Here is a 55,603-nt window from a genome sequence, read left to right as displayed (position 1 = left end):
CCCGGCTTCGGTCGCCGATCTCGCGCAGGGCCTGCTGGGTGCCGTGGTCAACATATCGACCTCGCAGAGGGTGAAGGGCACGGAGGGGCCTGGCGCGGTGCCGATGCCGCAGCTTCCAGAGGGCTCGCCCTTTCAGGATTTCTTCGACGATTTCTTCAAGAACCGTCCCGGCGAACAGGGCGATCGCTCGCAAAAGGTGCAGTCGCTGGGCTCCGGCTTCGTGGTCGACGCCGAGCAGGGCATCGTGGTGACGAATAACCACGTGATCGCCGATGCCGACGACATCGAGGTGAATTTCTCAGACGGCGTGACGCTAAAGGCGACGCTGGTCGGCACCGACACCAAGACCGACGTGGCGGTGCTGAAGGTCGATCCGAAAGGGCACAAACTGACGGCGGTGAAATTCGGCGATTCCAGCAAGATGCGTGTTGGTGACTGGGTGATGGCGATCGGCAATCCGTTCGGCCTTGGCGGCACCGTAACGGTGGGCATCGTCTCGGCCCGCAACCGCGACATCAATTCCGGTCCCTACGACGATTTCATCCAGACCGATGCCGCGATCAACCGCGGCAATTCCGGCGGACCGCTGTTCAACAGCAGCGGCGAGGTAATCGGCATCAATACGGCGATCATCTCGCCGTCCGGCGGCTCGATCGGCATCGGCTTTTCCATTCCCTCGCAGCTCGCGTTGGGCGTCGTCGACCAACTCCGTCAATTTGGCGAGACGCGGCGCGGCTGGCTCGGCGTGCGCATCCAGCCGGTGACGGACGACATTGCCGAAAGCCTGGGCATGGCGACGGCCAAGGGCGCGCTGGTCGCTGGCGTCATCAAGGGCGGACCCGTCGACAACGGCACCATCCTGGCGGGCGACGTCATCATCAAGTTCGACGGCAGGGACGTCAATGAAATGCGCGACCTGCCGCGTGTCGTCGCGGAAAGCTCGGTCGGCAAGGCTGTCGACGTGGTCATCGTGCGCAAGGGTGTCGAGCAGACCGTGAAGGTGACGCTCGGCCGGCTCGAAGATGGCGAAAAGCTTGCCAGCAGCGAGGACGGCAGCACCGATCAGGACAATGGCGACAAGGCGCCTGCCGTTTCGACGGCTTCCGTGCTCGGCATGACCGTTGGCGAGCTCAACGACGAGACGCGGACGAAATTCGGCATCGCCGCCGAAGTCTCCGGCGTCGTCATCACCGAGGTCACCAAGGATTCGGCCGCCGCCGAACGCGGCATCCAGGCCGGCGAGGTGATCACCGAGATCGCGCAGGAATCGGTCGCCACGCCCAAGGATGTCATGGACCGGATTGCCGCATTGAAGGAGCAGGGACGCAAGAACGCCCTGCTGATGCTGGCGTCGAAGACCGGCGAGTTGCGGTTTGTGACGATCCGGATGGATTGAGTCTGGTAGCTTCACAGGCACGTTGAAACATCCCATGGGATGTACTATTTTGACCTGTGAAGCGGATCGCATTGGACACAAACGTTCTGACCGCAGGTCTGCGCAGCAGGAATGGTGCGTCATTTGCCGTTTTGCGGTTGGTCGCAAATCGACAGCTTTGCCCATTGGTGACAACAGCACTGTTTCTTGAATATGAAACCGTGCTGACCCGCCCTGAGCAACGGGCAATTCACGGATTGTCGCTTGCAGATCTGGATCGTTTGCTGGCCGGCTTCGCTGTCTTGGCAGAGCCGGTCGAACTGCACTTTCTCTGGCGCCCGCAATTGAATGATCCGAAGGATGAGATGGTGCTTGAGGCAGCGATCAATGGTCGGGCAGACGCATTGGTCACTCACAATCGCCGCGATTTTGTGAATGCGGCAGGCCGTTTTGAAGTTCCAGTCGTCAGCCCCGCCGAATTGTTAGAAGGATTTCGAACATGAGCAAGGCGACTTATCCGTTGAAACTTCCCTTGTCGATCAAGGAGGCGGCTGCACGTCTGGCAAAGGCTGATGGTGTGTCGCTGAACCAGTGGATCGCTTCGGCTGTGGCGCAAAAGGTGGGAGCCATGGAGACAGCGGCCGATTTCCTGCGTCGACGGGCTGGTGATGCATCGGGCGATGATTTCTCGAAAGTGCTCGATCGCGTCGGCGTCAAACCGCCGCAACCCGGCGACGAGCTTCCGTTTGACAAGCACTGATTAGGGTCGGTTTTTTCGCCAATCCTTGGCTGTCAGCCTGTAGAACACATGCTGCTTGAGCGCGGCGTGGCTGTCCGGAATGCCGGGGTGGTCGAAATCGCTGGCCGGGTCGGCGATCATGCCCAGGCGCTTCATGACCGCGGTGGAACGGTGATTATCCCTAACGGCGAAGGACACGATTTCGTCGAGGCCAAGCGTTTCGAAGCCATAGGCGAGCCACGCTTCGGCCGCCTCGGTGACATAGCCATGGCCCCAGAATTCGGGCGCCAGCCGCCAGCCGATCTCGACGGTGCCGGCGGGCAGGAAGGGCAAATGATCGGTATCGAGGAGGCCGACGAAGCCGATGCATTGGCGCGTTTCAATTATCTCGGCGGCAGCGAAACCGTAGCCATCCTCGGCGATCCAGGCGCGGAACTCGTCCATTTTGGCGTCCGCGGCAGCGCGGTCGCGGCGAAATGGAAAGAATTCCATGACGCGTTCGTCGGAATTGATCCGGTGGAAGAGCTCGCGGTCGCGATCCTCCCAGTTGCGCAGGATTAGCCGCTCGGTGCGGATCGGCGTCACTCTACAAACTCCTCCCGCCGGTAGCCCTGCAGATAGAGAAGCGCGGTCAGGTCGCCGTGGTCGATGCGGAATTTTGCCTCCGCCGCCACGACAGGCTTGGCATGAAGTGCCACACCCGCGCCGGCAAGGCGGATCATGTCGAGGTCGTTGGCGCCGTCGCCGACAGCAATGGCGTCTGCGGTCGTCAGCCCCAGGCGGGCCGAAATCTCGAGTAGCGCATCGGCTTTGGCGGCGCGCCCCAGGATCGGCTCGGCCACCAGCCCGGTGAAGTGGCCGCCCTGCTCGATCAGCCGATTGGCGCGGTTCTCCTGAAAGCCGAGCATGGCGGCGATGCGTGCGGTGAAGACGTTGAAGCCACCCGACACGAGCGCAGTCCATGCGCCATTGGCGCGCATGGTCTGGACAAGCGCGCGGCCGCCGGAAGCCAGCGTCAAGCGGTTGGTGATGACGTGGTCGACCACGGCAGTGTCGAGGCCTTTCAGCAGCGCCACCCGCTCGCGCAAGGCCGGCTCGAAAGCGATCTCGCCATTCATCGATCGCGCCGTGATGGCGGCGACGTAATCCTTGACGCCGATCTCGTCGGCAAGCTCGTCGATGCACTCCTGATCGATCATCGTGGAATCCATATCGGCGATAAGGATTTTCTTTCGCCTTGCCTCGACCTGCTGAACGATCACGTCGACCGGTTCGGGTGCGAGCACGGCGCGCAGGCTGGCGGTCGTTTCAGCGGCTCCGGCCGCCTCGGGCAAAGCGAATTCGCAGGCGATGCTTTCGGCCAGCCAGCGAACAGTGCTTGCGCCGACCGACCGTGACGCCATATTCGCAAGCGCCGGCGACAATGCGCGGCCGGCGGGATGGGATACGAGCGTGGCGATCAGCGGCATCGAAAATTCCGGCGGGCAGGCGGGCGAGGGCCGCGTTGAGAACGCGATCCTGATAGCCGGGCCGACCGCCAGCGGCAAGTCCGCTCTCGCGCTCGATCTCGCCGAGCGCAAGGGCGGCGTCATCGTCAACACCGATTCCATGCAAGGCTATTCTGTGCTCGACGTGCTGACGGCGCGGCCGACCGCTGCCGAACTCGCTCGCGTCCCGCATTATCTCTACGGGCATGTTCATCCCTCCATCGCCTATTCCACCGGCGCCTGGCTGCGCGACGTGATGAAGCTCATCGACGAGGGCACGCTCTCAGAGCGGCCGGTGATTTTCGTCGGCGGCACCGGGCTTTATTTCCGGGCGCTTGCGCAAGGCATTTCGGAAATGCCCGACATTCCGCAGCCGATCCGTGACCGCTGGCGCTACGAACTCCGGGAGCAGGGCGCGGCCAAGCTTCACCGCATCTTGCTGCGCGAGGATTCCGCAGCAGGCATGATGCTGAAGCCGACCGATGGCCAGCGCATCGTGCGGGCGTTGGAGGTGCTCGACGCGTCAGGCCGTTCCATCCTGGAATGGCAGGCGGCGCGCGGCCGGCCGTTGATCGACAGGGACAGCGCACGCTTCTTCGTGATCGAACCGGACCGGGCGGCGCTGGTGGAGCGGATCGAGGCGCGGTTCGACCGCATGCTGGAGAAGGGCGCCCTCGATGAGGTCAAACAGCTCACCAGCCTTGGTCTCGATCCCGATTTGCCGGCGATGAAGGCGATCGGCGTTCGCGAACTCCAGGCCGCAATGGCCGGGGAGTTGAGTTTTCCCGAAGCGATCGGGCGCGCAAAGATCGCGACGCGACAATATGCCAAGCGCCAGGCGACCTGGTTCAGGCATCAGTTGGGTCCGGAATGGCTGAGACTGCGCCCCGGTGATCGTGTGGGATCCACGATCTCGGATCCCCTTTCCAGTGCAACCTGAAAAGTTGATCTTGGGGGGAGACTTCCCGTCGAAGTTGTCCTAGTTAACCGTCCGTAAGGCCCTCCATGCCATAAGGTCTGTGGGAATTTTCCAACGGGGAGCAGATGCGTTTTCACAAGGCGGAATCAGCCTTTTTCGTCTTCATCTTCGTGATCCTGGCCGCCGGCCTGGTGACGCTTCACGCCTATGGGCTTCTGCAGGCCTTCGCGGCCGAGAGTGTTACGCCTTCCGGGGTTGAGAAGATCATCTATCTCAACAAGCTGTTGTTTGCGACCGGCGTTCTTTTGGCGACTGCACTGTTCTTCGGCATTTTCTTCATCTACCCACTGATCCGCAAGCAGGCGACGGAAGAAGGCAAGCTGCGCGCCATGACGGTTTCACTCAGCGCCCGTTCGGAAACGCTGGAGCATGCGGCGCTGACCGACAGCCTGACCGGCATGCAGAACCGGCGCTATTTCGACGATGCACTGAAGGAATATCTCGAGGAATTCCGCCGCATCGAGAAGCCGGTCGGGCTGATGATCCTTGATCTCGACCATTTCAAGCAGGTCAACGACACCCACGGCCATGATGTCGGCGACGAAGTGTTGCGGGCGGTCGCCAATTGTCTCAAGGACATGACGCGCTATCACGACGTGGTTGCGCGCCTGGGTGGCGAGGAATTCGCAGTAGTCACCCCCAACATGGACGCCGAACTGCTGTCCAAATTCGCCGAGCGCATCCGCAAGGCGATCGCCAACATGTCGATACTGTCAGGCAATGTTCGCCTGAAGATCACCACCAGCGTCGGCCTCGCCGTCTGGGATCGCAAGGAAACCGCCGAAGAATTCTATCGCCGCGCGGATCGCCAGCTTTATGAGGCCAAGAGGCAAGGCCGCAACCGCGTCTGCGCCTGAAATCCCTGAGAAGAATTCATGAGGCCGGCCGACTGACGCAGCTTTCTGCGCTACTACAGCGCCGCGCGTCCTTTGGACGCGCAAAGGATGCTGTAGCACTTTTAGTTTGCGCATGATCCTTTCCGAAAATCGATTCCGATTTTCGGGGTCATGCGCGTGCTCACGGACTCGAATGTCCGCTCCGCTCCGGTTCTCGTCATTCGATTCGGACTGATGAATTCCCTTCCGGGATTTATCCAAGCTCCGAGACTGACAAAGTCTTCAGGATTTATTCGCTGCTGGGCTCAATCGTTCTGCGGGCGCAGGCCGAAGGTTGCGGGTTTCAGGCCATAGCGCATGTCGAAATCGTCGTCCGGCTGGACGCGTGCGACAGTCGGGGCGGGTGGCTTGCGATAGTTGGGATCGCCGGCCTGCCGGTTTGAATCGACGACTTCGGCGAAGGCCATCGCCTGCTGCGGTTTTGGCACGTTGCGTAGCCTTTCGACGATCGCCACCAGATCGACATCGTTGCCGATCTCGGACGGCAAGGCTTCCTCGCGCTTGGCCGTGCCGGGGATCAGATCCGCGGACAGTTTTTCGAATTTCAGCCGCATGGTCGTCGCCACGCCTTCCCCGAAGGCGATGGCTTCGCGCTGGCCCATCGAAGACAGGAACGCCAGCGTCGAGGCCGAGGAATCGGCGATCGCCGAGCGGACGATCGCCTGGTCCTGCTCGTTGGCGAGCCGCATGGCGAAGAAGGTCGAGCACTGCGACAGGATGGTGGGATCGAGCTCGCCCGGGCGCTGGGTAACGACACCAAGATAGCAGCCATATTTGCGGCCTTCCTTGGCGATGCGCGACAGCGCGTGCCGGGTCGGTGCAAAACCGAGGCGCGGATCGGCCGGCATATAGCGGTGGGCTTCCTCGCACAGCAAAAGCAATCGCAGCCGGCCTTCGCTCCACAACGCTAGGTCGAAGGCCAGGCGCGCCAGCACCGAGCAGACCGAATTGACCACTTCCGACGGCATGCCGGCCATCTCGAAGCAGGTCACCGGGCGACCGTGATGCGGCACGCGAAAAATATTGCCGATCGTCTCGTGGATAGTGTCCTCGATCAGCCGCGAGTTGAACATGAAGCGGTAGCGCGGATCCGAGGCCGCCGATTCGATGCGCGTCTTCAGCGATTTGAGAGTGGGGCGGTCGTTCTTGCTTTCCAGCAGTCCCATGCGCTCGTCGATCTGCTTGATGAGATCGACAACGCGATAGGGCACCGGCGTGTCCGCGGTCAGCGCATCGCTGCCGCGCCTGAGATAGCCGCCCGAATTCGGATTGCGGTACAGGTTCTTGGCGGCGGGTATGAGATCGCGCAAGGCATCGATCTCTTCCGGCACGGTCTCGCGGCCGCGAAACAGCACTTCGGCAAATTCCTCGAGCTTGAACATCCAGAAGGGCAGGTCCAGCGTCGTCGAATCGACCCTGACGCAGTGTTCGGGCAAGGATGCGGCGAACTCGTTGTGCGGATCGAGGATAAGGACGCGCAGGTCGGGCCGGGCGGCGATCGACTTGCGCAAAAGCAGCGAGACGGCGGTGGATTTGCCGACGCCGGTGGTGCCGACAATGGCGAAGTGGCGCGCCAGCGTGTCGTCGATGGCGATGTTGGCGTCGATCGCCTCGTCCTGTGACAGCGTGCCGATGGTTATCGAATGACGTCCGGCGAGATCATAGACCGCCTGCAGGTCGCGGCTGCGAATGCGGTGGGCGATGGCGCCGATATGCGGGTAGGTGGTGATGCCGCGGTCGAAAATCGGCTTGGCGCCGGGCTCGGCGCCGTCGCGCACCTCGCCGATAAGCTCGATGCTAACCTCGATCGGGTTCTGGCCTTCATTGCTCCAGGCGCGATCCGACTTGCCGATCTCGTAGACCAGGCCGACCGTTCGCGTGGTGCCAAGATTGATGGAGATCATCTTGCCGACGCTCCAATGGCCGGTGACCGTGCCTTCGACATCGGCGGCATAGGCGCTGATGGTGGCGCGCGCTCCGTCGCACTGGACGACATTGCCCAGAATGCGCTTGTCGTTCTGCTCCGCCTTGCGGCGCTCCTGCAATGTCGGCTCTCCAACGGAGGCTTCGCGGTCGACGAACATGGACAGGCTGCTTCCTATTTCCCCAGGCGATCGACCTTACCTCGGCGGGGTTAAGGTGGGGTGAGGTCGGATGGTGTAGGGGGCATTAAGCCATTCGCGAAAATTGAACCGATCGGCCCCTTGCTCGAATCCGTAATTTCGATATACCGGATTAATGACTGTTATAGCGAACGATATCTCCTCGACCATCGGCAGAAGAATACGCGCCGAAAGGGCTTTGAAGAACTGGTCACTGGCGGAGCTCGCGGACCGCTCCGGCGTGTCTAAGGCCATGCTCAGCACGATAGAGCGCGGCAAGACGAGCCCGACCGCAGCACTTCTGGTGCGCATCGCAGCGGCCTTCGGCATGACGCTTTCCACCCTCATCGCGCGGGCGGAGTTGCAGGGCGGCGGGCTGCTTCGCCAAAGCGATCAGCCGGTCTGGCGCGATCCCGCCACCGGCTATATCAGGCGGCATCTTTCGCCGGTCTCGGACATGCCGCTCGAACTGATCCGGGTGCAATTGCCGGCGGGAGCCAAGGTGAGTTTTCCGGCCGCGTCCTACGCCTTCATCAGACAGCAGATCTGGCTGATTTCCGGACGGCTGGAATTCACCGAGGGCGATGTCGTGCATAGTCTCGAACCCGGTGACTGCCTGGCGCTTGGCGCGCCGTCGAATTGCACCTTCCATGCTCCTGGACCGGACGCCGCCGACTATTTGGTTGCGCTGGCAAGAGGCTGAACGCATGGCACGCCGTCCCAAACGCTCCGACAATGGGGGACCGCCACTCGACGACTACAAGGGCCCCCCATGGGGCAAGGGCGACCCTTATATCTTCCTTGCCTGGCAGGCTGCGCATGCCAAGGCGTGGAAGGCGCCGAGCCGCGACGTGATGCTGATGCGGATGGAAAAGGCCGAGCGGCTGGGCCTGACCTATGAGGAATATACGCTCGAAATCCTGGAACGCGGGCTGCATCTGCAGCCAAAGGACACCGATCGCATCGCCGCGATCAAGGCAGCACGAAAGCGACGCCGAGTCAGTCGTCTGGATTGACGGCTGGAACACGCAGATCGCTCCACGCAGTCAAAGGACATCGCACGCATGAGCTCCATCGAAATCAAGGCTCTGACTCAGGCTGCGGGAGCCCAGGCAATGTTGGTCGATATGCTGATCGAGACGGTTGCGGCCGGCGGATCAGTCAGTTTCATGCATCCGCTGGCGCCGGAAGCGGCAGGCGCCTTCTGGACCAGATCGCTTATGGCCGCGGCAAGAGGCGAACGAGCGGTGCTCGCCGCCTGGGATGGCGAGGCTCTGGTCGGCACCGTCACCTTGCTGCTCGACTGTCCTCCCAACCAGCCGCACCGGGCCGAGATCGCCAAGCTGATGACCCGTGTCGATCATCGCGGCAAGGGCGTGGCTACCGGCCTGATGCGGGCGGCCGAAAGCCTCGCTGTCGAGAAAGGCCGCACGTTGCTGGTCCTGGATACAGCGGCAGAGGAGGGCGCCTCCGGCCTCTATGAGAGGCTGGGATTCACGCTAGCCGGCGAAATACCGGACTACGCGTTGAAGCCGCATGGCGGGCTGACCGGTACGCTTATCTACTGGAAGCGCATCGCCCAGTCCCGGTGACTGCTCTGAATTTCTATCCCTTGTGATGGACCTGCTGCAGCCCGTAGACCGGCGTTGCGATGCCTTCGTGCCGCGCCTTCAACTGCAGCGACAGGAATTGCGAATAGTGGCGCGACTGGTGCAGATTGCCGCCATGGAACCACAGTGCTTCCTGTTGCGTCGGCTTCCACATATTGCGCAATTCGCCCTCCCAGGGGCCGGGATCCTTGGTAGTGTTGGAGCCGAGGCCCCAGCATTTTCCGACCTTATCGGCAACGTCCCTGGATATCAGGTCGGCCGCCCAGCCGTTCATCGAGCCATAGCCGGTGGCGTAGACGATGAGGTCGGCCGGCAGGTCCGATCCGTCGCTAAGCAGGACCGAATGCTCCCGGACCTCCTTGACCTCGACGCCGCTTTTCAGCTTGATCGAGCCATCGATGATGAGGTCGGAAGCACCGACATCGATGTAGTAGCCTGAGCCGCGCCTGAGATATTTCATGAACAGGCCGGAATCGTCATCGCCCCAGTCGAGCATGAATCCTGCCCTTTCCAGCCCCTCGTAGAATTTGGCGTCGCGCTTCTTCATCTCGGCGTAGGCCGGGATCTGGAATTCATGCAGGATCTTGTAGGGCAGGGACGCAAAGACGAGGTCGGCCTTGGCCGTGGTCATCCCGCCTTGCACGGCTTTTTCCGAGTAGAGCGAACCCAGTCCGATTTCCATCAGCGTGTCGGATCTGGAGATATGGGTGGTCGAGCGCTGCACCATGGTGACATCGGCGCCGGCCTCCCAAAGGGCTGCGGCGATGTCATGGGCTGAGTTGTTCGAGCCGATGACGACGGCGCGCTTGCCGGCATAGGCATCGGGGCCGGGGTGCTTGGAGGAATGATGCTGATCACCCTTGAAGTTGTCCATGCCCTTGAATTTCGGCAAATTGGCCTTGCCTGACTGTCCCGTCGCCAGCACCAGATGCTTCGGCTTCAACGTGATATCTTTGCCGTCGCGGTGGACGATGACGGTCCATTCCTTCTTCTTGTCGTCATAGGTGGCGCTCTTGGCCTCGGTCGAGGACCAGTAATTCAGCTCCATGACCTTGGCGTACATTTCCAGCCAGTCGCCGATCTTGTCCTTGGGCGAGAAGACCGGCCAGTTCTTCGGAAAATCGATATAGGGCAGATGATCGTACCAGACCGGGTCGTGCAGGCAGAGCGACTTGTAACGCTTGCGCCATGAATCGCCGGCGCGCTCGTTCTTCTCGACGATGATGGTCGGCACGCCGAGCTGCCGCAACCGGGCACCGAGCGCGATGCCGCCCTGGCCGCCGCCGACGATGAGCGTGTGGGGCTGACTGATAAAGCCGAGTTCAGTCGCCTCCTTCTCGCGCTCCTCCTTCCAGGTTGGACGATTTTTGCCGTGACCGTGCTTGGCGCCCAACGGCCGGGCGAAGCCGGCGGGTTCCTCATGGCCCTTCAGCTCGACCATGGTGGTGAGCAGCGTCCAGATCTTACCGTTCTTCAGTCTGATATGGCCGAAGCCGCGCGCAACCTCCGTTTCGAAGCTGATCCAGCCCTCCAGCAGCTCGCCGCTTTCGCTGGCGTCCTCGCCCTTGGCGATCGCCCAGTTCGAAGGTTTTGTCTTCGCCAACTGGCTCATCAGCATGTCGCGCACCTGGTCGCGACCTTCCATGGTCTTGATGTTCCAGGTGAAGGTCACTAGGTCGCGCCAGTAGCAGTCTTCCTGAAAGCACCCGACCGCCTTGTCGATGTCGCCGGCGGCGAGCGCTGCGCCGAATTGGTCGAGCAGGTCGGTCAGTTTCTGGGCTGGGGCCTTGTCGAGCATCAAATTTCCTCCCGTGAAGTCCTGGTCGTCATCGTGGCTTTGCCGGACCCTCCCAGCCCGGTTGGCCTGAGTATCGCGGCAAACTATGCGCCGCGTCACGTCGTCAAATAGTTTGGCGTGGTTTCAATGGCTTATCGGGACGATCGCGGACACTGATCCTGCCGGCGGTCGTACCGGAACGGTGGTTCAACGCGATGGGCGCCAACGGGCCTGTCTGACACGGCCAACCGCCCCGAACCGTTTTGGCGTCCTGCACATTGGCCGTTGACAGCGGCGCAAAACCAATTCTATTGTCCGCCACCATGAAAACGGCACTCATTCTCGTAGTAGGAAAGCGCGTGGGCAAGGCGGTGTAACCGCCGGGCGAAAACCTCCCATGCGCACACACAGGCTCCCTCGGGGGCCTTTTTTATTGCCCGAAACACGACTAAACGACCAGCAATCGCCTGATGGCGGACAGTACGGGACCAGACCGATGAGCAGTGGACAGAACGAGCGGCGCGAAATGACCGGCGCCGAAATGGTGGTGCAGGCGCTGAAGGACAATGGCGTCAAGCATGTTTTCGGCTATCCGGGCGGCGCGGTTCTCCCGATCTATGATGAGATCTTCCAGCAGGATGAGGTCGAGCACATCCTTGTCCGTCACGAGCAGGGCGCGGGCCATGCGGCGGAGGGCTATGCGCGCTCGACCGGCAAGGCCGGCGTCATGCTGGTGACTTCGGGGCCGGGCGCCACCAATGCGGTGACGCCGCTGCAGGATGCGCTGATGGATTCGATCCCGCTGGTCTGCCTGACCGGCCAGGTGCCGACATCGCTGATCGGCTCGGATGCCTTCCAGGAGTGCGACACGATCGGCATCACGCGGCCCTGCACCAAGCACAATTGGCTGGTGAAGGACGTCAACGAGCTCGCGGCAATCATCCACGAGGCGTTTCATGTCGCGACGACAGGACGTCCCGGTCCGGTCGTCGTCGACATCCCGAAGGACGTGCAGTTCGCCAAGGGCATCTATGTGCCGCCGCAGACGGCGCCGCGCACGAGCTATCAGCCTAAGGTCCAGGGCGACCTGGAAAAGATCAAGGCGGCGGTCGAACTGATGGCCAACGCCAAAAGGCCGATCCTCTATACGGGCGGCGGTGTCATCAATTCCGGCTCGGAAGCCAGCCATTTGCTGCGCGAACTGGTCGACCTCACCGGCTTCCCGATCACCTCGACACTGATGGGCCTCGGCGCCTATCCGGCTTCGGGCAAGAACTGGATGGGCATGCTCGGCATGCACGGCACCTATGAAGCCAACATGGCGATGCATGATTGCGACGTCATGGTCTGCATCGGCGCGCGCTTCGACGACCGTATCACCGGCCGGCTCACCGCGTTCTCGCCGAACTCGAAGAAGATCCATATCGATATCGATCCGTCCTCGATCAACAAGAACGTCCACACCGATGTGCCGATCATAGGCGACGTCGGCCGGGTGCTGGAGGATCTGGTGCGGCTGTGGCGGGCGACTGCCAAGGCCGACAAGAAGGCGCTCCACCCGTGGTGGGAGCAGGTCGCGAAATGGCGCGCGCGGGATTCGCTTGCCTACAAGATGAACCACGACGTTATCATGCCGCAATATGCCGTCCAGCGGCTCTACGCGCTGACCAAGGACATGGACACTTACATCACCACCGAGGTCGGCCAGCACCAGATGTGGGCGGCGCAGCACTATCATTTCGAGAAGCCGAACCGCTGGATGACCTCCGGTGGGCTCGGCACGATGGGCTACGGCCTGCCGGCGGCGCTCGGCGTGCAGATCGCACACCCGGATGCGCTGGTCATTGATATTGCCGGCGATGCCTCGGTGCAGATGACGATGCAGGAGATGAGCGCGGCGGTGCAGCACGACGCACCGATCAAGATCTTCATCCTCAACAACCAGTATATGGGCATGGTGCGGCAGTGGCAGCAGCTTCTGCACGGCAACCGGCTGTCGCATTCCTACACCGAGGCGATGCCGGATTTCGTCAAGCTCGCCGAAGCCTATGGCGGCCATGGCATTCGCTGCGAGAAACCGGACGAGCTGGACGACGCGATCAAGGAGATGATCGCGGTGAAGAAACCGGTGATCTTCGACTGTCGGGTCGCCACACTTGCCAACTGCTTCCCGATGATCCCGTCGGGCAAGGCGCATAACGAGATGCTTCTGCCGGACGAGGCGACCGACGAGGCGGTGGCCAACGCCATCGACGCCAAGGGCAGGGAACTGGTGTAGCCCCCAGGCCGAGGCAGGGCTTGTTGGAAGAAGCCGTGCGGAAACAGAGAATTAGCTCAAAAGTTTGAAATCGAGATTCATGTCATGAACGCACAGCTTCAACCGACCGGCTCCGCCTATTTCATCGCCAAGGAAACGGAAAAGCCGGAGACTCACACGCTTTCCGTGCTGGTCGACAATGAGCCGGGCGTGCTGGCCCGGGTCATCGGCCTGTTCTCCGGACGCGGCTACAATATCGAAAGCCTGACGGTCTCCGAAACCGAGCATGAGAAGCATTTGTCGCGCATCACCATCGTGACGCGCGGCACGCCGCATGTGCTGGAGCAGATCAAGCACCAGCTCGAGCGCATCGTGCCGGTGCACCGTGTCGTCGATCTCACCGTGCGCTCGCATGAGCTCGGCCAGGATCGGCCTCTGGAGCGCGAGCTCGCGCTGGTGAAAGTGGCCGGCACCGGCGAAGCCCGCGTCGAGGCGCTGAGGCTGGCCGATGCCTTCCGCGCCAGCGTCATCGACGCCAACACCGAGCATTTCATCTTCGAGATCACCGGCAAGGGTTCCAAGATCGACCAGTTCATCGCCATCATGAAGCCGCTCGGCCTGGTCGAAATCTGCCGCACCGGCGTGGCGGCGTTGAACCGCGGTCCACAGGGGATGTGATCATGCGGCGCTTTGGGTCCAGTGCTCTGGCGCCACCTGTATTTATTCTGTCGCCTTGATCCTGATCTTCTGGCCCGGCCGCCGTGAGGTGGCCTTTGTGCGTCTGAGGTAAAAGGACAATATTGCTGATCTGCTTGGGAGGAAGCCCATGACCCTCGACGCATTCTTCGCCCTGCTGGTCTACGCCTTCGTGACCTCGATCACGCCGGGTCCGAACAACTTCATGCTTCTGGCTTCCGGTGTGAATTTCGGTTTCGCCAGAACCATTCCGCATATGCTGGGCATCAGCATCGGCTTCCTCGTGCTGTTGCTGGCCGTCGGCTTCGGTCTGGGCGCCGTGCTGACTGCGTTTCCGGTGCTGCATACCGGGTTGAAGATCGCGGGCGGCGTCTACCTGCTCTATCTCGCGTGGAAGATCGCCATGTCGCGTTCGCTCAGCGGCAAGGGCGAGGCTAAGGCGCGACCGATGCGCTTCATCGATGCGGCAGCATTCCAGTGGGTCAATCCCAAGGCTTGGGTGATGGCGATCACCGCCATGGCCGTCTATGCCATTCCGGAGCATCCATTTCTTTCGGTGGCGTTGATCTCGATAGCCTTCACCGTCGTCAACCTGCCGAGCGTTTCGGCGTGGGCAGGTTTCGGCATGGCGCTGCGCGGTTTTCTGTCTGATCCGGTGCGGCTGAAATGGTTCAACATCGCCATGGGCGTGCTGCTGGCGGCGACGCTGTGGCCGATGCTTCGGTAACTGCCGCTTTATTGTGCGCTGCACATTAAATCTTCGTAATGCCGGGTTTGGCACTTTTTCGCCTTCGGCGCCTTCTATCTATCTGGTGAAACCGCGGCATCAGGCTGCGAGTTATGCCAGATATGACCACCGAACCACGGCGTGTCGGATAGAAGGCTTTTTGGCGATGCGTGGAAAGATCGTGCTTGCGGTGCTTGCGGTCGCCTGCCTTGTCGCGGCCGGGCTCTATCTTTCGCCCACGGCAACGGACAAGGTCCGGCAGATGCTGTCAGCGGAGCAGGCGGCGCCTAACAAACCGGCGGCCGCCGCAAATGCCGCACGTTCTACCTTGGTGGTTGCCGCCACCGCTTCGAAGGCCGACTTCCCGATCCGGCGCTACGCCATCGGCTTCGTATCCTCCCCCGCCGTGGTCAGCGTGAACGCGCGGATCTCGAGCCAGATCACATCGATCGCCGTCAAGGACGGGCAAATGGTGAGGGCTGGCGACCTTCTGTTCTCGCTGGACGATCGTGCGCTGAAGGCGCAATTGGCCCGTGACCAGGCGACACTCGCCAAGGACCAGGCGTTGCTTGCAAGTGCCACGGCGGATCTTCAGCGCGCCAAGAATCTTGTCGCCAGGCAGGCCGGCACGCAGCAGACCTACGATCAGGCGATCGCCGCGCAGAAGTCCGCCGCGGCCACGGTCGATGCCGACAAAGCGACGATCGATGCGGACGAGGTCCAGCTTGGCTTTGCCACGATCACGGCGCCGATTTCCGGCAGGCTGGGCGCGGTCAGCGTCACGATTGGCGATCTCGTCACCACCAGCAACGGCAACAGCACGTCGACCCCGCTGGTGACCATCACCCAGGTGGACCCGCTGCAGGTGAACTTCAATCTTCCGGAAAGCGATCTTGCCTTGCTGCACAAGGCGCTGGCGGCGCCGCAGGAAGGCGCAGTCACTCTGACCAGGGACGGTGACCCGACACTGATCGGCAAGGGAACCCTCGATTTCGTCGATTCCAGCGTCGACACCGCCTCCGGCACGATCGCAACCAGGGCCAGCGTGCCCAATGCCGATCTTTCGCTGTGGCCGGGCCAATATGTGAATGTCGTGCTTGATGCCGGCATCATGCCGGAAATGACCTCCGTTCCCACGGTTGCGGTCCAGCCCAGCCAGAAGGGGCCGTTCGTCTATGTGATCAAGCCTGACAAGACGGTGGAGATGCGGCCCGTGCAGGTCGCACTGACCGAAGGCGACAACAGCGCTATCGGCGAAGGGCTAAAGAGCGGCGAACGTGTCGTCGTCGAGGGCCAGACAAGGCTGAAGAACGGCTCGCCGGTCCGCGAAGCCGAAGCTTCGACCAGGCCTAGTGATCAAGCGTCTCCCAAGGTTGCCGAGACTGGCGAGGCGCGTCCATGATCTCCGAATTCTGCATCCGCAGGCCCGTCGCCACCCTACTCATGTCCTTCGCGCTCGTGCTGGGCGGGCTGTTCGCTTACAAGTTCCTGCCGGTGGCCGCTCTGCCGAGCGCCGAGTTTCCGGTGGTCAACGTCTCGGCCTCGCTGCCCGGCGCCTCGCCGGAAACCATGGCGACCTCGGTGGCAACGCCATTGATCAAGCAGTTCGCCACCATCGCCGGCATCGATTCGATCTCCACCACCAACTCGCTCGGCTCGACCTCGATCGCCATTCAGTTCGTGCTCAACCGCGATATCGACGCCGCGGCGGCCGACGTGCAGGCGGCGATCGCGCGAACGCAGCGGCAATTGCCGCCCGAGATGACCAGCCCGCCGAGCTACCGCAAGGTCAATCCGGCCGATGCGCCGATCCTGCTGATGTCGCTGGTCAGCGACACGGTTCCGCTGACCGATCTCGATGCCTTTGCCGAGAATGTGATCTCGCCGTCGCTGTCGACGATCGACGGCGTGGCGCAGGTCTCGATCTTCGGGCAGCAGAAATACGCCGTGCGCGTCCAGATCGATCCGACGGCGCTCGCCGCACGCGGCATTTCGATCGACCAGCTGCAGACGGCGATCGCCTCGGCCAACAGCAACACGCCGCTCGGCGTGCTGCAGAACGACAAGCAGCAGCTGACGATCACCGCCAATACGCAGCTGACCAACGCGGCGGGATTTTCCAACATCATCATAGCCACCAAGAACGGCCGTCCGGTGCGGCTCGGCGAGGTGACACGCGTCATCGATTCAGTTGAGACCACGACGACAGCCAGCTGGTACGACGGCACTCGCGCGATCATCATGGCCGTGCAGCGCCAGCCCGATGCCAACACCGTCGACGTCGTCGACCGCGTCAAGGCGATGCTGCCGTCGTTCCAGGATCAGATGCCGGCGGCGGCCAGCATCCAGCTGCTCAACGACCGCTCGACTTCGATCCGCGAGGCGGTAGACGACGTGCAGTTCACGCTGCTGCTCACCATCGCGCTGGTGGTCATGGTGATCTTCCTGTTCCTCTGCCGGGTAACGGCGACGATCATCCCGGCGGTGGCGGTGCCGATCTCGCTGATCGCCACGCTCGGCGCCATGTTCCTGTTAGGCTTTTCCATCGACAACATCTCGCTGATGGGTCTGACGCTGGCGGTCGGCCTTGTCGTCGACGATGCGATCGTCATGCTGGAGAACATTTTTCGCCACATGGAGGAGGACGGGCTCTCGGCCCTCGATGCGGCGCTCAAGGGCGCCCGCGAAATCGGCTTCACCATCATTTCGATCTCGATCTCGCTGGTGGCGGTGTTCATTCCGGTGCTTTTGATGGGCGGAGTGATCGGGCGCATCTTCAACGAATTCGCGGTGGTGGTGACGGTCGCCATCCTGGCATCGATGTTCGTGTCGCTGACGCTGACGCCGATGCTGTGCTCGCGGCTTTTGTCGGTGTCGAAAGCCGACCGCGAAGCAGCCCAGGGCGAAGGCGGCGGGCACGGTTTCTTCATGCGGGGCTATGATTGGCTGCTGACCTTTTGCCTGCGGCACAGTTTCCTGGTTTTTCTCGTCTTCGTCGGGACGGCCGCAATGTCGGTCTGGCTGATCCAGACCTCGCCGAAAGGCTTCTTCCCGCAGGAGGATATCGGCCAGATTTCGGTGACGACCACCGCGCGCCAGGACATTTCATTCGACGCCATGGCGAAGCTGCAGGGGCAGGTGGCTGATGTCTTCACCCATTCACCCTATGTCTCGCATGTCGGGTGGTCGGTAGGCAGCGGAGACAATGCGCTCAACCAGGGCCGGCTCTATGTGCAATTGAAGGACAAGGACCAGCGCCCCGATCTCGACAAGGTGCTCTCGGACCTGCGGCGGCAGCTGGCCAATGTCCCAGGCATCGAAACCTTCATGCAGCCGGTGCAGAACCTGCGGCTCGGCGCGCGCGCTTCGGCCAGCGCCTATCAGCTCGTTGTGCAGGGCCTCGACATAGGCGCGGCGGACGTTTGGGCGCAGAAGCTCACCGATGCGATGGCCGCCGATCACGCAGCCTTCACCGACGTCACCAATGATTTGCAGAACAACGCCTTGCAGGCGTCGTTGGTGGTCGATCGCGACAAGGCGGCGACGCTCGGCGTCGACACCGATACGTTGCGCTCCAGCCTCTATGGCGGTTTCGGCACCGAGCAGGTGTCGACCATCTTCGGCTCCGCCGACAGCTACGAGGTGATCATGGAGCTCGACCCGAGAATCGAGTGGTCGCCAGAAAGGATGCTGGCGATCAAGGTGAGAACGGCCAGCGGCAGCCTGGTGCCGCTCGGCGCCTTCGCCCGTGTCGATCGGACCGCCGGTGCCTTGACCGTCAATCAGCTCGGCCAGCTTCCGGCGGTGACCATCTCCTACAATCTGCCGCAGGGCGTCGCGCTCGGCGACAGCGTCACCCGCGTCAATGCGCTGAAAGAAAAGATCGGCATGCCGGCGACGATCTCGACTACTTTTTCGGGCACGGCGAAAACGTTCCAGGATTCGCTTGCCAACCAGGGGCTGTTGATCGGCGGCGCGATCCTGACCATCTACATCGTCCTCGGCATCCTTTATGAAAGCTTCATCCATCCGCTGACCATCCTGACCGGACTGCCGTCGGCGGTGCTCGGCGCGCTTGTTGCGTTGCGGCTTGCGGGAATGGACCTGTCGGTGATTGCGGTCATCGGCATCCTGATGCTGATCGGCATCGTCAAGAAGAACGGCATCATGATGATCGACGTCGCGCTCGAGCTCAGGCGCGACGGGATGTCGCCGCTCGATTCCATTCACAAAGCCTGCCTGATGCGCTTCCGTCCGATCATGATGACGACATTGGCGGCGCTGATGGGCACGATCCCGATCGCGCTCGGCACCGGCGCCAGCGCCGAACTGCGCCAGCCGCTCGGCGTGGCGGTGGTCGGCGGCCTGGTCGCTTCGCAGGCGCTGACGCTGTTCGTCACCCCGGTCATCTATGTCTACATGGAGCATCTTTCCGGTTGGCTTGTCAGGCTGTGGCCGAGGCGTCGGGACGAGCAGCCACCCGTCGAAGCCGTCGACCAGCCTTCGCTGTTCGAGGGCGAAGAAGAGTTGCAGGGCGAGCCGCAGAAGGCGGCAGCGGAATAGAGGCCAATGGGCTGGCCCAAGCCGCGGCGCTTGCGATGAGATGCTTGCAGTCGTAGTTTTATGGCCATGTCCCACAACCATGATCACCACCACGATAACGAGCTTGATCCTTTTGCCGCCCGGGTGCGCGCGCTGGAGACGATCCTCACCCAGAAAGGGCTGATCGATCCGACCGCGATCGACGTGATCGTCGACACCTACGAGACAAAAATCGGTCCGCGCAACGGCGCCAAGGTGGTGGCGAAGGCGTGGGTCGATGCCGACTATGCCGAGTGGCTGAAGCGCGATGCGACGGCGGCGATCGGCTCGCTCGGCTACACCGGCCGGCAGGGTGAGCACATGCAGGCCGTCTTCAACACGGCAGGCACGCACAACCTCGTCGTCTGCACGCTGTGCTCCTGCTACCCGTGGTCGGTGCTCGGCCTGCCGCCGGTCTGGTACAAGGCGCCGCCCTATCGTTCGCGCGCGGTCATCGATCCGCGCGGCGTGCTCGAGGAATTCGGACTGACACTGCCGAGGACGACAAAAATCCGGGTATGGGATTCCACCGCCGAGTTGCGTTACCTCGTCGTGCCGATGCGGCCTGATGGCACCGAGGGCTGGAGCGAGGAGCGGCTGGCGGATCTGGTGACGCGCGACTCCATGATCGGCACCGGACTGGCGCGGGAGCCGGCATGAACGGGCCGCAGGATCTCGGCGGACAGATGGGGTTCGGGCCGGTCGCGCCCGAAAAGGACGAACCTTATTTCCATGCCGACTGGGAAAGGCGGGCGCTGGGCGTGACGCTGTGCGCCGGCGCCATGGGCGCCTGGAATATCGACGAGAGCCGGCATGCGCGGGAATCGCTGCATCCCGCCGACTATTATGCCTCCAGCTATTATGAGATCTGGATCAAGGCGCTCGAAACCTTGCTGAAGCGACACGGCTTCGTCAGCGATAGCGATCTGGCCACGGGCAAGGCGGTCGACCCTGCGGCGACGCCAAAGCGAGTGCTGAAGGCCGAAAACGTGCCGGCGGTGCTGGCCAAGGGTGGCCCCTGCGACCGGCCGATTGCCACATCGGCGCGGTTCAAACTGGGCGACCTCGTGCGCACGAAGAATTTTCATCCTACCGGCCATACAAGGCTGCCGCGCTACGCACGCGGCAAGCAGGGCGTCGTCGAGGCTGTGCGCGATGGTTTTGTCTTCCCTGATACAAATGCGCACGGCCAGGGCGAAAACCCGCAATGGGTCTATACGGTGGCTTTCGACGGCGCGGAGATTTGGGGCGATGGCGCCGATCCGACGTTGACCGTGTCGATTGACGCCTGGGAGAGCTACCTTGAGCCAGCGTGAGGCGAAGTCACACGCTGCCAAGCTGCCCGCGGGCCTCGATGCGCCGGTATTCGCCGAGCCATGGCAAGCGGAAGCCTTCGCCATGACGGTTGCGCTGCACGACAAGGGCTTGTTTTCCTGGAGCGAATGGGCGGACGCCTTGTCCGCCGAGGTCAAGAAGCCGGGTGCCGCAAGCGATGGCCATGACTATTACGAGCACTGGCTGGCGGCGCTGGAAAATTTGCTGTCGGCCAAAAGGGTTGCCGGAAAGGGCGACGTCGATGCGCTCGCCGCCGCCTGGGAACGCGCCGCGCATGCGACGCCGCATGGCAAGCCGATCCTGCTCGAGAACGATCCCAGGCCGACCGAAGGTCGTGGCGACCCGACCGGCTAGGTCGTGGCGGCCCGACTTCGTTCTCTTTACGTTCCGCCTCCCGCCTGATAACTTGCGTCATTGGAGCGGTGCGGCCTGCCGCCGATGATCGGTGGCGGTGGCTGTCGGCCTTGTCTTTCCCTCGCGAATCCGGTCTCTCCCGCTGATGGAATTCTCCCCTCAACAGGACGATGCGCTGAAAGCGGTCGCCAACTGGCTCAAGACCGGAAAGCCGCAGCTCTTCCGGCTGTTCGGCTATGCCGGCACCGGCAAGACGACGCTGGCGCGCTATTTCGCCGAGCATGTCGACGGCCAGGTGCAGTTCGCCGCCTTCACCGGCAAGGCGGCGCAGGTGCTGCGTTCCAAGGGCGCGCTCAATGCCCGCACCATTCACTCGCTGATCTACCGGCCGAAGGGCGAAGAATCGGTAGCGGACGAGGTGACCGGCAAGACCTCGATGTCGCCGACCTTTTCGCTCAACCGGCAGAGCCCGATATCGCGTGCGAAACTGGTCGTCATCGACGAATGCTCGATGGTCGACGAACAGCTTGGCCGTGACCTCTTGAGTTTCGGCACGCCGATCCTTGTTCTCGGCGACCCCGGCCAGTTGCCGCCGATCTCGGGCGGCGGCTTCTTCACCGACCATGAGCCGGATATTCTGCTCACCGAAATCCACCGGCAGGCGCGCGACAACCCGATCCTCCGGCTGGCGCTCGACGTGCGCGAGGGCCGCGAATTCATGCGCGGCGACTATGGCACAGCGCAGGTGATCGGCAAGGAAGACGTCACCCAGGAGCTGGTGCTGAAGGCGGACCAGGTGCTGGTCGGCACCAACAGGACGCGACGTCGCTATAATAAGCGGCTGCGCGAGCTGAAGGGGTTCAATGCCGACTATCCGCAGGCCGGCGACAAGCTCGTCTGCCTGCGCAACGACCCTGCCAAGGGGTTGCTCAACGGTTCGCTGTGGAAGGTGATGACCTCGTCGCGCGAGACGGTGAAACCCGGCATCAATTTGCTGGTTTCACCGGAGGAGGACGATCCGGACCGCGGCGTCGCCAAGATCAAGCTGCTCAAAGCGGCGTTCGAGGAGCCGGACGCCGATATTCCCTGGCAGCAGAAGAAGCGCTTTGATGATTTCGACTACGGCTACGCGCTGACCGTGCACAAGGCGCAAGGCTCGCAGTGGAACGAGATCGTGCTTTTCGACGAAAGCTGGGCGTTCAAGGAAACCCGCCAGCGCTGGCTCTATACCGCGATCACGCGAGCGGCCGAACGGCTGACGATCGTCAGATAGGCCGATCGAGCCGCAGCCCCGTGGACTGGGATTGCGTCAGCGCGGGGCAATCGGTCTGGCGCCGAGCCATTCCCAGGCGGAAGCTTCGTCCTTGGCCTCGAAATGCCTGAGGTCGACGGGCAAGGAAGCAGGCAGCAAGCTCTGCGCGTCGGGTACCCAGTTCGGCTCGCCGACCGCCGCGCAGCGGCCGACATGCTCCACGGCACGGGCCGTGCCCTGTTCAAGCGTTTCGTCCGACACATCGACCCAGTCGACGCCATCATGGTCGATCAAGCGCACCAGCACGTCGATTTTCGGGTGCAGCGCGTAAGCCGCCTCCAGCAAACCGAACAGATTTTCGGCGTCGGCCGCCGCCACATGGCCGACGACGTCGATGGCGAACAGGTCGTCGCGGTCGGTGTCGATGCGGCGAACCGCCGGCACGGCTTCAAGATAGTTCACGGCTCTTCCTCTTGCTGGCCATTATCCATCCGTCTGGAACACCGGAAACCCCCTGTCTGTTCCCGTCAAAGGCGGTATAGATGCGCGACAAGATCAGCCCGGACCCGCAAAATGCCCGCAAAACTTTCCGTCAATCTCAATGCCATTGCCATGCTGCGCAACCGGCGCGATCTGCCGTGGCCAAGCGTGACCGGGCTCGGACGCATCGCGCTTGCCGCGGGCGCCCATGGGCTGACTGTTCATCCGCGGCCCGACGAACGGCATACCAGGCATTCCGACCTGCCGGAGATCCGGGCGCTGATCGACGACGAATTCCCCAGGGCAGAGTTCAACATCGAGGGCTATCCGAGCGAAGATTTCCTGGCGCTTGTGGAAAAGCACCAGCCCGAGCAGGTGACGCTGGTGCCGGATGACCCGGCGCAGGCCACCTCCGACCATGGCTGGAACTTCGTTGCCGACGCGGCGTTCCTGACACCGATCGTCAAACGCCTGAAGAAAACCGGCATTCGCGTGTCGTTGTTTTCTGATTCGGATCCAGCAGGCGTGAAGGCCGCGCGCGACACCGGCGCGGACCGGATCGAGCTCTATACGGGTCCGTATGGCAGCTATCATTCCGATTCGGAAAAGGCCGCGAAAGAGCTGGAAAGATTGGGAAAAACCGCCGATGCCGCACTTGCCGCCGGGCTTCAGGTCAATGCCGGGCATGATCTGGTGGTGAACAACCTGCCGGCATTGGCAAAGCGCATCCCGGCGTTGGCCGAAGTGTCTATCGGACATGGGTTGACAGCCGATGCGTTGGAGTATGGCATGGCCGGCACGGTCAAGAGATTTCTGAAGGCCTGTGGGTGGTAGAGATGGAAGCCTCGCATTGCTTACATGGCAGCCATCACGTTGGGGCACTTGATATTGCATCGCAGCAAGCGTAGAGCACCGCGCGCTTATCGGAGTGTTGTCCATGGCCCTTACCAACAGTGGTAGTGAGGCAGAACCCGTCGAACAATCAAGCCATTCTAAGGTCGAACAGCACAGCACCAAGGTCCTGATGCTTGGCGCGCTCGGCGTGGTCTACGGCGATATCGGCACCAGCCCGATCTATGCGCTTCGCGAAGCACTGCATGCTTCGTCCGGCACCGATCCGCGCAGTGCCGTTCTGGGCATTCTGTCGCTGATCGTCTGGGCACTGACGATTATCGTGACAATAAAGTATGTCGCTTTCGTGCTTCGGGCGGACAACAAGGGTGAAGGCGGTACCCTGTCGCTTATGGCGCTGGCCCGGAAAGCTTATCCGGCCGGTTCTGGCATCATTCTTGCCATTGGTCTCTGCGGAGCCGCACTGTTTTTCGGCGACGCGATCATAACGCCGGCCATCTCGGTGCTTTCAGCAGTGGAAGGGCTGAGCGTCGTGACCCCGGCGTTCGATCCATACGTGGTTCCCATTACACTGGTGATTCTTGCCGTCTTGTTTGCCGTGCAGCGCTTCGGGACCGGTAGAGTGGCCTCCGTTTTCGGGCCGGTGACGGCGCTCTGGTTTCTGGCGATCGGCATTGCCGGATTGGTGCACATTCACGACGATCCGTCGGTGCTTTTGGCAATCAACCCCTACTATGCAGTTGTCTATCTTGCCGAAGCCAAAACGGGCGCATTTCTCACCGTCGGCGCGGTTTTTCTGGCGGTTACCGGTGCTGAAGCCCTTTACGTCGATCTTGGGCACTTCGGTCGCCGTCCAATCGTGCTAGCCTGGTTCTGGATCGTCTTCCCATGCCTGCTACTCAGCTATTTTGGGCAAGGCGCGTTCGTTCTTGCTCACGGGGGGGTGCCCGACAATCCGTTTTTCCAGATGCTGCCAGATTGGGCACTGATACCGATGGTCGGGCTCGCAACAGCGGCGACTGTCATCGCCAGTCAAGCCGTCATCTCCGGGGCGTTTTCGCTGACCCGGCAGGCGGTGCAGCTCAATCTTCTGCCCAGAATCGAAGTTCAGCATACTTCCGAGATGCAACTCGGCCAGATTTACATGCCGCGCGTGAATCTCATTCTCGCGCTCGGCGTAATGCTGCTGGTCGTCGGCTTTGGCAGTTCGAGTTCCCTGGCTTCCGCTTATGGAATTTCGGTGACAGGCGAAATGCTGATGACGACTATTTTGCTATTTGTGGTGATGCGGTGGCAATGGAAATGGCAGATCGCGCTCGCTGCGGCGCTCGCGCTGCTCTTTGGCACGATAGATACCGGCTTCTTCCTGGCAAATATTGTGAAATTCGTGGAAGGCGGATGGGTTTCAATCGCTGTTGCCTGCCTCATGGGGCTGATCATGGGGACCTGGATACGCGGGAGTCACTATCTCTTCGACAAGACGCGCAGGAACGAGATTCCGCTCGATTTCCTTGCCGGCAATTTGTTGAAGAAGAAACCGCAGCTGGTGTCCGGTACGGCCGTGTTCCTCACCAGCGATCCAGTCAGCGCGCCGACCGCACTGATGCACAGCCTGAAGCACTACAAGGTTCTGCACGAACAGAACGTCATCCTGTCGGTGGTCACTGCGCAGCAGCCTCTCGTGCCCGATAGCGATCGGGTCAAGATGGAAACGATCAACGAGCTGTTCATGCGGGTGACGCTGACCTTCGGCTACATGGAACAGCCCAACATTCCGCGTGCGCTGGCGATCTGCCGCAAGCAGGGCTGGAAGTTCGACATCATGACGACCTCCTTCTTCCTGTCGCGGCGCTCGCTCAAGGCATCACCCAATTCCGGCATGCCGGTATGGCAGGACAAGCTGTTCATCGGGTTGGCGCGCACGGCAGCGGATGCGACCGAGTACTTCCAGATCCCGACCGGACGTGTGGTTGAGATCGGAACGCAGGTGGCTATCTAGTCGAAAGGCCGTGCCCTGTCGAAGGGCACGGCCTTTGTCGCAACCTCCGCGGTCAGCCAGCCAAAGCTGCCTTGTTCGCCTCGATGAAATTTTTCAGCGATTGCGGCTTTTTGCCTGAAAGCGTCTCGACCGCGTCGGTCACCATGGCGATCCGACCGGAGCGCGTGTTGGTGTCGAAGGAAGTGATGATGGGGGCGAAGCCTTCGGGAACGCCTGCCGCCTTCAGCCCTTCGGTGAGCGCTTCGTCCGAAAGCTGGACAACCTCGAGGGGCTTGCCGGTGACGTCGGTCACCAGGGCTGCGATCTCGGCGACCGTATAGGCCTGCGGGCCGGTCAGCGTGTACGTCGTGCTTTCGGTCGCGCCGGAAGCGAGGCCGGCGGCGATCGCCGCGGCCATGTCGTCGCGAGCGCCATGGGCGATGCGGCCGTCGGCCGCCGATGTGTACCACTGCCCTGAGGCAATAGCGTGTGGCAGCGACATGAACAGGTTCTCCTGATACCAGCCGTTGCGGAAGATCGTGTAGGGGATGCCGCTCGCCTTGATCGCCTGTTCGGTGCCGTAGTGATCGCCCGCAAACAGCACCGGCGATCCCGGCTCCGGGTTGGGCATCGAGGTGTAGAGCAGGTGCGAAACGCCAGCCTGCTTGGCTGCAGTGACCGCGTTCTGATGCTGCTTCAGCCGCTTGCCGTGAAGCAGGTCGATTTCGCCGGTCGAGATGATCAGAGCCCTGTCGGCGCCCTTGAATGCGCTGGCCAGCGACGCCGTGTCGTCGAAGTCGGCGGCTCTGATGACGACGCCACGCGCCGCCAGCTCGGCGAGATTTTCCGGGTTGCGTGTGGTGGCGATGATGCGCGCAGGCGCCACCTTGAGCGTGTCCAGCAGATGATGGATGACGGCGCGGCCAAGCTGGCCGGAAGCGCCGGTGACGAGAAGGGTTTCGGTCATGGGAGGTCCTGTCGTTGCGCCGGAGCGGCGGGTGCTTATATGAGTCTCAAAAAGAGACCAGCACTAAAATAGGAATTGACCGACCCCCGTAAAGAAGGCAGTTTTGCGGGAGGTAGGCAGGCGTAGGGAACCAGCGATGGACAGCAAGATCGTCAGTCTGAGATCGAAGCTCGAGATCTATAAAGCGGGCAGCGGCGGGGGCAACATTGCGGACTGTCCGGTCCGCGACGTGATCCAGGGCATCAGCAACAAATGGAGTTCGCTGCTGATGATGGCGCTGGCGGAGAAGCCGTACCGGTTCGGCGAATTGCGGCGGCTGGTGCCTGACATTTCACAGCGCATGCTCACCCAGACGCTGCACGATTTGCAGCGCGACGGCTACGTCCATCGTGAGGTATTCCCGACCAAGCCGCCGAGCGTCGAATACAGTCTGACCGATCTCGGACGCTCGATGTTCGGGCCGCTGCACCAGCTGCTCCAGTGGGCCGAGCTCAATCATGGCGCTGTGCGCGCCGCGCGGAACGCCTTCGACGCTACCGAGGCCTAACCCAGGCGCGGCGGTGGCACGTCCGGGTCTTTCAGGCGCTGTCGCTGATGCTGACGCCGTTCTACCAGTCGGATTCGACCGTGATGCCGTTCGTCCGCGACAGGCTGGTGGCGTCAGTGGCAAAAATCCCGCCGGCGCCAAACATCCTTGCCTCGATGGTGGCTGGAACCGTGGTCGATCCGTTCAGGCGGATCGGGATCAAAAAAGCGCAGTGGCCGCTTCGGTGCGGCGGATGATGGTCGAAAGATGTGAACCCCTCGCTTGCAGGAATGCATGAAGGCGCTGTGGATAATCCGGGGTGACGGCGTTCTTCACCGACTTGCGTTCGTGCAATCCCTTCCGCCAGGCCTCGACAAGCGGCTTTCCGTTCAGGATGCCGAAATCGCCGATCCGATCGAAGGCGTCGAAATAGCGGAAGATTGGTCCATAGACAGCATCGACCAGTGAAAAGCGCTCGCCGGCGAACCATGGTCCAGCTCGGCCAGTCGCCAGTTCCGCTTCGAGACGACCAAACATTGCCGACAGACCTTCGCTTTCGGCCAGGAAGGTGGCCGCGGTCGGTGCGGAATAGAGTCGACCGATGGCGTTGAGGATGGCCGAGCCGAACTCGATCCAGGCGCGATGGCGGGCGCGGGCCAGCGGATCGGCAGGATGAAGCGGGGACCGTTGCGTTTCCTCGAGGAATTCGAGGATGACCGCCGACTCGAAAATCACCGTTTCTTCGCCATTCTGCTGCACGCGCAGCAGCGGCACTTTGCCGAGCGGCGATATCGCCTTGAACCAGGCCGGCTTGTTGGCAAGATCGATGGTGAGGCGTTCGAACGGCACGTCCTTTTCGGCGAGCGAGATCGCCGCGCGCTGCACATAGGGACAAAGGTGGTGGCTGACGAGAACGAGCTTGTCGGCCACCAGGCTGCCCGTCTCCGGGATGTCGGCGATCTTGCAGATTTCATGTTTCATGGTAGCACCTCCGCTATCAATGCAGTTGCATCTATATAGATGCATTTGCATCCACTGGCAAGCTTGATGCAGTTGCATCTATCGCCTATGCTGCAATCATGACGGAGAAAACCAATCCTTCGCCCGCGGCCATCAAGGCCTGGGCGCGCCTGATGCGCGCTTCGCGCCAGCTGGTGGAAAGAGCCGAAGACGCGCTGAAGGACAGCAGCTTACCGCCGCTTGCCTGGTACGACGTGCTGCATGAGCTAGCCGAAGCGGGTGAGGGTGGGTTGCGGCCATTCCAGCTGATCGAGCGCACACTGTTTGCGCAATACAACATCTCCCGGCTGCTGGCGCGGCTCGAAGCGGACGGGCTGGTCGAGAAGCTCAGGGTTGCCGATGACGGGCGAGGACAGACTATCCGCATTACGGGCAAGGGGCGCGAGACGCGCCGCCGCATGTGGGCCGTCTACGGACGATCGATCGTGGAGCTGGTCGGTGCCAGGCTTTCCAACGATGACCTGGAAACCTTGTCGGCTCTGCTTGGGCGGCTGCGCCATCCAGCCGCCCTGGAGTGATGTGGCCGTTGGCGCGACCTCAGATACTGCCCCAGAGGAATGCCAGTGCCGCCAGCACGCCAAGCATGACGCGAACCAGATGCAGATTGCCCCATTTGATGATCAATTCCCTGGCCCGCGGATTGGTGGCAGCCGCGTCCATCGCCTCCAGCAATCGGTTTGTCGGCATCATTGCGATCAGCGTCCATGGCCAGGGTAGGATGATCAGCACCGCCCCGACCAGATAGGCGAGACTGCCGGTCTGCCACCAGGCAACGACACCAAGAACACAGGCGACCACGGCGATCGACGCCTGCATTGCGGCGCCGCGCTTGTAGGAAGGCTGCCATTCCTGCAGCAACGCCCGGTCATCGAGGCGAAGCCGCGCCGGCTGCTCGGCGACGCTGACATAGATGGCGGCGCCGGCGAAGGCGGCGGTAACGGTCAAGGCGAGCAGGCCGATGAGCATCTTCCCTCCGTGATACGCCATTTCCGTAAGGGCCGTCCTTTTGGAAAGCGTCAAAGTGGAGATAGGGGCTTGCACCGGTTCGGGCAATACGCCATAGAAGGGTCCGAACCGTAACGTACGGTACGGCCTTCTAGTGAATGCCGCCGTCTTCGAGCAGGAAAAGAGTTTGTTGCAGGCAAGCGCCGACATCGACACCAGCGAGGCGCTGACGGAGCGGCAGAAAGCTGTGCTCGATGCTGCCCTTCGCCTGCTGGTCGAGGAGGGTGATCAGTTGACCATGACCGCCGTAGCGCGGCGAGCGAGCTGTTCCAAGGAAACGCTCTACAAATGGTTCGGCGATCGCGACGGGCTTTTGACGGCAACGGTGCAATGGCAGGCGTCCAAGGTGCGAGTGGTGCCGGTCGACCGCAAGGGGCTCGACCTTGCCTCATTGACGGCGAGCCTCGAGCGCTTCGCTTCGGATTGGCTCAAGGTGATTTCGAGCGACACCTCGATCGCGCTCAACCGCGTCGCGGTCAGCCACGCCGGATCCGGCAAGGACGATCTCGGCGCCATCGTGCTGGAGAATGGCCGCTTCGCGCTGGCCAGGCGCCTGAAGCCGGTGCTGGAAGCAGGCCAGCAGGCCGGGCTTCTCGAGTTCTCGGATGCCGAAGCGGCATTCCGCACCTTTTTCGGGCTGGTCGCCCGTGACGTGCAGATTCGCCTTCTGCTCGGCGACCGGCTGGAAATGACTGATGCGGCGATCGGCGGCGATGCCGTCCGGGCGACGCAGCAGTTTCTCGCTCTCTACGGAGCAAAAACCGGGCCGCGAGGCCTCTAGATCCGGATGATTTCAGGTCAAGTCGACCTGAAATCGGAATCCGGCTCTAAATCAAAGAGATAGAGCATGATGTCGTCCGAAAACCGCTTCACACTTTTCGGCATCATGCTCTGAAATTCACAACGGGAAGGAAGAAAAAATGCGTGTCTATTACGATCGCGATGCCGATCTCAACCTGATCAAGGGCAAGAAGGTCGCCATCATCGGCTATGGCAGCCAGGGCAGGGCGCATGCGCTCAACCTCAAGGATTCCGGCGCCAAGGATATTGCTATCGGTCTCAAGGCCGGCTCGGCGACCGCCAAGAAGGTCGAGGCCGACGGCCTCAAGGTGATGAGCGTGGCGGACGCCGCCAAATGGGCCGACCTGATGATGATGGCGACGCCGGACGAATTGCAGGCCGACATTTACAAGAACGAGATCGCGCCGAACATCCGCGACGGCGCGGCGATCGCTTTCGCCCACGGCCTCAACGTGCACTTCGGCCTGATCGAGCCGAAGGCCTCGGTCGACGTCGTCATGATCGCGCCGAAGGGGCCCGGCCACACCGTGCGTGGCGAATACCAGAAGGGCGGCGGCGTGCCGTGCCTGGTCGCCGTCAACCAGGACGCTTCGGGCAATGCGCTTGACTTGGCGCTCTCCTATGCCTGCGGCGTCGGCGGCGGCCGTTCGGGCATCATCGAGACCAATTTCCGCGAGGAATGCGAGACCGACCTGTTCGGCGAGCAGGTGGTGCTGTGCGGCGGCCTGGTCGAGCTGATCCGCGCCGGTTTCGAGACGCTGGTGGAAGCCGGCTACGCGCCTGAGATGGCCTATTTCGAATGCCTGCACGAGGTCAAGCTGATCGTCGACCTGATCTATGAGGGCGGCATCGCCAATATGAACTACTCGATCTCGAACACCGCCGAATGGGGCGAATATGTTTCGGGTCCGCGCATCATCACCGCCGACACCAAGGCCGAGATGAAGCGCGTGCTGAAGGACATCCAGACCGGCAAGTTCACCTCGGAATGGATGCAGGAATACCGCGCCGGCATGTCGCGCTTCAAGGGCATCCGCCGCAACAATGACAGCCACCAGATCGAGGAAGTCGGCGCCAAGCTGCGCGCGATGATGCCGTGGATTTCGAAGAACAAGCTGGTCGACAAGGCCAAGAACTAAGGAAGCCCGCGCCAATTCTACCCTGCCGGTCATCTGACGCAGGTTTCTGCGCTTCCGGTGCTCACGAACTTAATGTTCGCTCCGCTCCGGTTCTCGAAACCTGCGCCACCTGACTCGGCAGGCGAATTGGCATCGGACTTCCTGTGTCGAAGCATCAAGCCGTGGGGCGACCCGCTGGCGCCAACACTGTGTTCAGCCGTAGTGCCAGTGGGGCTTTGGCGCGGTGCCGGTGAACATGACGCCGATGCGGTCCTCGCGACGCCAGCGGACCGCTGCCTTGTAGGCGATGCCGTCGGTCGGCACATAGAGCAGGAACTCGTCGGGCACGCGAGCGTCGATCGAGACCTTCAGTTCGGCGCCGCCGGCATGCATGTTGCGCACCGTGCATGTGACCTCGGAATTGGTCACGCCGGTCAGGATCGTCGCGCCCTTGAAAACGCGCTGCCTGCGTTGATCCCTGTGTTCGTCTTCAGCCATCGCGCGCCCAATCCCCGGCGATCGTCGCATTTCATGTGGTGCGATCGGCAAGATAATTAGGCCTGCCTGATAAACATAGCGTTATCGTCGGCGGCGAAAACGATTTCGCGGTGTCCCGGCCGGACAGAGAAAACGGCGCCGCGAGGGGCGCGGCGCCGTCTGGAATGCATCAGTCGATCAGCTGTAGGGCGACCAGCACTGCTGACGGGGACCGCCATAGGGCTGGAATGTGTTGTCCCAGGCGCGATACGAGCGGTAACGATTATAGCACCACCGGACGTGAGCGCTCGACCCTGCACGATAATAGCGGCGCGGCGGCGGCGCATCGTAATAGTTGTAGTTGTTGTACATGCTGCCAAGGCCGAGCCCCAGGCCCAAGCCGAGAATCGCGGCGCCCGCGCCATCATCGTAGTAGCGGCCGCGGTAATGGCGGCGATGATGACGCCAACGCCAGTCGTCTCCGCGATTCCAGTGCCTACGGTGCCAGTTACCGCGGTCCCAATTGCCCGACCTTGAGAATCGGCGGCCGTCATGGCGACGCCATTGCCAGTTGTTGAAGCGTCGGTCGTTGCCGCCAGCCCAGCTATCGCGGACAGGCGTGATTGTCGGTGCAACGGTGCTGGCGGGCACCGAAATTTCGGGCTGCATGATCGGGCCGGCGGCGGACGGCGCGGTAATGCCGGAGATGAGACCGAGGGCTATCAGCCCGGATTTGACTGTCGAAGAAAAGAGCGAGTTCATTGCACTCTCCAAGAGATTTCAGGCCCCACGCCCAGAATACCCCGGGGAAGAACATCATTCATGCAATTTCCCGCCTGAACGGAGGATGAACGGAAAGGTTCCGTCAACCATAGCGGGCAGGTCAGGCTCTTGTTTTCGGGCGCGCTTGCGGGCAAAGGTCACCGCCATGTCGCTGCGCCTCGCCACATTCAATGTCGAAAACCTGATGAACAGGTTTGATTTTTCCGGATATCGCAACCAGCTCAACGAAGACCGCACGCTGGCTCTCTTCGACATTCAGAGCGAGGCCGAATACAAGATGCTGGAGCAGGCGCGGGCGATCGCGCAATCCGACGATACGCGCCAGTTGACGGCGCTGGCCATCGCGGCCACCCGCGCCGACATCATCTGCATGCAGGAAGTCGACAACATCGAGGCACTGAAGGCATTCGAATACGGCTACCTGTTCAAGATGGTCGGGCACGGCTACCGGCAGAAATACACCACCGCCGGCAACGATTCGCGCGGCATCGACGTCGCCGTGATGATGCGCAACGAGACCGCGCAAGGCCAGCCGATCGAATTCGTGCGCATGACAAGCCACGCCTATGTCACGTTCGAGCAGTTCGGCTTGCACACGCCTGAACTGGCGGCGCTTGGGCATCAGGCCAATCAGCGCATCTTCCGGCGCGACTGCCTGGAAATCGACCTGAAGGTAGGCGGCGTGCCGCTGACGCTGTATCTCGTGCACTTCAAGTCGATGGGTTCGCCCCGCAACGGTCTTGACGGGCGCGAGGCGACGATGCCGCTGCGCATTGCCGAGGCGCAAGCGGTGCGCCGGATCATCGAGGAGCGTTTCGGTGGGGATCATGCTGCCGACAAGCGCTGGGCGATCTGCGGCGACATGAACGATTACCGGCAGCGCGTAAAGGTCTCCGGCGACGCCTTTGACGGCTACCGCTTCGAGGTGGTCAACGAGAGCCAGTCCTGCCTCAACGTGCTCACCGCCGGCGGCTTTTGCGAGAATGCGGTCGAGCGGCGGCCGGAGATGGATCGCTGGACCTTCTATCACACGCGCGGGCCGGAAGAGCGGCATCTGTGCCAGCTCGACTACATTCTGTTATCGAAGGCCCTGGCCGCCAAGAATGCGACAGCCGTTCCCGACATCATCCGCAACGGCCAGCCTTGGCGCACGATTTTTCCGGCGGGCCAGGAGGTGGACCGCTTTCCGCGTGCCGGCTGGGACCGGCCGAAGGCGTCCGACCATTGTCCGGTGGCGATCACCCTGGACATGGCCTGAGGTGTGTTGATATTCAGGTGATGCCGGCCTGCAAACGGCGGCTTCCTGCGCTTCCGGTGCTCACGTACCCAAAAGTACGCTCCGCTCCGGTTCTCGGAAACCACCATTTTCGGCTCGGCCTGACCTGAATCTCAACACACCTCAGAGTAAGATGACCTTTGACCTGCCGCGCAACGTCATCCTGCCGGTCGACGCCGTCAATGTCAGGCTCGACCCCGGCCCGCATCCGTTCGAACGCGACAATGCGCAAGCGATCGCCGAGAACTGGGGCCGTGAGATCGCGGCCAATCCGGCGTTGTTCGACGGCACCGTGGTGCTGCTTTCGGCGCTCAGCTATCGCGACAACAGCCTTGTCGGCCGCTGCCATGCGGTGCGCTACTCGACCTTCATGCTTTGGCGCGGCGATCGGCAGGTGGCTGGGGCAGAGCACGCCTATGCCCATGCCATGCTGGTCGCCGGCGACAATGCGCTGGTGGCGATCCGCATGGCGTCGCACACGGTCAATGCTGGCCGCGTCTATTTCGCCGCCGGCTCGTTCGAACCAACCGATTTCCGCGACGGCCTTGTCGATGTCGACTTCAACATGATCCGCGAGGTGCGGGAAGAAACCGGCCTCGACCTCGCCGGCGTAACACGCGGCAAGCGTTATTACGCCCTGTCGACAGCAAGCGGCACAGTGATCTTTCGCCGCTATCGCGAGACGGCATCCGCCGGCGAGATCGCGCAGCGCATCAGCGCCTTTGTCGCTGCCGAGGCCGAGCCGGAAATCGAAGGGCCTGTCATCATCCGCAATGCCGATGACCTGCCGGACGGGCTGATGTCGCATATGAAGCCACTGATCGAGTGGCATTTTGCCGACAAGGACTAATGCATCGGCCCGAAAATCGGAATCGATTTTCGGAAAGCGCGATGCACAGATTCAAAGTGTTAGAGCGTACTTTGTGCGTCCAAGTGGACGCCCGTCGCTCTAACGACGCATTTTGTTTTCGATGGTTTTGCGATCGTTGCGGGCGGCGACGAAAAACAGCATGACGCCGACACCGAGCAGCGCCCCCATCGCCGTTCCCATCGTCTGACCGACAACCTGCTGGAAATCGGCGGTGACATGATCGGGGTTGGCCATGCCATAGCTGGCCAAGTACCACCAGAGCCCCGCCAATGCGGCCTCGACGATCACCGTTATCAAAATTACTCGCTCTTTCTTGCTCATCCCACTATTCCCCCCATGTCCCCAAGGCGATTGCTATCACCGCAAACTGTGCGGCGACAGAGGGCAGGGCGAGGGCAGGATAAAAATTTCGGGGGGACGTCTGAAGGTGGCGCACGCTGCGCCGCGCTATTCATGCCTCAGCGCGTCGATCGGATCGAGCCGGGCGCCACGCAGCGCCGGGAAGAAACCGAACACCATGCCGATCAGCGCCGAGAAGCCGACAGCGAGCAGGATGACCGCCGGGCTTGGCGCGAACGGGATGGCCAGCGTCAGCGAGGCGAAGCCGGCCAGCGCCAGGCCGATCAGGATGCCGATAATGCCGCCGAGCAGCGACAGCACGGTCGCCTCGACCAGGAACTGGATGAGAATGTGCTTTTCATGCGCGCCGATGGCGAGCCGGATGCCGATCTCGCGGGTGCGTTCGGTGACCGACACTAGCATGATGTTCATGATGCCGATGCCGCCGACGAGCAGGCTGACGCCTGCGACCGCGCCCAGCATGCCGGTCATCGTCGTGGTGGCGCTCGCCATGGCGTCGGCGATCTGGGTCATGTCGCGGATCGAGAAATCGTCCTCGCGGTCGGGCGTGATGCGGCGTGTGTCGCGCAAGATGTCCTCGACACGCGGCAGCAGCTCGGTGGTCGGAGTCCTATCGTCGGCGGCGACGTAGATCGATTCGATGTCGCGGTTGCCGGCGATGCGTCGCTGATAGGCGGCGAGCGGCATCAGCACGACGTTGTCCTGGTCCTGGCCGAAGCCGGTATAGCCCTTCGGCTCGAGCAGGCCGATGATCTTGCAGGATGTGCGATTGACGCGAATGATCTCGCCTTCGGGGTCGCCTGCGCCAAAGAACTGCTGGCGCACCGTTTCGCCGATCAGGCAGACGCCGGTGCCCGAGCGGGTCTCCGAATCGCTGAACGGGCGGCCCGAAACCAGCTTCCAGTCGCGCGCATCGAGATAGGCGCTATCGGTGCCGGTGACACCCGATGTCAGGCTTTCGGTGCCGAAGATGACGCGGACCTGCTTTTGCGAGGCCGGTGAAATGGCGCGGGCGCCGCTCAGATGGGTGACGAGCGCGGCAAGGTCCTTTTGGGCAAGCGGACGGACCACCTGGTCGAGCCCTCCCGGTCCGCCGGGCCCGGCCGGGCGGCCGGAACGGACGACAAGCAGATTGCTGCCGAGCTTGGAGATATCGGCCTTTACCTTTTCGGTGGTACCCGAGCCGATGGTGAGCATGGCGATGACGGCGGCGACGCCAATCACGATGCCGAGCAGCGTCAGGAACGAGCGCAGCACGTTGCGGCGGACCGAAAGCAGCGAGAGGCGGACGGTTTCCCAGATCATGGTGACACCATCTCGAGATTCACGGTGTCGGAGGCGACGTGGCCGTCGAGGAAGCGAATCGTGCGCTCGGCATAACCGGCGACATCGGCCTCATGCGTGACCATGGCGATGGTGAGGCCAAGCTCAGTGTTCAGCCTGGTCAAGAGTTCCATGATCTCGTGGGTGCGGGCGGTATCGAGATTGCCGGTCGGTTCGTCGGCGACGAGCAGGGTCGGCCTGGTGACGATGGCGCGTGCGATCGCCACGCGCTGCTGCTGGCCACCGGAGAGTTCGGCCGGCGTATGATGCTCGCGGCCGACAAGGCCGACCTCGGCCAGCGCTTTCATGGCGAGGTCGTGGCGTTCGCGGGCGGCGACGCCGCGATAGATCAGCGGCAATTCGACATTTTCCACCGCCGTGGTGCGCGGCAGGAGATTGTAGCCCTGGAAGACGAAGCCGACATAGAGATTGCGCAGCATGGCGCGGCGGTTGCGGTCGAGACGGCCGGCGTCGATGCCCATGAAGCTGTAGGTTCCGGCGGTCGGCGTGTCGAGGCAGCCGATGATGTTCATCGCCGTCGACTTGCCCGAGCCGGACGGACCCATGATGGCGACGAATTCGCCGCTGCGGATGGCAAGATCGACGCCAGCCAGCGCATGGACCGTGGCCTCGCCCTGGCCATAGCTTTTCCAGACCTTGTCGAAGGTGATGAGGGTCGCGCCCGCCGCCATGGTCTCAGCTCCGCTGCTGAGCGGCGGTGATGACTTGCGCACCTTCTTCGAGGCCGGAGGTGATCTCGGTCAGTTCGCCATCGGTGGAGCCAGTCTTGACGTTGACGGGCCGAGGCCGGCCATTCTCGAGCACGTAGAGCGCGCGCGAGCCATCGGTAGGCTGCGCCGTCGCCTGGCGCTGGCGGTTGCCGCCTGGGCGGCCCATGCGGCCCGTGAACAGGTCGCTCAGGCTCCACCCGCGGGCGGCTGTTTGCGCCGGCCGGTAACGGAAAGCCGTCGACGGCACGGTGAGCACGCCCTTGGCCTCTCTGGTGACGACCGAAACGGTGGCAGTCATGCCGGGCCGCAACAGAAGCTCGTTGTTGTCGACTTCGAACCGCGCGTCATAGGTGACGACGCCGTCAGTGGTGACCGAAGCATAGGAAATGTCGCGGATTTCGGCATCGAACGGCCGTTCCGGAAAGGCATCGACGGTGAAACGGGCATGCTGGCCGGGCTTGACCGCGCCGATGTCGGCCTCGTCGACCGCTGCCTTCAATTCCATGTTCCTGAGGTCGGCGGCGATGACGAACAGCACCGGCGCCTGCAGCGAGGAGGCGACCGTCTGGCCAGGATCGACCGAGCGCGTCAGGACGATCCCGTCGATGGGTGCATAGATGGTGCTCTTGGCGAAGTCCGTCTGCTGCGCTTTGAGATCGGCATTGGCGATGGCAAGATTGGCTTTGGCGCTGTCGAGCGCTGCCTTGGAGCGGTCGCGCGTCGCGGTCGCTGCTTCAAGCGACTGGTCCGTCGCCATGCCGCGCTTTGTCAGTGCCGCGGCGCGCACAAGCGCTCTTTCACTTTCGGTGAGGGTTACCGTGGCGGTCTCGACATTGGCGGCCGCCGCCTTGGCGGAAGCCTCGGCGCGCTCGATCTGCACCTCCAGCTTGGCCGTGTCGAGCGCCGCCAGGACATCGCCCTTCTTCACCTGCTGGTTCCCGTTGACCGCGACCGAGCGGACGACGCCGGACAGTTCGCTCGAAATGTCGACCTGGGTGAGCGGCTGCAGCGTGCCGGTGGCTGATACCTCGACCGTGAGGTCGGCGACAGCGGCCGGCACCGTGGTATAGTCGATCTTGGCGGGAGACCCGGAATACCATTGGTAGCCGGCGACCCCAGCCGCGATGACGATCAGCGCAAGCAGGCCATAGAGCCAGAAGCGACGCCGTTTCTTCTTCAGACCCTGGTGGTCAAGCCCGAGCGCCGTCTCGATGGTGGAAGCGGATTCCACTTTTGGCAGATTGACAATCTGGTCCACGCCGGACCCCTATAATATCAGTGATGTCCCAATCAGTGCACAGATCAGGCCTAATGGTTCAAATATCAAATTAAATTTCGCCCATGTTGGGATTGAGGCAGAAGGCTTACTACGATGCTGACCCGGAATTACTTACTTTACGACGTGTTCACGACCGAGCGGCTGGCCGGCAATCCGCTGGCCGTCGTGCTTGACAGTAAGGGGCTGGACACGGCCGCGATGCAGGCCATCGCACGCGAGTTCAACCTGTCGGAAACGGTCTTCGTGCTGCCGGCGGACAATCCCAAGCACCGCGCCCGCATTCGCATCTTCACGCCCGATTACGAAATGCCGTTCGCAGGCCATCCGACCGTCGGCTCTGCGATCGCGCTTACCGAAATGGCTGACGATGGCGACACCGCCGGCATTTTTGTCCTGGAAGAAAACATCGGCCCGGTGCGCTGCGCCGTCAGCAAGCATGATGGCGCTACCTTTGCCGAGTTCGACCTGGCCAAACTGCCGGAGCAGCTGGAATTGTCCGCCGACCCGGAGGCGATCGGGGCAGCACTTGGCCTGGGGCCGCACGAAATCGGCTTCGAGAATCACCGTGTCTCGTTCTGGTCGGCCGGCGTGCCCTACGTGACCATTCCGGTCGCCGACCTCGAGGCAGCGGCCCGGATAAGGCTGGACAACCAGGCGTGGTCGGAACTGGCACCACGCAAGAGCGATTGGGCCTTCGCCAGCCCGTATGTCTACTGTCGCGAGACGGTGAACCACGACAGCGCCTTTCATGTCCGTATGATTGTGCCGGGCAATCCTTCCTATGAAGATCCGGCGACCGGTTCGGCGGCGGCCGCCTTCGCCGGCGCGATCATGCATTTCGACGGCCCGAGGGAGGGTGTTTCCCAGCGTTGGATCGAGCAAGGGCTGGAGATGGGCCGGCCTTCGCGCATTCGCCTCGAACTGAATGTCGAAGGCGGCAAACTTGCGTCCGCCCGCATCGGCGGCCATGCCGTCAAGGTGGCGGAAGGCCGGTTGTTTGGCTGATCGCCATCGGCCCGAGGCGATTTGTCGGGAAATGAATCCGGCAGGGCTGGACATGGCCGATGGCGGCGGCTATATGCCCGCCGACGCTGGTTTTGCCGGCGAGTGGGTGCGTAGCTCAGTTGGTAGAGCAGCTGACTCTTAATCAGCGGGTCACAGGTTCGATCCCTGTCGCACCCACCAAAGATTTCAAAATACTTGGTGGATAGACCCTGAGAACACAGGGAGAACGTGAGACTGAAAATCTCAGTCTCACGTCTCATGGGAGACTTTCAGGCCGCGTCGGCCAATCCCTCGACTTTTTCGTTCGCCTTGCCCAGCCGTTCTCCGGCCAGATGGAGCAGCGTCAGGATTGCGTCGGTGAGGCGCAGCCGCTGCGCTGGATCCGCCTCGAGATTGATGAAGATCAGGACGTCCCCTCACAGATACAAAGTCCAATTCCAATTAGATCAATGTCCTCTAGATCAATGTCCTCGTATTCGATTCACTACCCTTGACCGTCAAAGTTGACCGTGCCCTCCATAAGGGCAGCCGTGCCGGTATTTCGGCAGGTGGGAGGGGAGATCCTACAAATGTTCGTCGAGGCGATCGAAATCTCGGGCAATTTCACTTTTCCCCTGATCATATCATCGAGGACCGTAAGCGGTCGTTGCTCCAGTGAGATCGGAGCGGCTGTGGTGGTGAATGACGAGGGGTGGATTGCAACCACCAGTCACAACCTCAGATTATGGAGCGAACTTCAAAAAGAGGTCGCGCAGACCGTAGGTCGCGATGCCACTGTTGCTGCAATCGAATCTGACACCACAATCGATTGGGCGGAAAAGCACCGAAAAGTAGAAGCACTACCTCCGGTCACAAAGGAATCTAAAGACCGGTGCTCGCTCTGGTTGGGCATACGTGGCACTGGCAACCTAGTGGACATGAAATTTCTCAACTCTCGATTTTTTGAAGATGCCGTCGATATCGGCGTGGGACGACTAGAACCGTTCGACCCGAAATGGGTAGCCAAGTATCCGGTATTCAAGGATCCAACACGGAATTTCAAACAGGGAAGATCACTTTGCAAAGTAGGTTTTCCCTTTCACCAGGTAACCCCTACTTACGACGCTGCAACGGAGAGTTTTGTGTTTCCACCAGGGACTATTCCGGTCCAAGATTTCCAATCGGCGGCATATTTACACGCACCCAAGCACCCGAGTTTACAGTTATTCATCCAACGACGGGCGCCAAATTGGAACAATCTGGCCTATCGTATCCCATCCTATATGTAGAGACGTCGACGCCGGGGCTAAAAGGTCAGAGTGGCGGGCCGACTCTCGACACAAAAGGCACAATCTGGGCGATTCAATCAAAAACAGAGCATCTCGCGCTGGGCTTCGAGCCAGAGATTCCTGGACGACGGAACCAAACGGAACATCAGTTCCTGAATGTCGCCTGGGGCGTGCATCCAACCACAATATTTGGCTTTTTCAACGATTGTGGCGTAAAGTTCAGAGTCTCGGACTACTAGGAAATCCATCCTTTAATGCCCATGGCCTCCCACCCTAATCGGCGTGGCGCAATGGCTTGCCCGATGTGTTGCGGTGCGGCGACGGAAACCAGCCGGTGATTGCGGCCACGTAAAGCTCACCAAGGGTGCAATCAGGGGGAGATCGCGGAACTGGATAGCGTAGTAGAATTGCCGGGCACAACATCGAAAAGGACCATACTCGTTCGGTTCGCCGTCCTTGACCGACAAAGTTGACCGTGCCCTCTATAAGGGAGTCGTGCCAGTGTTTCGGCAGGTGGGAGGGGAGATCCTACAATGTTCGTCGAGGCGATCGAAATCGCGAAACATTTCACGTGGCCATTGGTCATATCATATAGGACCTTAGGCGGCCCTTGCTTCTGTGCAATCGGAACGTTTGTGGTAGTAAATAAGGACGGGTGGTTTGTAACAGCGGCCCATAACGTCAGAATGTTGGAAGAATTTACAAGAGAGGCTGAGCGTAACATAGCTCGCGCTGCAGATGTTGTTGCAATCTCTTCAAACTCTGGTCTCAATCGGGAAGAAAAGCGCCAAAAAATAAGAGCACTACCTCAGGTAACAGAAAAATCAAAGGATCTGTGCGCGCCACTCTCGGGTCTGCCTGGTGTTAATGGTAAGGACATACAGTACTCGAAGACGATTAGGTCTATAACTGGAGTTGATATTCTCGACCTTGCCATAGGACGACTTGAGCCTTTCGAATCGAGTTGGGTAGACAGCTATCCGATATTCAAAGACCCAACACAGAATTTCAAACCGGGAACATCGCTTTGCAAGCTCGGTTATCCCTTTAACAAATTGCCAGTTATTTTCAGCGCCGAAACGGGGGGGTTGATCTTCGAGCAAGGGACCTTCCGCTCACAGGATTTCCAATCGACGGCATTTTTACGCGCGTGCACAGACATGAAATGTTGAAAACGGACCCGGTGACAGGCGCCTTATCGAATTATGGAGTGCGCTATCCCATCATGCACGTGGAGACATCGACCCCGGGGCTGAAAGGTCAAAGCGGTGGGCCGACGGTCGACACAAAAGGCACTGTCTGGGCCATACAGTCAAGAACAAATTTCCTTTCCCTTGGCTTCGAGCCAGAAATTCCTGGACGAAAGGGCCAGACGGAACATCAGTTCCTGAATGTCGGTATTGGCGTGCATCCTTCTACTATCTTTGGTTTTTTTAGGGACTGTGGAGTAAAGTTCCGCGTTTCAGATTACTAGGAACATTCATCCTTAGATGCCCACGGCATCGCACCTTACTTCAGGCGACTACTTCTCCGAAACACCAGCCTCGGCAAAACTTGCCATACGGGCATGGCATTCGAGTGCCGAGCGGACGATGTTGACGGCGAGACAGGCGCCTGAGCCTTCGCCGAGCCGCATGCCGAGATCGAGCAGCGGCGGCAGTCCGAGGGCCTCCAGCAGGCGGCGATGGCCGGATTCGGCCGAGACATGGGCCGCAAGCGTGTGAGCGAGGCCGGCGGGGTGCAATCTTGCCAGCGGTGCGGCGGCGGCGGTGCAGACGAAGCCGTCGAGCAGTACCGGCACGCCTAAATGGCGCGCGGCCAGCGTTGCGCCGAAAATGGCGGCGAGTTCGCGCCCGCCAAGGGCTGCTGCGATCTTCAGCGGATCGGGAAGGATCTCGGCGTGGCGCTTGACGCCGGCCTCGATGGCGGTGATCTTGCGTATAAGTCCGGCATCGTCGACGCCGGTGCCGCGCCCGGTCCATTTTTCCGCGCCGCCGCCAAACAGGGCGGCCGAAATGGCGGCAGCCGGCGTGGTGTTACCGATGCCCATCTCGCCGAAACAGACGAGGTCGAGGTCTTTCGTCACCGCGCCGTAGCCGGCCGAGACGGCGGCGAGGAAGGCCTCGTCGTCCATCGCCGGCACTTGCGTGAAATCGCCGGTCGGACGATCGAGATCCAGCGGAATGACATCGAGTTCGGCGCCGGCGATGCGGGCGAGCTGGTTGATCGCGGCGCCGCCGCCGGCAAAATTCGCCACCATCTGTACGGTGACCTCCGACGGGAAGGCGGACACGCCCTGTGCGGTGACGCCGTGGTTGCCGGCAAAGACGAAGACTTTGACGCGGTCGAGCTGCGGCATGTCGCGGCCCTGCCAGCGGGCCAGCCAGGCCGCTATGGTTTCCAGCCGGCCCAGACTGCCTTGCGGCTTGGTCAGCGTGTCCTGGCGGCGGGCGACAGTATTTGCCGCGGCGTCGCTGCCCGCAGGCAGATCGAGGCAGGCCGCGCGCAGTTCATCAAGCGATTTGAAAGGCATGGGGGCAAAGTCTCCGAAACAGAATCAGGAAAGACAAACGGAAGCGACGAGCAGGATTGCGATTTCGCCAAGCTGCTGCAGGGCGCCGACCGTGTCGCCGGTCTGGCCGCCGATTTGGCTAAGGCAGAGCGCACGGAAGGCGGCAAACAACAGGCCGAGCAGGATAAGCGCGGCGACCGCGCCACCGAATCCTAGCGCCAGCAACGCGACGGCGCCGAGCATGGCACCGGCAATGGCGGTTTCGGCCGACACGGTGCCTGCATCGGCCGAGAGCCCGTCGCTGCGCGCCGCCGGCAACAGATGCATGAACGCGCCGAACAAGCTGCGCGAAGCGGCATGCGCGGCGATGAGAGCCAAGAACACGTAGACGGGGCTGGCGAATTCCGAAAGCACGCTCCAGCGCATCAGCAGCGAGATGCCGAGAGCGCAGGCGCCAAAGGCGCCGATGCGGCTGTCGCGCATGATCTCCAGTTTCTTGTCGCGCGTCTTGCCGCCGCCAAAACCGTCGGCGACATCCGAAAACCCATCCTCGTGCAGGCAGCCGGTGGCGAGCAAGGTTGCGGCAAGGGTCAGTGCCGCTGCCGGGCCGGCGGCAAGGCCGAGCCAAGTCCCGACCGCGTAAACCAAGGCACAGATCAGAGCGACGGCGAGGCCGGCGACCGGCGCTGCCCAGATCGCGTCGGCAAGGCTACGGCCGCGAAAATCTACGACCGGTACCGGCAGCCGGGTGAAGAACACGAGGCAGAGCGCGATATCATCGAGGATTTGCCGAGGCGAGGGGATCTGGAGTTTGAGCATGATCTATACCGAAAACCGGTTCCCACTTTTCGCTGACGCGGTCCTTCGGTTCGGGATCATGCTCTCGCCTCTCGCAATGGCATGGAAGAACGTGCCGCTGACATGGCCGCGCCGATAGCCGGAGGCGCCGAGCGGATTGCCCTGGCCATCAGCGAGGTCGGCCAGCGGTTCGTCATTGCCGGTCGCGGTCATCTGCGCATAGTGGAATTCATGGCCGCGGATCAGCGTGCCTTGGGCTCCCAGCGGGCAATCGGCCCGCAGCCGCGCCTCGCGGTAGCCGAGATTCATCTTCCGTTTGGCAAAGCTGGTCGAGTGACCGAGCAGGCCGAGCATCCTGTGCGTCTCGCCCGATGCATCCTCCAGCGCCTCGCCGAGCACCATGAAGCCGCCGCACTCGCCGTGCACCGGCCGTGTTGCGGAAAACGCTTCCATGCCGGCCCTGAAATTCGCAGCCGCCGCGAGGCGGCCGGCATGCAGCTCGGGATAGCCGCCGGGCAGCCAGCAGACATCGCAACTGTCGCTGGGCGCTTGGTCGGCGAGCGGCGAGAAGGGAATGATTTCCGCCCCGGCCTTGCGCCAATGCGTGGCGACATGTGGATAGAGGAAAGTGAAGGCGGCGTCCTGCGCCAATGCGATGCGCTGGCCGGGCGGCGGCAGCGCATCGCCGAAACTGCCCGATGCAGGCGCGAATGGCGCCGCCAGCGCCATGATAGCGTCGAGGTCGAGCGAGCGTTCGACCATGTCGGCCAGGCGGTCGAGATGCGCCATCAAATTCTCATATTCGCCGGCCTGAACGAGGCCGAGATGGCGCTCCGGCAGGTTTAGCGTCGGGTCGCGCAATATGGCACCGACCACCGGCAGACCGATTGCCTCGATGGCGTCGCTGCAGAGCCGGCGGTGGCGTTCGCTACCCAGCCGGTTGAGCACGACGCCGGCCATGCGCACATCGGGATCGTATGTAGCAAAACCCTTGGCGACGGCCGCCGCCGTGGTCGACTGCCCGGAGACGTCGAGTACCAGCAGCACCGGCAGGCCGTAGAGCCGGGCAAGGTCTGCGGCTGAGCCGGTGCGGCCCGGAGCAGCAGGAATGCCGTCGAACAGGCCCATCGCGCTTTCCAGGAAGACGAAATCGGCATCTTCAGTCGCGTCACCGGCCAGCGCGTTGAGCAACGCAGGCGGCATCGCCCAGCTGTCGAGATTGACGCCGGAAAGGCCTGTCGCGGCGGTGTGGAAGCCTGGATCGATATAGTCCGGCCCGGATTTGGCGCCGCGCACTTTAAGGCCGCGCCGGGCGAGCGCGCGCAGGATTCCGATGGTGACGCTGGTCTTGCCCGAACCAGAGCGCGGCGCGCCGATGATGATCGCGCGGGTCATGGCTCGCCCGCCAATGCCGCGCGCATCGCAACGATGCCGCCGACGACGATCAGCGCCGGTGAGGTCAACCCGGCTGCAGCCGCTTCCTCGGCGATGGTGGCGAGCGTGGCGACAACGATGCGCTCCTGCGGCGTCGTTGCGGCAACAATCACCGCGGCAGGCGTCGACGGCGCCAGCCCGCCCTCGAGCAGCGAGGCTGATATCAGCGGCAGATTGGCCATGCCCATGTAGACGACAACCGGCTGGCCGGTGCGGGCGATTGCCGCCCAGTCGAGGTCGTCATCGGTGCCGGCGGCGTGGCCGGTTGCCAGGATCACCGCCTTGTTGATGCCGCGCATGGTCGCCGGGATGCCGGCACCGGCAAGCGCGCTGAGGCCCGAGGTCAGGCCGGACAGGACACGGAACGGAATGTTCTCGCGCGCCAGCGCCAGCGCCTCTTCGCCGCCGCGACCGAAAATATAGGGGTCGCCGCCCTTCAGACGGACGACGCGCCGGCCCTCGCGCGCCAGCCGCACCAGCAAAGCGGTGATGTCGTCCTGCTTCATCGACGGCTGGCCGCCGCGCTTGCCGGCGTAGAAAAGCTCGGCACTCGCCGCCACTGCCACGACATCGGGAGACACCAGCGCGTCGTAAACGAGGGCATCGCACTGCCCAAGTGCCGCCAGCACTTCCAGCGTCAGGCAGCCGGGATCGCCGGGGCCGGCGCCGGCCAGCCAGACATGACCCGGCTCCAGCTGGCGCGGTTTGAAGTTCAGCCGGGCCAAAGCCTGTTCGATTGTGGTGTTTCCGCCTCTGTTTCCGGTGCCGTCGTTCACAGTCCATCCCGTCCGCGAAAACGCCGCTGGTAATGGGCGTCGTAAAGTGAACTCTCGCCAAAGCCTTCCGCTGCCAGCGAGCGGCCGACGAAGATGATCGCCGTGCGTTCCATCGGATCGGCGGCCAACTGCGCCTCGATGGTGGCCAGTGTGCCGGCCAGCACGCGCTCGTCCGGCCAGGAGGCGCGGAAGACGACCGCTACCGGGCAGTCGGCGCCATAGAATGGCGTCAGCTCGGCGACGACGCGGTCGATGGCGTGGATGGCAAGATGAATGGCCAGCGTCGCACCAGTGCGACCAAAACCGGCCAGGGTTTCGCCGGGCGGCATTTTTGACGCACGGCCGGAGATACGGGTCAGCACCAGGCTTTGGGCGACTTCGGGAATGGTCAGCTCGCGGCGAAGCGCTGCCGCGGCGGCGGCGAAAGAGGGCACGCCCGGCGTGAGCGTATAAGGGATGCCGTGCTTCTCCAGCCGGCGGATCTGCTCTGCGACGGCGCTCCACACCGAGAGATCACCGGAATGGAGGCGGGCGATATCTTGGCCGGCCTGGTGAGCTGCCAGGTACTCGGTCTCGATCTCGTCGAGCGACATCGGCGCGGTGTCGATCAATTTCGTGCCAGGCGCGCAGTGCTGCAACAGGTCCGGCGCGACGATCGAGCCGGCATAGAGGCAGACCGGGCAGCTTGCCAGCAGCCTGCTGCCGCGCAAGGTGATGAGGTCGGCCGCGCCAGGACCGGCGCCGATGAAATGGACCGTCATGCCGCGTCTCCGCTGATGGCGATGGCGCAGGTGACCGGGCCAAGCACAATGCGCGGCCCAAGCAGTTTCGCGTCTTTTCCGGCAGCGGCAAGCGCGGAGGCTTCGGAAACCGACGGCGTGCCAGCACGCTCCTGCGACAGGCTCGAGCGGCTGATTGCGCGCGACGACGCGGCCTTGAGCGCTTCGTCCTCGACAATGATCACGGGCAGGGCGAGCTCGCGCCCGGCAGAGAAGATTGCCCGCTCCTTCTGCTTCAGAGAAGCAGTTGCGAGCGCCGAAAGCGCCGTCATCGCCAGCCCGTGCGCTTCCAGCGCGGTTTCAATGACGGCAAGCACATCCCTTGCACTGACGCCCTTGCGGCTACCGATGCCCGCGACCATCATGGCTTGACCCAGCTCCATTGGGTGACCGGCATAGCTGGCCGCCAGGCTTGCATCGAGCCGACAGGTGACACGCGCGATAGCGCGATGCGGGTGAGATCGCCACCGAGCGCAGTGTGACGAGCGAGAAGCAGCGCCTCCATCTCCAGCGTCACCGCATTGGCAACCAGCCGGCCGCCAACGCGCAGCGCCTTGATGGCCGCGGCCAGCACGCCGGTATCGCTACCGCCGCCGCCGATGAAGATCGCATCGGGCGTGTCTAGCTTGGCAAGCGCCTTGGGTGCAGAGCCTTCGACCACGAGAAGGCCAGGCACGCCGCAGTGTGAAGCGTTGCGGTGGATGCGGGCGGCGCGGGCCGGATCGGCCTCGACGGCAATGGCGCGCATCGAGGGATGGGCCAGCATCCATTCGATGCCGACCGAACCGGAGCCGGCGCCGATATCCCACAGCAACTCGCCGCGCCTGGGGGCGAGGGCGGACAGGGTAATGGCGCGGATCTCGCGTTTGGTGATTTGGCCGTCATGCTCGAACAGATGATCGGCAAGGCCCGATGTCAGCGGCAAGATGCGTGCCTCCGAAGTTGAGTCAACTTCGATTGCCAGCACGTTGAGTGGATTGATCTTTTCAAGGTCGAAGGCGTCGGCTCGCGCCGAACGCAGCCTTTCGTTCGGGCCGCCCAGCGCCTCCAGGATTGTCAGCCGAGAAGGGCCGAAGTCGAGCTCGGTCAACAGGCGTGCAATCGCTGCCGGCGCATCGCCGTCCGAGGTCAGCGCGAGGATGCGGCTGCCGGGGTGAAGCAGCGGCCGGATCAGGTCGAGCGAGCGGCCGTGCAGCGAAATGGTCTCGATATCCTGCAGCGCCCAGCCGAGGCGGGCGGCAGCCAGCGACATGGCCGAAGGTGCGGGGATGACGCGCATCTCCTCCGCCGCCACCTTACGGGTGAGGGTGACGCCGACACCGTGGAAGAACGGATCGCCCGAGGCCAGCACGCAGACCTTTTTGCCCGCAAGCGCCAGCACGTCGCGCATCCCAGCATCGAAAGGGGTCGGCCAAGGGCGTGCTTCGCCTTTGGCGAAAGACGCGACAAGGGCAAGGTGACGCGTGCCGCCGAAGACGAATTCGGCCTCGGCGATCAACCGCTTGGCCTCGTCACCGAGACCCGCTACACCGTCCTCGCCGATGCCGACGATTGTTAGCCATCTTGAGTTGAGCTTGGCGCCGCGCGGACCCTCAGCAGGCATGATGACCCACCGCATTCTGATCCTCGGCGGAACAACCGAAGCCCGGCAACTGGCGGGAAAGCTGGCCGCGCGCACCGATGTGTCGCTCACGCTGTCGCTGGCCGGCCGCACTGAAAGCCCGGTGGCGCAGGGCGTGCCGACGAGGGTGGGTGGTTTCGGCGGCGCCCATGGGTTGACGGCATATCTCCGCGAGACCCGCATCGACTTGCTGGTCGATGCCACGCATCCCTATGCGGCTCAAATCTCCGCCAATGCCGCGGAGGCGGCGCACGAGGCCGGCGTGCCGATCATTGCGCTGAGGCGCCCAGGCTGGGAGCCAGCCGAAGGTGATCGATGGACGCTGGTCGACAGAGTTGTCGGCGCGGTGACGGCGCTGGGATCGGCTCCACGCTGTGTCTTCCTGGCGCTCGGACGGCAGGAGGTTGCCGCCTTCGAGGCCGCACCCCAGCATCACTATCTCATCCGCAGTGTCGATGCGGTCGAGCCAAGGCTTGCTGTGCCCGGTGCGACCTATCTCTTGGCGCGCGGGCCGTTTCGGGAGCCGGACGAACGTGCGCTGCTTCGGGAACAACATATCGAGGTCGTCGTGTCCAAGAACAGCGGCGGCGAGGCGACCTACGGCAAGATCGCCGCAGCGCGGGCGCTCGGCATCGAGGTGGTGATGATCCGCAGGCCGGCGCTGCCGGATGTCCCGTCGGCGGAAACGGTCGAAGCCCTTGCTGCGATGGTCAGTCATTGTCTTGGGCCCGCTGCCGAACGTGGCGTGTAGACCAGCGCCGGTTTTTCACCGCGCTTGATGATCCTGGTTTCCGGCGAGCCGATGATGATGCAGGTCGCCATGTCGGCCTTTGCCGCGTCGGCGTCCGCCAGCAGAAAAACCTCGATGCGCTCGTCGGGACGGCCGGCGGCGCGGCCGAAGACGACCGGCGTGGTGCCGGGCAGAATCGCTGTGAGGCATTCGAAGGCGCGGCCAAGCTGCCAGGGACGCGCCTTGCTGATTGGATTGTAAAGCGCGATGACGAAGCCGGCGCCGGCCGCCGCCAGCAGGCGCAGCTCAATCAGCTCCCATGGCTTCAGATTGTCAGACAGTGAGATGGCGCAGAAATCGTGGCCGAGCGGCGCGCCGATGCGGGCCGCGACGGCGAGCATTGCGGTGATGCCGGGCAGCATCGCCACGTCGACGGCGCGCCATTCGGCCGGGCCGGCCTCGATCGCCTCGCAGACGGCGGCCGCCATGGCAAAGACGCCAGGGTCGCCGCCCGAGACGACGGCGACATCGTGGCCTTGCGCAGCCTTTTTCAGCGCGTCGTTGGCGCGGGACAGCTCCTCACGATTATCAGAGGCGACGCGGGTCTGGTCCGGGCGCAGGTCGAGCCGGTCGAGATACGGCTTGTAGCCGTAGAAGAATTTTGCCTCCGCCACGGCGCGGCTCGCTTCCGGCGTCACCTGGTCGGCATTGCCGGGCCCAAGGCCGATGACGGTCAGGCGGCCGCTCATGCCCCGGACTCCACCAACGCTTCAGGGCGGCCGGACCAGCCGGCGACCAGCACGATGGCGAAGTAGGGCGCCTTGTCGTCCTGCTTGTCGGCCAGCCGCATCGAAACGCCGCCCGGCATGGTGCCGCGCTCGACATAGACGGCACGCGCCAGCTTGTCGGTCGCCTCCAGCGCGCGCCTGATCTTGGGCAGGTTGCGGCCAACCTTCATGATGACGGCGGCATCGGTGTCGGCGAGGCGGCGGGTCAGCTCGAATTCGCTCATCGTGCCCGGCAGCACGGTCAATACATCGTCGCCCTGGACGATCGGCGTTCCGGTGGCCGACCAGCAGCCGGACATGGCAGTGACGCCGGGAATGACCTCTGTTGGAAAGCGGTGCGCCAGCCTGACATGCAGGTGCATGTAGGAGCCGTAGAACAGCGGGTCGCCTTCCGAAAGCACCGCGACCATCCTGCCGGCGCTGAGATGCTCGGCGACCTTTTCGGCCGCCTCCTCGTAGAAATCCGCTATCTGCGACCGATAATCGCTGTGATCCTTGTCGATTTCGGTGGTGACGGGATAGAGCAGCGGCAACTCGATCAAATCAGGACGAAAATGGGCGCCGACGATGGCGCGCGCGTTGCTGTTGTTGCCGCGCTTGGCGAAATGCGCCACCACGTCGGCCTCGGCCAGCGCGCGCACGGCCTTGAGCGTCAGCAGCTCGGGGTCGCCGGGACCGGTGCCGACGCCGACAAGCCGGCCTTTTACAATCGCGTTCACAGGCCCGGCCTCGCCAATGCGTTGATTGCTGCGGCGGTCATGGCGCTGCCGCCCAGCCTGCCGCGCACGATGGCGTAGGGCACGCCATAGGAATTCTCGGCCAGCGCGTCCTTCGATTCGGCAGCACCGACGAAACCGACCGGCATGCCGATGATAACAGCCGGTTTGGGCGCACCGTCGCGCAGCCTTTCCAGCAGGTAGAAAAGTGCTGTCGGCGCATTGCCGATGGCGACGACCGAACCTGCCATGCGCTCGCCCCACAGGTCGATGGCCGCGGCCGAGCGGGTGTTGCCGATCCTTTTCGCGATGTCGGAGGTTTGCGGGTCGCGCAGCGTGCAGATCACCTCGTTGCCGGCCGGCAGCCGCGCGCGCGTCACACCGTGCGAGACCATCTCGGCGTCGCAGAAGATCGGCGCGCCGGCCGCCAGCGCCGTGCGCGCGGCGGCTACAAAATCCGCTGAAAAAACGAAGTGCCTGCTGGCCTCGACCTGTCCGCAGGCATGGATCATGCGAATGGCGACATCGGCCTCGGCGTTGGAAAACCGCGATAGGTCGGCCTCGGCACGAATGATGGCGAAGGAGCGCTCATAGATCGCCGTGCCGTCATGGATATAGTCGTAGGCGATGTGGGCGGGCATGCTCATTCCTGTCGGTAAGTTTCGATGATTTCGGCCGCGCCAAGCCTTGCCAGGCAAGTGGCGGCGGTTTCACCTCGAAGTCGTGTGCGGCGGATCGCTGCGGCAACGCGGCCAACGCCGCGCGCGGCGTCATAGCCTGGCCTGTATCCGGCAGGAAGGGCCTTCGCCGTCCCGTCCACGACAAGTCCGGCTCCATTATCGCCGCCGACCAGTGTCAGCGCCGCCGAGCCGGGATGCGCACAACCCTTGGCGCAGCCGGAAATGTGCAGCATGAAGGAGGAATCGAGGATGTCACCGTTTTCCGTAGCGATGGTCTCGGCGATGTCGCGGGTGGCGATCCGGCCGGAGGCGCAGGCCGGCGCACCGGGGCAGGCGGCGATCCTGGTGCGCGGATCGGTGGCGTTGGTTACGAAGCCAAGGGTGGCGGCGGCTTCCTGAAGTGAGTGGCAGGCGGTCGGGGAGAGGCCGACGAAAAGCAGCGCGCGTTGTGGCGCGAGTCGGATTTGGGTTGCGCCGAAGGTGATGGCGTGTCGCGTGAGGTCGATGAGCTTTTTCGCTGGCATGCTGCCGAAGGGCAGGCCGATGCCGAGAGCACGGCCATCTGTCAGATCGAAAATGCCAATGGGGAAGCGAGCCGGAACAGGAAGGCGCTCTACGGCGCCCCCCTCTGTCCTGCCGGACATCTCCCCCACTTGGGGGGAGATTGCGCCCTCATCTCCGCTTTCGCCAATCGCCAAAGATGCCGAGGGGGAGCCGCCGGCGAAGCTGCCGATCTCCCCCCAAGTGGGGGAGATGTCCGGCAGGACAGAGGGGGGCGCGAAGGAATGCCAGCTTGCGAGGGATATTAACTGCCTTTCCGTCAAATCCCGTGCATGGGCTTCGCGGCCTTTTTCGGCGATCATCCTGAGCATCGCGACTGCAATATCGCGCGCCGCATCGTCTTCCAGCGTAACGAGCGGCTTCGCATTCTGCCCATCACCCGCGACAGCCACCTGCCACTTGATTCCCGCATTGGTGCGCGTTGCGACGAGCCGCACGTCGGCGGTAACCGCATCCATTGTCAGCCGTCCGCCGCCGTCGACAATCACCGAGACCTTCGGGCCAAGGCGCTGTGCCAGCCCAGCTTCATCAATTGCCGCCCGAATCCGCTCCGCCAGCGGGCGCGGATCGACGATCTCCTTGGTGTCGAGCCCTGCCAGTGGACCGGTCTCGACCGGCACGCCGGTGCGCACGGCAATGCCAAGTGCATCGACCTCCACCGCCAGCAGCCGCGCGCTTGCCGGCGTCAGGCCGCGTATCTGCAGGCTGCCGCGTGCGGTCACTTCCATGATGCCGTTGCCGTGCCGCAAGGCGGATTCACCGAGTCCGATCAAGGATTTCGGCGAGAGTCCTCCAGCGACCGGGTTGAGCCGCACCAGAAGGCCGTCGCCGGTCTGCATCGGCGTCGACAAAGCGGGGCAGGCGCCGCGTCGGGAGAAGGCGTTCATGCCGCAACCTCCAGCGCCTGGACTTCGGCAATCAGTGTGGCGAGAGCGTCATCGATGGAATTGCGCAGCGGATGCCAGAGACCGCGCCGCCGTGCCGACAGCAAACGCTCGGCGATGACCTTCGCCGCCGCCGGATTCTCGCGCAGGATGAACGCCCGGACAATGGGGTCGCCGAGATAGGCGTCGTGCACGGCCTCGATCAGCGCGCCCGGTATGGCATAGGTGGTCTCGGCAAAGCCGACGAGACGGTCGACCGTCTCGGCGAACTCCGAGGCACCGCGCGGCCCGTGCCGCATCTGGCCGGCAATGAAGCGCGGGTTGACCGCGCGGGCGCGAACTACCCGAGATACCGCTTCTCCAACCGAGCGCGGCTTGGGTTTTTGCGGATCGGTGGTGTCGAGCACGATGACATCGGCGTTCTTGCCGAGTGCGGCAAGTGCTGCCGAAAAGCCGCCGATGAAGGCGACGTCGGCGGAGCCTTCGAGGATGTCGCGGCCGGGATCGTCGCCGGTATGGACGAGAAGGTCCGCCTCGGCGATACGATCCTCGAAGGCGCCGGGCGCCGAAATCCCTTCGCCCTCTGCGCCGCCATAGGCATGCGAGGTGGCGTCGAGGTAGGCGCGGCCGATTTCTTCGCGCGCGGCCCAGTCGCCGCTCGACAATAAATCCTCGACACCGGCGCCATAGGTGCCGGGCGAGGTGCCGAAAATGCGCGGGCTGATCTTCCCGTCAGCGCGGGTCCTTGCGGCGAGCGGGTTTTCGGACGCGTCCTCGTCGCGGGCGGCGACGGCATTGGCGGCAGCGTCGATCAGGGCGATCTGGGTCGGGAACATGTCGCGGAACAGGCCCGATATGCGCCAGGTGACGTCGACGCGCGGGCGGCCAAGCGTGGCCGGCGGCAGCACCTCGATGCCGGTGACACGCCCGGTGGCGGAATCCCATTGCGGCCGGCAGCCCATCAACGCCAGGCCTTGCGCGATCTCCTCGCCGCCGGTGCGCAGCGACGCCGAGCCCCACAGGTCGATGACCAGCGAGCGCGGCCAGTCGCCATGCGATTGCATATAGCTGCGCAAGACCTCGTCGGAGGCCGCCCTGCCGAGATCGAAGGATGTCGGCGTCGGCATGGTGCGTGGATCGGCGGTGAACAGATTACGGCCGGTCGGCAGCACATCGCGCCGGCCACGCGCGGGTGCACCGGCAGGTCCGGCAGCGACATGGCGGCCGTCGAGGGCGGCAAGCAGTGCTGCTTTTTCGGCTGTCGCGCTTTGCTCGCGCAGCGGATCGGCCTCGCCTTCCGGCGACCGGCCGTAGATGTGCAGGCCGTCCTTGATCGCGAAATCCTTGAGGTCGCAAAGCCAGGCGTCGATCCGGCGCAGCGCTTCGTCGGGCGCGTCGGTTCCGGCGACGCCGGCCTCGGAGGCGAAGCCGGTCTTCTGCGCCGTTTCGACGATCAACTTCGCCAGGCGGTCGCGGCGGCGGCGGTCGAGCCCATCGGCCTGGGCATATTCGTCGACCAGCCGTTCAAGCTGGTGCTGGTTCTCGTCGAGCCCGGCGCCGGTCAGCGGCGGCGGCAGATGGCCGAGGGTGACGGCGGCAATGCGCCGCTTGGCCTGCGCTGCCTCGCCGGGGTTGGAGACGATGAAGGGATAGATGACGGGCAAGGGGCCGGTGACGATCTCGGGAAAACAGGTTTCGCTGAGCGCAACGGTCTTGCCGGGCAGCCATTCCAGCGTGCCGTGGGCGCCGACATGGATGAGGGCATGGACACCGAGCGACTTGCGCAGCCAAAGACCGAAGGCGATCAGCGCATGACGGGGTGGCAATGTCGGGTCGTGATAGTCGGCGCGGCGATCGGCAGAACGCCCGCGATCGGGGGCGAGGGCTACAGTGATGTTGCCGAAGGTGGCGACGCGGAAGGGGAATTTTGCGGTGGTGGGCGCTTGAACACCCCCCTCTGTCCTGCCGGACATCTCCCCCTCAAGGGGGGAGATTGGCAGTTTTGCCGACGGCTTCCTCTTAACATCCTCGGTAATTGGCGAAAGCAGAGACGACAGCGCAATCTCCCCCCTTGAGGGGGAGATGTCCGGCAGGACAGAGGGGGGTGCCTCGTGCAAACCTGTCTCATCTTCCGCCTTCCCCCAAGCCGCCTCTACCGCAGCGATTGCCGCCGCAGGCAATTCCGTGGAGAAGGCCGGATAATCCTCCAACCTCAGCCCCTCGTCACCGCGCTCCAACTCATCCAGCAACGCGCGCGGCGTTTGCGGAATCCCTTCAACGGCGTAGCCCTGTTCCCTCAGGTCATGCAGCATGGCCAGCACGCTCGACGGCACGTCGAGGCCGACGGCGTAGCCGGTGCGGCCGGGGGCGCTCGGATAGTCGGGAATCAGGATGGCGAGCTTGCGCTGTCCGCGCGGCGTGCGCTGCAGGCGCACGAATGCTTCGACACGGTTCGCCACCTGCGCCACCCTATCTGGCTCCGGCCGGTTGGCGAAGGCGCGAAAAGCCAGCGCCGGGTCGGTTTCGCTCTCGCCTTTGAAGGAAATGGCGCCGGCGAGGATGCGGCCGTCGAGCTCGGGCAGCACGACATGCATGGCGAGGTCGGCGGGGGCGAGGCCGCGCTGGTTGTTTTGCCAGATGTCACGGCGTGTCGTCGCGACGATGACCTGGAACACCGGCACGCCGGCGCGGTCGAACAGGGTTTCAATGCCGGGCTCGGCACCGGAGGCGAAGGCCGTGGCGGTGATGATGGAAGCGGGCTTAAGCGTCGACAGCGCGGTTTCGACAAAGGCGAGCGATGCCGGGTCCTTGAGGCTCGAGACGAAGATGGAGACGGGGATCATGCCGCGCTGCCGTAGCGCTTCAACAAGCGCGTCGATTGGCGCGACATCAGCGGCAAGCAGCATCGAGCGATAGAAGAGAATTGGGATGATTGGCGCGCCGTCTCCCTCCCCCTCGAGGGGAGGGTGGCCCGCAGGGCCAGGTGGGGTCGTTGCGGCAGTGCTCGACGTTTTTTTCTGTTGGCGCGCGTCAGAGG

Annotated in this window: 55 protein-coding genes, 1 tRNA gene and 1 pseudogene (1 of these 57 cut by a window edge); 31 read left to right on the top strand and 26 right to left on the bottom strand. The window is 62.9% G+C overall.

Going from position 1 to position 55,603, the window contains the following annotated elements; translation table 11 throughout:
• The 3 genes from EN885_RS21295 to EN885_RS21285 all read left to right on the top strand — a co-directional run.
• A protein-coding gene (locus EN885_RS21295; protein ID WP_126105937.1) for a DegQ family serine endoprotease crosses the window boundary here: on the top strand, nt 1–1,396 show its 3' portion. Its footprint begins 119 nt before the window's first position; 1,396 of the gene's 1,515 nt are visible here — the last part of the coding sequence; its start codon lies off the left edge, out of view; its stop codon occupies nt 1,394–1,396.
• 71 nt (nt 1,397–1,467) lie between these two features.
• Nucleotides 1,468–1,878 (top strand): putative toxin-antitoxin system toxin component, PIN family, encoded by a 411-nt coding sequence (locus EN885_RS21290; protein WP_245493120.1) that lies wholly within the window; start codon nt 1,468–1,470, stop codon nt 1,876–1,878.
• Nucleotides 1,875–2,135: a pilus assembly protein HicB gene (locus EN885_RS21285; protein WP_095483386.1), complete on the top strand. Its 261-nt coding sequence runs from the start codon at nt 1,875–1,877 to the stop codon at nt 2,133–2,135. Before EN885_RS21290 ends, EN885_RS21285 begins: the two co-directional genes overlap by 4 nt.
• Here EN885_RS21285 and EN885_RS21280 read toward each other — a convergent pair whose 3' ends face one another.
• The gene (locus EN885_RS21280; RefSeq protein ID WP_095483387.1) at nt 2,136–2,699 is read right to left on the bottom strand and encodes a GNAT family N-acetyltransferase; all 564 of its coding nucleotides are present in this window, start codon (nt 2,697–2,699) and stop codon (nt 2,136–2,138) included.
• Entirely contained in the window at nt 2,696–3,583 is an 888-nt protein-coding gene (gene serB, locus EN885_RS21275; protein WP_128243758.1) for a phosphoserine phosphatase SerB, read from the bottom strand. The genes EN885_RS21280 and serB overlap by 4 nt, the downstream gene beginning before the upstream one ends.
• Between serB and miaA the strand changes: the two genes are divergently transcribed.
• Together miaA and EN885_RS21265 are read left to right on the top strand one after the other, a co-directional pair.
• The gene (gene miaA / locus EN885_RS21270; RefSeq protein ID WP_128243790.1) at nt 3,573–4,541 is read left to right on the top strand and encodes a tRNA (adenosine(37)-N6)-dimethylallyltransferase MiaA; all 969 of its coding nucleotides are present in this window, start codon (nt 3,573–3,575) and stop codon (nt 4,539–4,541) included. The genes serB and miaA overlap by 11 nt on opposite strands.
• 104 nt (nt 4,542–4,645) lie before the next feature.
• A complete protein-coding gene (locus EN885_RS21265; protein ID WP_095483389.1) occupies nt 4,646–5,437 on the top strand; it encodes a GGDEF domain-containing protein in 792 nt (263 codons plus the stop codon).
• Nucleotides 5,438–5,721: 284 nt separating this feature from the next.
• Here EN885_RS21265 and EN885_RS21260 read toward each other — a convergent pair whose 3' ends face one another.
• Complete coding sequence (locus EN885_RS21260; RefSeq protein ID WP_128243759.1) at nt 5,722–7,560, bottom strand: ATP-binding protein; 1,839 nt, start codon at nt 7,558–7,560, stop codon at nt 5,722–5,724.
• Between the two features lie 154 nt (nt 7,561–7,714).
• Between EN885_RS21260 and EN885_RS21255 the strand changes: the two genes are divergently transcribed.
• Genes EN885_RS21255 through EN885_RS21245 form a run of 3 tightly spaced genes read left to right on the top strand, consistent with a single transcriptional unit; the run spans nt 7,715 to nt 9,170 of the window.
• Nucleotides 7,715–8,281, top strand: a complete 567-nt coding sequence (locus tag EN885_RS21255; protein ID WP_128243760.1) for an XRE family transcriptional regulator — start codon at nt 7,715–7,717, stop codon at nt 8,279–8,281.
• A 4-nt stretch (nt 8,282–8,285) separates the two neighbouring features.
• Nucleotides 8,286–8,594: a hypothetical protein gene (locus EN885_RS21250; RefSeq protein WP_095483392.1), complete on the top strand. Its 309-nt coding sequence runs from the start codon at nt 8,286–8,288 to the stop codon at nt 8,592–8,594.
• A 48-nt stretch (nt 8,595–8,642) separates the two neighbouring features.
• Nucleotides 8,643–9,170: a GNAT family N-acetyltransferase gene (locus tag EN885_RS21245; RefSeq protein ID WP_128243761.1), complete on the top strand. Its 528-nt coding sequence runs from the start codon at nt 8,643–8,645 to the stop codon at nt 9,168–9,170.
• Between the two features lie 13 nt (nt 9,171–9,183).
• On the opposite strand, the gene EN885_RS21240 is transcribed toward EN885_RS21245, so the two are convergent.
• Entirely contained in the window at nt 9,184–10,986 is a 1,803-nt protein-coding gene (locus EN885_RS21240; protein ID WP_128243762.1) for an NAD(P)/FAD-dependent oxidoreductase, read from the bottom strand.
• Between the two features lie 475 nt (nt 10,987–11,461).
• On the opposite strand from EN885_RS21240, the gene EN885_RS21235 reads away from it, so the two are divergent.
• The 9 genes from EN885_RS21235 to EN885_RS21195 all read left to right on the top strand — a co-directional run bounded on the left by EN885_RS21235 (nt 11,462) and on the right by EN885_RS21195 (nt 22,188).
• Entirely contained in the window at nt 11,462–13,243 is a 1,782-nt protein-coding gene (locus EN885_RS21235) for an acetolactate synthase 3 large subunit (protein ID WP_128243763.1), read from the top strand.
• A gap of 84 nt (nt 13,244–13,327) precedes the next feature.
• Entirely contained in the window at nt 13,328–13,900 is a 573-nt protein-coding gene (ilvN, locus tag EN885_RS21230) for an acetolactate synthase small subunit (RefSeq protein WP_095483396.1), read from the top strand.
• Between the two features lie 148 nt (nt 13,901–14,048).
• Nucleotides 14,049–14,645: a LysE family translocator gene (locus EN885_RS21225; RefSeq protein WP_128243764.1), complete on the top strand. Its 597-nt coding sequence runs from the start codon at nt 14,049–14,051 to the stop codon at nt 14,643–14,645.
• A gap of 166 nt (nt 14,646–14,811) precedes the next feature.
• Nucleotides 14,812–16,047: an efflux RND transporter periplasmic adaptor subunit gene (locus EN885_RS21220; protein WP_128243765.1), complete on the top strand. Its 1,236-nt coding sequence runs from the start codon at nt 14,812–14,814 to the stop codon at nt 16,045–16,047.
• The gene (locus tag EN885_RS21215; RefSeq protein WP_128243766.1) at nt 16,044–19,208 is read left to right on the top strand and encodes an efflux RND transporter permease subunit; all 3,165 of its coding nucleotides are present in this window, start codon (nt 16,044–16,046) and stop codon (nt 19,206–19,208) included. The genes EN885_RS21220 and EN885_RS21215 overlap by 4 nt, the downstream gene beginning before the upstream one ends.
• Nucleotides 19,209–19,274: 66 nt before the next feature.
• Nucleotides 19,275–19,886 (top strand): nitrile hydratase subunit alpha, encoded by a 612-nt coding sequence (gene nthA, locus EN885_RS21210; protein WP_127205210.1) that lies wholly within the window; start codon nt 19,275–19,277, stop codon nt 19,884–19,886.
• Nucleotides 19,883–20,542, top strand: coding sequence for a nitrile hydratase subunit beta (gene nthB, locus EN885_RS21205; RefSeq protein ID WP_095483400.1), 660 nt, complete (start codon nt 19,883–19,885; stop codon nt 20,540–20,542). The genes nthA and nthB overlap by 4 nt, the downstream gene beginning before the upstream one ends.
• Nucleotides 20,529–20,915: a nitrile hydratase accessory protein gene (locus tag EN885_RS21200; RefSeq protein WP_126105950.1), complete on the top strand. Its 387-nt coding sequence runs from the start codon at nt 20,529–20,531 to the stop codon at nt 20,913–20,915. The genes nthB and EN885_RS21200 overlap by 14 nt, the downstream gene beginning before the upstream one ends.
• A 145-nt stretch (nt 20,916–21,060) precedes the next feature.
• Nucleotides 21,061–22,188, top strand: a complete 1,128-nt coding sequence (locus EN885_RS21195; protein WP_126105951.1) for an ATP-dependent RecD-like DNA helicase — start codon at nt 21,061–21,063, stop codon at nt 22,186–22,188.
• A 36-nt stretch (nt 22,189–22,224) separates the two neighbouring features.
• Here the strand turns inward: EN885_RS21195 and EN885_RS21190 are convergent, their stop codons facing one another.
• On the bottom strand, nt 22,225–22,629 hold the full coding sequence (locus EN885_RS21190; protein ID WP_095483403.1) for an STAS/SEC14 domain-containing protein: 405 nt from the start codon (nt 22,627–22,629) through the stop codon (nt 22,225–22,227).
• 111 nt (nt 22,630–22,740) lie between these two features.
• Between EN885_RS21190 and EN885_RS21185 the strand changes: the two genes are divergently transcribed.
• Together EN885_RS21185 and EN885_RS21180 are read left to right on the top strand one after the other, a co-directional pair.
• Nucleotides 22,741–23,481 (top strand): pyridoxine 5'-phosphate synthase, encoded by a 741-nt coding sequence (locus EN885_RS21185; RefSeq protein ID WP_095483404.1) that lies wholly within the window; start codon nt 22,741–22,743, stop codon nt 23,479–23,481.
• A 103-nt stretch (nt 23,482–23,584) separates the two neighbouring features.
• Entirely contained in the window at nt 23,585–25,498 is a 1,914-nt protein-coding gene (locus EN885_RS21180) for a potassium transporter Kup (RefSeq protein ID WP_095483405.1), read from the top strand.
• 52 nt (nt 25,499–25,550) lie between these two features.
• Here EN885_RS21180 and EN885_RS21175 read toward each other — a convergent pair whose 3' ends face one another.
• Nucleotides 25,551–26,444 (bottom strand): SDR family oxidoreductase, encoded by an 894-nt coding sequence (locus EN885_RS21175; RefSeq protein WP_128243767.1) that lies wholly within the window; start codon nt 26,442–26,444, stop codon nt 25,551–25,553.
• Nucleotides 26,445–26,580: 136 nt separating this feature from the next.
• Here EN885_RS21175 and EN885_RS21170 point away from each other — a divergent pair, with 136 nt between their 5' ends.
• Nucleotides 26,581–26,991, top strand: a complete 411-nt coding sequence (locus tag EN885_RS21170) for a helix-turn-helix domain-containing protein (protein WP_095483407.1) — start codon at nt 26,581–26,583, stop codon at nt 26,989–26,991.
• A gap of 2 nt (nt 26,992–26,993) precedes the next feature.
• Nucleotides 26,994–27,227 (top strand): annotated as a pseudogene (locus EN885_RS21165) (FAD-dependent monooxygenase); the annotation flags it as partial.
• Here EN885_RS21165 and EN885_RS21160 read toward each other — a convergent pair.
• Nucleotides 27,190–27,951: a glutathione S-transferase family protein gene (locus EN885_RS21160; protein WP_128243768.1), complete on the bottom strand. Its 762-nt coding sequence runs from the start codon at nt 27,949–27,951 to the stop codon at nt 27,190–27,192. The pseudogene EN885_RS21165 and the gene EN885_RS21160 overlap by 38 nt on opposite strands.
• Nucleotides 27,952–28,049: 98 nt before the next feature.
• On the opposite strand from EN885_RS21160, the gene EN885_RS21155 reads away from it, so the two are divergent.
• Entirely contained in the window at nt 28,050–28,508 is a 459-nt protein-coding gene (locus EN885_RS21155) for a MarR family winged helix-turn-helix transcriptional regulator (RefSeq protein ID WP_128243769.1), read from the top strand.
• 19 nt (nt 28,509–28,527) lie between these two features.
• On the opposite strand, the gene EN885_RS21150 is transcribed toward EN885_RS21155, so the two are convergent.
• A complete protein-coding gene (locus EN885_RS21150; RefSeq protein WP_127292338.1) occupies nt 28,528–28,956 on the bottom strand; it encodes a DUF1772 domain-containing protein in 429 nt (142 codons plus the stop codon).
• A 166-nt stretch (nt 28,957–29,122) separates the two neighbouring features.
• On the opposite strand from EN885_RS21150, the gene EN885_RS21145 reads away from it, so the two are divergent.
• Nucleotides 29,123–29,776 (top strand): TetR/AcrR family transcriptional regulator, encoded by a 654-nt coding sequence (locus EN885_RS21145; RefSeq protein ID WP_128243770.1) that lies wholly within the window; start codon nt 29,123–29,125, stop codon nt 29,774–29,776.
• Nucleotides 29,777–29,915: 139 nt separating this feature from the next.
• Complete coding sequence (ilvC, locus tag EN885_RS21140) at nt 29,916–30,935, top strand: ketol-acid reductoisomerase (RefSeq protein WP_008876557.1); 1,020 nt, start codon at nt 29,916–29,918, stop codon at nt 30,933–30,935.
• 192 nt (nt 30,936–31,127) lie between these two features.
• Here the strand turns inward: ilvC and EN885_RS21135 are convergent, their stop codons facing one another.
• Together EN885_RS21135 and EN885_RS21130 are read right to left on the bottom strand one after the other, a co-directional pair.
• Nucleotides 31,128–31,412 (bottom strand): PilZ domain-containing protein, encoded by a 285-nt coding sequence (locus EN885_RS21135; RefSeq protein ID WP_095483412.1) that lies wholly within the window; start codon nt 31,410–31,412, stop codon nt 31,128–31,130.
• A gap of 177 nt (nt 31,413–31,589) precedes the next feature.
• Nucleotides 31,590–32,153: a BA14K family protein gene (locus EN885_RS21130; protein ID WP_128243771.1), complete on the bottom strand. Its 564-nt coding sequence runs from the start codon at nt 32,151–32,153 to the stop codon at nt 31,590–31,592.
• 166 nt (nt 32,154–32,319) lie between these two features.
• Here EN885_RS21130 and EN885_RS21125 point away from each other — a divergent pair, with 166 nt between their 5' ends.
• Together EN885_RS21125 and EN885_RS21120 are read left to right on the top strand one after the other, a co-directional pair.
• Nucleotides 32,320–33,432, top strand: a complete 1,113-nt coding sequence (locus EN885_RS21125; RefSeq protein ID WP_127205215.1) for an endonuclease/exonuclease/phosphatase family protein — start codon at nt 32,320–32,322, stop codon at nt 33,430–33,432.
• Between the two features lie 151 nt (nt 33,433–33,583).
• Nucleotides 33,584–34,300 carry a hypothetical protein gene (locus tag EN885_RS21120; protein ID WP_128243772.1) on the top strand — a complete coding sequence of 239 codons (717 nt, stop codon included), beginning with the start codon at nt 33,584–33,586 and terminating at the stop codon, nt 34,298–34,300.
• A gap of 99 nt (nt 34,301–34,399) precedes the next feature.
• Here the strand turns inward: EN885_RS21120 and EN885_RS21115 are convergent, their stop codons facing one another.
• The 4 genes from EN885_RS21115 to EN885_RS21100 form a co-directional block, all read right to left on the bottom strand.
• Nucleotides 34,400–34,642 carry a hypothetical protein gene (locus EN885_RS21115; protein WP_095483416.1) on the bottom strand — a complete coding sequence of 81 codons (243 nt, stop codon included), beginning with the start codon at nt 34,640–34,642 and terminating at the stop codon, nt 34,400–34,402.
• A gap of 126 nt (nt 34,643–34,768) precedes the next feature.
• Nucleotides 34,769–35,986, bottom strand: a complete 1,218-nt coding sequence (locus EN885_RS21110; RefSeq protein WP_128243773.1) for an ABC transporter permease — start codon at nt 35,984–35,986, stop codon at nt 34,769–34,771.
• A complete protein-coding gene (locus tag EN885_RS21105; RefSeq protein WP_128243774.1) occupies nt 35,983–36,696 on the bottom strand; it encodes an ABC transporter ATP-binding protein in 714 nt (237 codons plus the stop codon). The genes EN885_RS21110 and EN885_RS21105 overlap by 4 nt, the downstream gene beginning before the upstream one ends.
• A gap of 4 nt (nt 36,697–36,700) precedes the next feature.
• On the bottom strand, nt 36,701–37,993 hold the full coding sequence (locus EN885_RS21100; RefSeq protein ID WP_128243775.1) for an efflux RND transporter periplasmic adaptor subunit: 1,293 nt from the start codon (nt 37,991–37,993) through the stop codon (nt 36,701–36,703).
• A gap of 114 nt (nt 37,994–38,107) precedes the next feature.
• Between EN885_RS21100 and EN885_RS21095 the strand changes: the two genes are divergently transcribed.
• The 4 genes from EN885_RS21095 (at nt 38,108) to EN885_RS21080 (ending at nt 41,459) form a co-directional block, all read left to right on the top strand.
• Nucleotides 38,108–39,019, top strand: coding sequence for a PhzF family phenazine biosynthesis protein (locus EN885_RS21095; RefSeq protein ID WP_128243776.1), 912 nt, complete (start codon nt 38,108–38,110; stop codon nt 39,017–39,019).
• Nucleotides 39,020–39,123: 104 nt separating this feature from the next.
• Nucleotides 39,124–39,199 (top strand) — tRNA-Lys (locus EN885_RS21090).
• A gap of 389 nt (nt 39,200–39,588) precedes the next feature.
• Complete coding sequence (locus EN885_RS21085; protein ID WP_128243777.1) at nt 39,589–40,287, top strand: hypothetical protein; 699 nt, start codon at nt 39,589–39,591, stop codon at nt 40,285–40,287.
• A 533-nt stretch (nt 40,288–40,820) separates the two neighbouring features.
• Complete coding sequence (locus tag EN885_RS21080) at nt 40,821–41,459, top strand: trypsin-like peptidase domain-containing protein (protein WP_128243778.1); 639 nt, start codon at nt 40,821–40,823, stop codon at nt 41,457–41,459.
• 350 nt (nt 41,460–41,809) lie between these two features.
• Here the strand turns inward: EN885_RS21080 and cobT are convergent, their stop codons facing one another.
• Genes cobT through cbiE form a run of 7 tightly spaced genes read right to left on the bottom strand, consistent with a single transcriptional unit; the run spans nt 41,810 to nt 48,189 of the window.
• On the bottom strand, nt 41,810–42,820 hold the full coding sequence (gene cobT, locus EN885_RS21075) for a nicotinate-nucleotide--dimethylbenzimidazole phosphoribosyltransferase (RefSeq protein WP_128243779.1): 1,011 nt from the start codon (nt 42,818–42,820) through the stop codon (nt 41,810–41,812).
• A gap of 24 nt (nt 42,821–42,844) precedes the next feature.
• Nucleotides 42,845–43,618, bottom strand: coding sequence for an adenosylcobinamide-GDP ribazoletransferase (locus EN885_RS21070; protein WP_128243780.1), 774 nt, complete (start codon nt 43,616–43,618; stop codon nt 42,845–42,847).
• Between the two features lie 3 nt (nt 43,619–43,621).
• Nucleotides 43,622–44,992 carry a cobyrinate a,c-diamide synthase gene (locus tag EN885_RS21065; protein ID WP_128243781.1) on the bottom strand — a complete coding sequence of 457 codons (1,371 nt, stop codon included), beginning with the start codon at nt 44,990–44,992 and terminating at the stop codon, nt 43,622–43,624.
• Nucleotides 44,989–45,807: a uroporphyrinogen-III C-methyltransferase gene (gene cobA, locus EN885_RS21060; RefSeq protein ID WP_128243782.1), complete on the bottom strand. Its 819-nt coding sequence runs from the start codon at nt 45,805–45,807 to the stop codon at nt 44,989–44,991. Before cobA ends, EN885_RS21065 begins: the two co-directional genes overlap by 4 nt.
• Nucleotides 45,804–46,568, bottom strand: a complete 765-nt coding sequence (cobM, locus tag EN885_RS21055; RefSeq protein WP_128243783.1) for a precorrin-4 C(11)-methyltransferase — start codon at nt 46,566–46,568, stop codon at nt 45,804–45,806. The genes cobA and cobM overlap by 4 nt, the downstream gene beginning before the upstream one ends.
• A complete protein-coding gene (locus EN885_RS21050) occupies nt 46,565–46,951 on the bottom strand; it encodes a cobalamin biosynthesis protein (protein WP_128243784.1) in 387 nt (128 codons plus the stop codon). The genes cobM and EN885_RS21050 overlap by 4 nt, the downstream gene beginning before the upstream one ends.
• A complete protein-coding gene (gene cbiE / locus EN885_RS21045) occupies nt 46,948–48,189 on the bottom strand; it encodes a precorrin-6y C5,15-methyltransferase (decarboxylating) subunit CbiE (RefSeq protein ID WP_128243785.1) in 1,242 nt (413 codons plus the stop codon). Before cbiE ends, EN885_RS21050 begins: the two co-directional genes overlap by 4 nt.
• A gap of 1 nt (nt 48,190) precedes the next feature.
• Here cbiE and EN885_RS21040 point away from each other — a divergent pair, with 1 nt between their 5' ends.
• Nucleotides 48,191–48,958, top strand: coding sequence for a cobalt-precorrin-6A reductase (locus tag EN885_RS21040; protein WP_128243786.1), 768 nt, complete (start codon nt 48,191–48,193; stop codon nt 48,956–48,958).
• Here EN885_RS21040 and EN885_RS21035 read toward each other — a convergent pair.
• The 5 genes from EN885_RS21035 to EN885_RS21015 all read right to left on the bottom strand — a co-directional run.
• On the bottom strand, nt 48,922–49,686 hold the full coding sequence (locus EN885_RS21035) for a precorrin-3B C(17)-methyltransferase (RefSeq protein ID WP_128243787.1): 765 nt from the start codon (nt 49,684–49,686) through the stop codon (nt 48,922–48,924). The two genes, EN885_RS21040 and EN885_RS21035, sit on opposite strands and share 37 nt — an antisense overlap.
• The gene (locus EN885_RS21030) at nt 49,683–50,444 is read right to left on the bottom strand and encodes a precorrin-2 C(20)-methyltransferase (RefSeq protein WP_128243788.1); all 762 of its coding nucleotides are present in this window, start codon (nt 50,442–50,444) and stop codon (nt 49,683–49,685) included. The genes EN885_RS21035 and EN885_RS21030 overlap by 4 nt, the downstream gene beginning before the upstream one ends.
• A complete protein-coding gene (locus EN885_RS21025) occupies nt 50,441–51,082 on the bottom strand; it encodes a precorrin-8X methylmutase (protein ID WP_127292293.1) in 642 nt (213 codons plus the stop codon). Before EN885_RS21025 ends, EN885_RS21030 begins: the two co-directional genes overlap by 4 nt.
• Nucleotides 51,083–51,084: 2 nt before the next feature.
• On the bottom strand, nt 51,085–52,569 hold the full coding sequence (gene cobG, locus EN885_RS21020; protein WP_127292291.1) for a precorrin-3B synthase: 1,485 nt from the start codon (nt 52,567–52,569) through the stop codon (nt 51,085–51,087).
• The coding region (locus EN885_RS21015) for a cobaltochelatase subunit CobN (protein WP_245493119.1) at nt 52,566–55,603 on the bottom strand (3,038 nt) is incomplete at its 5' end. The genes cobG and EN885_RS21015, both read right to left, overlap by 4 nt.

This window comes from Mesorhizobium sp. M6A.T.Cr.TU.014.01.1.1, assembly GCF_004022765.1.
In the GTDB taxonomy this organism is placed as follows: Bacteria; Pseudomonadota; Alphaproteobacteria; order Rhizobiales; family Rhizobiaceae; genus Mesorhizobium; species Mesorhizobium mediterraneum.
Note: the sequence above shows the minus strand (reverse complement) of the source record. Positions and strands in the feature narration are given on the sequence as shown.

Excerpts from the sequence above, each read along its gene's own strand:
- cobT (WP_128243779.1), bottom strand. The coding sequence starts at position 42,820 with ATGCCTTTCAAATCGCTTGATGAACTGCGCGCGGCCTGCCTCGATCTG.
- EN885_RS21170 (WP_095483407.1), top strand. The coding sequence starts at position 26,581 with ATGGACAGCAAGATCGTCAGTCTGAGATCGAAGCTCGAGATCTATAAA.
- EN885_RS21180 (WP_095483405.1), top strand. The coding sequence starts at position 23,585 with ATGGCCCTTACCAACAGTGGTAGTGAGGCAGAACCCGTCGAACAATCA.
- EN885_RS21040 (WP_128243786.1), top strand. The coding sequence starts at position 48,191 with ATGACCCACCGCATTCTGATCCTCGGCGGAACAACCGAAGCCCGGCAA.
- EN885_RS21120 (WP_128243772.1), top strand. The coding sequence starts at position 33,584 with ATGACCTTTGACCTGCCGCGCAACGTCATCCTGCCGGTCGACGCCGTC.
- EN885_RS21225 (WP_128243764.1), top strand. The coding sequence starts at position 14,049 with ATGACCCTCGACGCATTCTTCGCCCTGCTGGTCTACGCCTTCGTGACC.
- EN885_RS21255 (WP_128243760.1), top strand. The coding sequence starts at position 7,715 with ATGACTGTTATAGCGAACGATATCTCCTCGACCATCGGCAGAAGAATA.
- EN885_RS21085 (WP_128243777.1), top strand. The coding sequence starts at position 39,589 with ATGTTCGTCGAGGCGATCGAAATCTCGGGCAATTTCACTTTTCCCCTG.
- EN885_RS21240 (WP_128243762.1), bottom strand. The coding sequence starts at position 10,986 with ATGCTCGACAAGGCCCCAGCCCAGAAACTGACCGACCTGCTCGACCAA.
- EN885_RS21155 (WP_128243769.1), top strand. The coding sequence starts at position 28,050 with ATGACGGAGAAAACCAATCCTTCGCCCGCGGCCATCAAGGCCTGGGCG.
- EN885_RS21245 (WP_128243761.1), top strand. The coding sequence starts at position 8,643 with ATGAGCTCCATCGAAATCAAGGCTCTGACTCAGGCTGCGGGAGCCCAG.
- nthB (WP_095483400.1), top strand. The coding sequence starts at position 19,883 with ATGAACGGGCCGCAGGATCTCGGCGGACAGATGGGGTTCGGGCCGGTC.
- EN885_RS21195 (WP_126105951.1), top strand. The coding sequence starts at position 21,061 with ATGGAATTCTCCCCTCAACAGGACGATGCGCTGAAAGCGGTCGCCAAC.
- EN885_RS21235 (WP_128243763.1), top strand. The coding sequence starts at position 11,462 with ATGAGCAGTGGACAGAACGAGCGGCGCGAAATGACCGGCGCCGAAATG.
- EN885_RS21175 (WP_128243767.1), bottom strand. The coding sequence starts at position 26,444 with ATGACCGAAACCCTTCTCGTCACCGGCGCTTCCGGCCAGCTTGGCCGC.
- EN885_RS21220 (WP_128243765.1), top strand. The coding sequence starts at position 14,812 with ATGCGTGGAAAGATCGTGCTTGCGGTGCTTGCGGTCGCCTGCCTTGTC.
- cobG (WP_127292291.1), bottom strand. The coding sequence starts at position 52,569 with ATGAACGCCTTCTCCCGACGCGGCGCCTGCCCCGCTTTGTCGACGCCG.
- EN885_RS21265 (WP_095483389.1), top strand. The coding sequence starts at position 4,646 with ATGCGTTTTCACAAGGCGGAATCAGCCTTTTTCGTCTTCATCTTCGTG.
- ilvC (WP_008876557.1), top strand. The coding sequence starts at position 29,916 with ATGCGTGTCTATTACGATCGCGATGCCGATCTCAACCTGATCAAGGGC.
- ilvN (WP_095483396.1), top strand. The coding sequence starts at position 13,328 with ATGAACGCACAGCTTCAACCGACCGGCTCCGCCTATTTCATCGCCAAG.
- EN885_RS21080 (WP_128243778.1), top strand. The coding sequence starts at position 40,821 with ATGTTCGTCGAGGCGATCGAAATCGCGAAACATTTCACGTGGCCATTG.
- EN885_RS21250 (WP_095483392.1), top strand. The coding sequence starts at position 8,286 with ATGGCACGCCGTCCCAAACGCTCCGACAATGGGGGACCGCCACTCGAC.
- EN885_RS21035 (WP_128243787.1), bottom strand. The coding sequence starts at position 49,686 with ATGAGCGGCCGCCTGACCGTCATCGGCCTTGGGCCCGGCAATGCCGAC.
- EN885_RS21095 (WP_128243776.1), top strand. The coding sequence starts at position 38,108 with ATGCTGACCCGGAATTACTTACTTTACGACGTGTTCACGACCGAGCGG.
- serB (WP_128243758.1), bottom strand. The coding sequence starts at position 3,583 with ATGCCGCTGATCGCCACGCTCGTATCCCATCCCGCCGGCCGCGCATTG.
- cobM (WP_128243783.1), bottom strand. The coding sequence starts at position 46,568 with ATGACGGTCCATTTCATCGGCGCCGGTCCTGGCGCGGCCGACCTCATC.
- EN885_RS21260 (WP_128243759.1), bottom strand. The coding sequence starts at position 7,560 with ATGTTCGTCGACCGCGAAGCCTCCGTTGGAGAGCCGACATTGCAGGAG.
- EN885_RS21160 (WP_128243768.1), bottom strand. The coding sequence starts at position 27,951 with ATGAAACATGAAATCTGCAAGATCGCCGACATCCCGGAGACGGGCAGC.
- EN885_RS21130 (WP_128243771.1), bottom strand. The coding sequence starts at position 32,153 with ATGAACTCGCTCTTTTCTTCGACAGTCAAATCCGGGCTGATAGCCCTC.
- EN885_RS21065 (WP_128243781.1), bottom strand. The coding sequence starts at position 44,992 with ATGACCCGCGCGATCATCATCGGCGCGCCGCGCTCTGGTTCGGGCAAG.
- EN885_RS21050 (WP_128243784.1), bottom strand. The coding sequence starts at position 46,951 with ATGATGGTCGCGGGCATCGGTAGCCGCAAGGGCGTCAGTGCAAGGGAT.
- EN885_RS21185 (WP_095483404.1), top strand. The coding sequence starts at position 22,741 with ATGCCCGCAAAACTTTCCGTCAATCTCAATGCCATTGCCATGCTGCGC.
- EN885_RS21135 (WP_095483412.1), bottom strand. The coding sequence starts at position 31,412 with ATGGCTGAAGACGAACACAGGGATCAACGCAGGCAGCGCGTTTTCAAG.
- nthA (WP_127205210.1), top strand. The coding sequence starts at position 19,275 with ATGTCCCACAACCATGATCACCACCACGATAACGAGCTTGATCCTTTT.
- EN885_RS21070 (WP_128243780.1), bottom strand. The coding sequence starts at position 43,618 with ATGCTCAAACTCCAGATCCCCTCGCCTCGGCAAATCCTCGATGATATC.
- EN885_RS21115 (WP_095483416.1), bottom strand. The coding sequence starts at position 34,642 with ATGAGCAAGAAAGAGCGAGTAATTTTGATAACGGTGATCGTCGAGGCC.
- EN885_RS21025 (WP_127292293.1), bottom strand. The coding sequence starts at position 51,082 with ATGCCCGCCCACATCGCCTACGACTATATCCATGACGGCACGGCGATC.
- EN885_RS21125 (WP_127205215.1), top strand. The coding sequence starts at position 32,320 with ATGTCGCTGCGCCTCGCCACATTCAATGTCGAAAACCTGATGAACAGG.
- EN885_RS21110 (WP_128243773.1), bottom strand. The coding sequence starts at position 35,986 with ATGATCTGGGAAACCGTCCGCCTCTCGCTGCTTTCGGTCCGCCGCAAC.
- EN885_RS21150 (WP_127292338.1), bottom strand. The coding sequence starts at position 28,956 with ATGCTCATCGGCCTGCTCGCCTTGACCGTTACCGCCGCCTTCGCCGGC.
- EN885_RS21215 (WP_128243766.1), top strand. The coding sequence starts at position 16,044 with ATGATCTCCGAATTCTGCATCCGCAGGCCCGTCGCCACCCTACTCATG.
- EN885_RS21285 (WP_095483386.1), top strand. The coding sequence starts at position 1,875 with ATGAGCAAGGCGACTTATCCGTTGAAACTTCCCTTGTCGATCAAGGAG.
- EN885_RS21105 (WP_128243774.1), bottom strand. The coding sequence starts at position 36,696 with ATGGCGGCGGGCGCGACCCTCATCACCTTCGACAAGGTCTGGAAAAGC.
- cbiE (WP_128243785.1), bottom strand. The coding sequence starts at position 48,189 with ATGCCTGCTGAGGGTCCGCGCGGCGCCAAGCTCAACTCAAGATGGCTA.